Here is a 55,873-nt window from a genome sequence, read left to right as displayed (position 1 = left end):
GGGTGCCACGGGCACAGTGCTTGCGGCCCCCCACCCCCGACCCCTCCCCGCAAGGGGGAGGGGAGTGGCGAGGTCGCGATGCGTGGCTTGTCCCACCATCATCCTCATCCCCCCTGCCGCGGCGTCAGGATCTCGATTTCGTCGCCGGCGGTGACGGGCGTTTCGTCCCATTTGCCGCGGGGGACGACGTCGTAGTTCAGCGCGACGGCGAAGTGGCCGCCGGTGCAGTCGAGTTCCTGCATCAGCGCGGCGACGCTGGCGGACTGAACCTCGCGCTGTTCGCCGTTGATGGTCACAAGCATCGCATCACCTGATTGTCGATCTCGCCGCGCTCGACATAGGCCACCACCTTCTCGGCCAGCGACGGCGCCATCAGGAAGCCGTGACGATACAGGCCATTGGTGGCGACGCGGCGGTTGCCGATGGCGATCCGCGGCAGGTTGTCGGGGAAGGCGGGACGAAGCCCGGCGCCGAGTTCGACGATATGGGCTTCGCCGAACGCCGGATGCACCGCATAAGCCGCGCTCAGCAGCTCCAGCGCCGAGCGCACCATCACCAGCTCGTCCTCGCTCTCGACGGTGGTCGCGCCGAGCATGAAGTGATTGTTCTGGCGCGGGATGACGTAGAGCGGCCAGCGCGGGTGCATCAGCCGCACCGGGCGCGACAGTTTCACCTCGGCGGTCTTGATCACCACCATCTCGCCCTTGACGCCGCGCAGCTCCGGCGCCTTGTCGCGGGCAGCCAGGCCGCGGCAGTCGATCACCAGACCGTCGAGATCTTCCGGCGTCATTTCAGACTCGAAATGGATGGCGCCGCCGGCCTCGATCAGCCGCTCGTGCAGGCGCGCCAGCACCAGCCGCGGCTCGACATGGCCTTCGTCCGGGAAAAACAGGCCCTCGCGGAACCGGCCGGCGAGCGCCGGCTCCAGCTCGGCGATGCCGTCGGCGTCGACGCGGCGGTGGCCGGTGGTCATCTTGGCGAAGCGCTCGAAGTCGGCGCGGTCGCGCGGATGCGCCACCACCAGCGAGCCGTTGAACACCGCGTCCGGGAATTCCTTGCGCCACATCTCCAGCGAGCGCATGCCGATCTGGCTGACCATCGGCTCGGCGCCCTCGGCCTCGCAATACGGCGCCAGCATGCCGCCCGCCCAATGGCTGGTGGCCTGTGTCATCTCGTTGTCGCCGCGTTCGTACAGATTGACCTTGCGGCCGGCGCGCGCCAGCAGCAGCGCCTGCCAGGCCCCGGCGATGCCGGCACCGATCACCGACACCGGCGCGTCCTTGCGCAAGTCCGGTTTCTCGCTGCGCAGAGCTGCGGCGGTCAACGCCGAAGCAGCCGACGCCGAAGCGACTGAAGCCGAAGCAACGGAAGCAAACGCGGAAAGATTGGCGGATTCGGCCCCGCCACGGCCTTCAACTGTCTGATGCATCCCTGTCCCTTCGCCGGCATGACCCGGATCAGGTTCAAAGGGTCACCGCGGTCTCTGTGCCTCGCGAATCGAAGCTGTGAGCGTGCGGTATCTCAGCTCCTCGTCGGAGCCCCCCTCGGAACGGGCTCAATGTAGGCCGATGCCCTGCCGTGTCAACGTGGCTTTGGTGCAGGGGTGTGCGGAGCCGGCCGCGCTGCGGCATGGAACGATGCGGCGTGCAGCCGGCCGTCAGGTCGCGCGGCTCGGGGCCTGGCGGGGCAGGGTGATTCGTCCGATCAGGCCGTGCGGTTTGCGGTCGTGCAGGGTGAGGTCGCCGCCGTGGCCGCGCGCGATGGCGCGGGCGATCGACAGGCCGAGGCCGAACGAGGAGCTGTCGTCGAGGTTGCGGGCGTTGTCGCCGCGGACGAACGGCTGCATCACGCTGTCCTTGTCGGCGTCGGCGATGCCGGGGCCGTCGTCCTCGACCTCGATGGTGATCGCATCCTGTCTCAGTGTCAGCCGAATCGTCACCTCGGTGCCGAACCGCACCGCGTTCTCGACCAGATTGGTGACCGCGCGATGCAGGTCGGCGGGGCGCGCCATCGCCATCGCATGCTCGGGGCCCTGATAGGCGACCTTGGCGCCGGTGTCGGCGAACTGATCGGCGATCAGTTGCATCGCGCTGGCGAGATCGATCAGGGTCGGCGCGTCGCGGGTGGCGCCGTCGCGCAGAAAGGTCAGCACCGCGGTCAGCATGGTGCCCATCTGATCGAGGTCGTGCAGCGTCTGGGTGCGCTGGTGCTCGTCCTCGATGAATTCGGCGCGCAGCCGCATCCGGGTGATCGGGGTGCGCAGATCGTGGCTGATTGCCGCCAGCATCCGGGTGCGATCCTCGATCAGCGTGGTGATGCGCTCGCGCATCCGGTTCAGCGCCCGCGCCAGCGAGCGGATCTCGGCCGGGCCGCGCTCGGGCAGCGGCGCGTCGGAACTATCCAGGCTGAAGGTCTCGGCCGCGGTGGCGAATGCCGACAGTGGCGACGCCAGCGTGCGCGCCGCCCACAGCCCGAGCAGCGCGAGACTGACGACACCGATCAGCAGCGACGCCATCCATGGATTGCCCAGCACCGGCCAGCGATGATCCGGCGGCAGCTTCGCACGGATCGCTTCGCCGCCGGGCAGGGTGATCGCCACTCTGTCGTCGCCGACGAGATCGACCCGGTAGTCCGGGCCGAGATGCCAGCGCAGATAGTCGATCTGATGCGGCGGCCAGGCGGTGTCGCGCGGGGGCGCCGCCGCGGTGGTGGCGGCGAGTTCGAATTGCGGGAAGGCGGCGGCAATCGAGGCGATCAGTTGCGGCCGTTCGGCCGTGGGGGTGCGGCCGATCAGCTCGGCGAGTGCGAAGAGCTGATGTGGCTCGGGTCGCGGCGGTCGCGGCATGTCCGGCCGGTTCGCGAAGAATGCAACCGCGATGATCAGGTGGCTGGCGATGATCGAGGCCAGCACCAGGATCGCGATCTGGCCGCGAATGCCGTCAGGCTTGAGGCTGAAGCCGAGCGCCGGCAGCCGCGTGCGCAGGCTCATGCGGCTTCGACCTCCGGCGTGAACACGTAGCCGCCGGCGCGCACCGTCTTGATCAGCGTCGCCTCGCGCGGATCGGGCTCGATCTTGCGGCGGATGCGGCTGATCAGCACGTCGATCGAGCGTTCGAACGCGCCGACGTTGCGGCCGTGGGTGAGATCGAGCAGCGCCTCGCGCGACAGCACTCGGCCGGCGCGCTCGCACAGCGCCTGCAACAGATCGAATTCGGCGCTGGTCATCGCCACCAGCGCGCCGTCGGGATTGCGCAATTCGCGGCGCCGGCAGTCCATCCGCCAGCCGAGGAAGCTCAGCGTAGTGGCACCCGGCGTGGCGCTGGCGGTGACCGCGCTCGCCTGCCGGCGCAGCACCGAGCGGATCCGCGCCAGCAGCTCGCGCGGATTGAACGGCTTCGGCAAGTAATCGTCGGCCCCCATTTCGAGGCCGAGGATGCGGTCGACGTCGTCACCGCGCGCCGTCAGCATGATGATCGGCAGCGCCGAATTGGTGCGGATCTTCCGGCACAGGCTGAGCCCGTCTTCGCCCGGCAGCATCACGTCGAGCACGACGAGGTCGACGCGATGGTCGGCGATCCAGCGCTCCATCTCGCGGCCGTCCGCGGCGGTGGCGACGTTGCAGTTGTTGGCGCGCAGATACTTGGCGATCAGCGCGCGGGTCTCGCGGTCGTCTTCGACGACAAGGATCGATGGCGGTGTGCTGTTCATGACCGGGGTTTTGCGATGTTTTGCCGGAAGTGTAGCGGGGAATCTTGTTTCCGATTGTTTCTACGCGGCGTTGCGAAAGAATCCGCAACTAACTCAGGGCTTTGGCGAAGATATTGTTAATCCATTAACCATAGCGTCGGGCGCGATCCAAACCCGGAGTCCGCCATGACCTCCATTCCTTCCGCTGCCGCAGGCGGCAGCTATCTGTCTCCGCTGCAGCTCCTGCAGAAGGAGCTCGCGTCGCAAGTCTCGTCCGGCACCGTGGCATCCAGCGATGCCGACGCGCTGTCTTCGGCGTTGCAGGACATCGACTCGGCCCTGCAGAGCAGTCGCTCCAGCGCCGGCTCGGAGGCTCGCCCGACCGATCTGAAATCCAAGATCGACGACCTGATCGCCAGCGAAGTGTCGAGCGGCAAGCTGACCACCGATCAGGCCACCGAGCTGCAGAACGTGTTCAAGAATACCTTCGCCGGTGGCCCGCCCCCGGGCGGTCCGCCGCCGGACGATGCCGCGGCGGCGAGCGCGTCGGGCAGTTCTGCCGACACCTCGTCCTCGTCGGACATCAGCGACATTCTGAAGCAGTTCCTGCAACTGCTGCAGGATCAGCAATCGTCCACCGGCAGCGCCTACAGCTCCAGCGGCTCCGCCGCGGCATCGGGATCGTTCACCGCGCTGCTGATCAACTACCAGACCTGAGACATCGCCGAGTTTTCCATCCGACTGTGTGACGCCGTCGGTTCGAGCGCATCCCCTTTCGCTGCGGCGCAAGGGGATGCGCTCTTTTATTGTCTCTGCGTTTTGTCGCAGCGGTTGCCGCTTGCTGATTCGGGGAACTCGTTGGAACTCGACGGTTCAGTGCGAACTAATCGTTTGGTGCGACGCATGGCGCTAAAAATAGTTCGTTCGCGGGAACGTCGCGTCGAGTCTGCGGTTCTGTAGGCACCATTCACATGCAAGAGGGCATTTCCGATGAAGACCAAATCCATGATCGCCGGCCTCCTGGGCACCACGCTCCTCGCGACCGCCGCCTACGCGCAGAATCCGGCGCCGGCCGACAGCTCCAGCACGATGGCCAAGTCGTCGACCACTGCCGCTTCGCAGCAGCATGTGGGGCAGTGGCGTGCGTCGAAGATGATCGGTCTCAACGTCTACAACCAGGGCAACGAGAAGCTCGGTGACATCAACGAGATTCTGCTCGACAACCAGGGCCGCATTCAGGCTGTGGTGATCGGCGTCGGCGGTTTCCTCGGCGTGGGCGAGCGTGACGTCGCCGTGGCGTTCGACAAGCTGCAGTTCGTCAACACCCCGGTGTCGTCGAACACTGCGATGAACAAGAACGCGCCGGCGAGCTCGACCACCGCCCCGGCGGGCACCACCACCGGTGCCGCGACCTCGACCACCGCGAGCAACGCCGATCGCTGGTATCCGGATCACGCCGTGTTCAACGCGACCAAGGACCAGCTCAAGTCGATGCCGGAGTTCAAGTACTCCAAGTAAGCGACAAGTAAGCGACGCGGGCGCAGCCTGCATCACGCGAACGCCGCCGGTTTTTCCGGCGGCGTTCGTGCGCGTTCAAGGGGTATGGTGAAGACTGGAGATCAGCGCGGCTGTGGCAGCGGAAGCTCCGGCGGCTTCAGCCGGGTCACTGTGACTTCGAGGATGCCGTTGGCTTCGGCAGTGATCCGCAGCATGTTGGAATCGAACACCAGATCCGAGAGCCGCAGGCTGGAGATCTCCGACGAGATCCGCATGCCGTCTTCATTGCGCTGATAGGAGGCGATCATGTTGCCGACCCGGCGCTGGATGTTGGAGGCTTCCGGTTTCAGGTCGATCACCGCCTTCTCGGCGATGGCCTTTTCCAGATACGGCACGGCGGCGCGGGTGGTGTCGCCGAGCAGGCCGAACGCGGACTCGGAATCCACCGCGAGCTGAATGTCCGACAGCCGCAGCGTCTGGTTTTCCTGATCGAGCGTCGGCCGGCCCCAGACGTGCAAGGTCGCTTCGGTGCCGAAGCCGAAGAAGCTGCGGTTCTCCTTGGCATCCACCAACAGCGAGATCAGCAGCCGGTCACCGCTGGCGGACAGTTTGGCGCGCTTGACGGTGATCGCGGCGTGGCTGTCGCCCTCCGGATAGGTCTTGCCGACGAACTGGGCTTCGAGGACGCGATCGAGCTCCTGGAACGGAATGTCGATCGGCACCGCGACTTTGACGCCGGCGTTGTCGGGCGCGATCATCTGCAGCGCCGGCGGGAACGGGCATTGCGGTTTGGTCGGTCCGGCGGTGATGCGGGTGTCGGCGACGATGCCAAGCGTCAGCGTGGCGGCTGCCGCATCGACCTGTGGCTGCGCCGCCAGCGCCCGGGTCGGGCGGATTTCCAGGAAGAAGCCGTTGGGTACGCCGGCGCCCTGGAGCGGCACCGAGCGGCATAGCCGCTCCCACTCGCGACGCGCGCTGCGCTCCAGCGCGCCGTCGTCGCGGATGCGGCGCTCCAGCGTCCCGAGCTGATCAGCGATCGCCTTGTCGATCACCGGCTTGACCTGCTGCGGCACGTCGATGCGCACACCGCCGACCGAGACCCCGGAATCCGACAGCGCGACCTCGGCGTCGAGGTGCGGATCGACGTGCCAGTTCGGCAGCACCTGCGGCCGCGCGCTGATCACGATCGTGCCCTTGATCTCGCCGTTGGCGTTGAACGACTTGATGTTGACGCCGATCTGCTTGGCGACCTTGCCGCCGAGCAGGCGGCCGAGCGTTTCGTCGACCTTGGACTGGGTATTTGCGGACAGCGAACCCTTGGCATTCACCGTGCCGGTGAGCGGCGAGGTGATGGTGAGCTGATCCTTGGCGCCGCGCACCGTCACCGCGCCGCGGGTCGCGGTCCAATGGATGTCGGCGTTCTGCACGTAGTGAGCCAGCGGGTTGTCAGCCTTGCCGGAGAAGCTGCGCGGCGCGACGGCATCGACCAGATCGCGGATCGTGCCGAGCGGCACCGACACCGGCACCACCACGGTGGACTGCCGGATCGGCGGCAACGGCGGCAGCGCCTGTAGATTTGGTGGCGCGATGGCGCGCGGCGTCAGCCAGTCGAACGCCTTCAGCGTGACAGTGAATGAAATCGCGACGATCGCGAATGCTACCAGTCCAAACTTGACGAAACGCATCGATACCCCGGGCGCGAACGGCCGGGACAATACAGCCCGGGGCCGGGGTGCGCCAGCCGCGGAACACCTGGCTTCTGCGCGGCCGTGGAAAGACCCGCGAACCGCCGCGATGTTGCCGAACACGGCGCTGGAGATGGTACGGCGTGTTGCCGAAGATTACAGCCTGACCGGTCCGTCGGGCGCGCAGCCGAGCGCTCCGCCGCGCAGTGCCCATAAATTGCACACCGAATCTGCGCCGACCGGGCCTTCGACCACCAGGCACTGGTCCGGCGCCTGATAGAAACGGCAGGAGCCGCAGCGTCGCGTCGAGGTCGCGACCGCGACGAAGCGGGCGTCCTGCTGCGACGATTTGCGGGGAATCACCACCGAACATCCGGCCGGCTGAGCCTGTCCGGGCGTGGCGGCCGCGGCGCAGCCCGCAGCCAGCAAGAGCCTCGCCATCCTGAGCAGGTGCCGCCGCCGCGACAGCATGACATTGAGTGCAATCGTCTGGTCCATCAGATCACCCCCCTTTGTCGCGGCGCCAAGGCACGCCGCCGCGATCAGCCGGAGTGTTAGTTCAGAGGTGCTGACGGTTAGCTGACAGCAGACGCGACAACGCGCGACCTCGAGCAGGCCGCGCGTTGCAATCAACTTATCGCGGAAGGCGTGGTGGGCTCAGCCGCGTCGCCCGCTGCCGGCATCCGCGGCGCGGCGATTGTCGGGCAGCACGATCACCTTGGCGCCGACGCTGACCCGCGCATACAGATCCTTGACGTCCTCGTTGGTCAGCCGGATGCAGCCGGACGAGACGTGGGTGCCGATGGTCGACGGCGCGTTGGTGCCGTGGATGCGATACATCGTACCGCCGAGATACATCGCGCGGGCGCCGAGCGGATTGCCGGGTCCGCCGGCCATGTGGCGCGGCAAATAGGGCTGGCGGGCGATCATCTCCGGCGGCGGCGTCCAATCCGGCCATTCTGCCTTCTTGGCGACCGACTTGACGCCCGACCAGGTGAAGCCATCGCGCCCGACCCCGATACCGTAGCGGATCGCGCGGCCGCCGCCGAGCACGTAATAGAGATAAGTGTTCGGCGTATCGACGATGATGGTGCCCGGCGCCTCGCGGCTCTGGTAGGCGACGATCTGGCGCTTCAGCCGGGCCGGCAGCTCGGCGGTGGCACCGTCCTCATCGTCCTGCGGCGCGGCCTGCACCTGCGGCGCGGCCTGTTCGACCGGCGCGTAGCCCAGCGGCTGCATCGCCGTGGGTTGCGGCAGGAACGGCAGGAAGGGGAAGGGCAGCGGCTGCGCCGCATTGGCAGGCGCGGCAAGGGCGATGGTCCCGATCGCGACGATAGCGACCGCGGCGGCACGGCTGGTACGCGGAAAACGGATCATGGTCGGTCCCCCTGTGGGTGCTCTGTTCGTTCGCCTCGACGCCTTTGCGGCGACTTGTTGGCGTTACCAGTACGCCACCATCCGTTTCCGGACGTTTTCGCCGCAGCCTGGATTTGGTTTCGTCGCGGTAGGGAATTGTTTCGCCTGTCGGCGCCCACGGCCGTCCGGCAGCGCGCCGAACCGTTTGATCAAGCGCAATTCAGAATAGTCGCCTGCCCGATAAGCCAAGGCCCCCGCGCGGTGCGGGAGAACGGTCGGGGGAGCTTGCGACATGGCGACAGTGAAGTTTTTCGGCAACGAGGCGGTGCCGCTCGAGATGCACAAGGTGCGGATCGTGCAGAAGCTGAGCCTGCCGCCGATCGAGCGCCGGCTGGAGAAGGTCACCGAGGCCGGCAACAACACCTTCCTGCTGAAGAACGACGATGTCTTCCTCGACATGCTGACGGATTCCGGCGTCAACGCGATGAGCGACCGCCAGCAGGCTGCGATGCTGACCGCCGACGACAGCTATGCCGGCAGCGCCACCTACACCCGGCTCGAAGACAAGCTGCGCGAGATCTTCGGCATGCACTACTTCCTGCCGACCCATCAGGGCCGCGCCTGCGAGCACATCCTCGCCAAGGTGTTCGTCTCGCCCGGCAAGGTGGTGCCGATGAATTATCACTTCACCACCACCAAGGCGCACATCACCCTTCTGGGCGGCACGGTGGAGGAGCTGGTGTCCGACGCCGGCCTCGAAGTGAACAGCGCCGTCCCGTTCAAGGGCAACATGGACATCGCCAAGCTTCGCGCGGTGATCGAGAAGGTCGGCGCCGCCAATGTCGCTTTCGTGCGGATGGAGAGCGGCACCAACCTGATCGGCGGTCAGCCGGTGTCGCTGCAGAACCTCGCCGACGTCAGCAACGTCTGCAAGGAGCACGGCATTCCGCTGGTGCTCGACGCCAGCCTGCTGGCCGACAATCTGTATTTCAACAAGACCCGCGAGGATCACTGCAAGACGCTTTCGATCCGCGAGATCACCCGCCGCACCGCCGACCTGTGCGACATCGTCTACTTCTCGGCGCGCAAGCTGGGCTGCGCCCGCGGCGGCGGCATCTGCATCCGCGACCGCGCGATGTACGAGAAGATGCGCCCGCTGGTGCCGCTGTACGAAGGCTTCCTCACCTATGGCGGCATGTCGGTGCGCGAGATGGAAGCGCTCACCGTCGGCCTCGACGAGACCATGGACGAGGAGATGATCAACCAGGGGCCGCAGTTCATCGCCTATATGGTCGATCAGCTCGTCGAGCGGGGCGTTCCGGTGATCACGCCGGCCGGCGGCCTCGGCTGCCACATCGACGCCAAGCGCTTCGTCGACCACATTCCGCAATCGCAATATCCGGCCGGCGCTCTGGCGGCGGCGCTGTACATCGCGTCCGGCATCCGCGGCATGGAGCGCGGCACGCTGTCCGAACAGCGCGAGCCGGACGGCAGCGAGATCTACGCCAATATGGAGCTGGTGCGCCTCGCCATGCCGCGCCGGGTGTTCACGCTGTCGCAGGTCAAATATGCGGTCGACCGCATCGCCTGGCTGTACGCCAACCGCAAGCTGATCGAGGGCCTGACCTTCGTCGAGGAGCCTGAAGTGCTGCGGTTCTTCTACGGCCTGCTGAAGCCGGTGTCGGACTGGCAGAACCGACTGGTGGCGAAATTCCGCGAGGATTTCGGCGACAGCCTGTAAGGCTCCACGCGACGGCTTCTGATCGTCATTGCGAGCGAAGCAATTCAGAGCACCGTTCAACAAGCCTGGATTGCTTGGTTGCTTCGCTCCTCGCAATGATAGCCGATAGGCCTCGTAACACCCGCAGCAGCGCGTCGGCGCCTCCCCGTCCGCGCCGACCTGAGCTGCTCGTTGAATAGCGAAGTTATCGGTCTGCCGTTAACCGAAATCTCGACTCTAGGAGTTCTCACGGCTGCACTCCGGCACTATCCTGCGTCGCATTCGGGCAGGGGGATTTCATCATGCGATTGTTGCTTATTTGTCTCGCGGCGTTGCTGATCGGCACACCGGCGGCGGCGCAGAAGGCTGCGGACTATGAACTGAGCTGCGAAGCATCTGACACTTGGTGCAACATCTCGCTGAAGCAGTTCCGTAAGTGGTACCCACTCGCATGGCGCGGCGATTATCAAGGCCAGCGCAACGTCGCGTTTTGCCTGCGCGATGGATGCGACGGCGCCATTCGCACCAATCCGATCACTGGCTGTGCCTGGCGTATGGTGATCGTCGGGTCCGGTTCGCCGAAGGTTGATTCTTCCGATACGCTCAATCTCAAGACCGATTGCGGCAAGCTCGATGCGGTCGACCGCGAAGCTGCCAACGCGCAGGCCGCGCGGATCATGGCGAATATCCCGCGCCGGTGAGCTTGCGTGTCATGCCAGTGCTGGTTGTGGTATCCGCATCGTGACAACCGGACCTTCGCGGGGCCGAAGCGACTTCGGCCCCGCGGGCGCGACGTGCCCGGCCACGGCTAGTGAGGGCAATCGCAGGCCTAATCCGTTCCGCGGGCCGCATCGTCTCCGGAACCTGCGATTCCTGAATGCGTTGCCGCAACAGGCAACACCAGGAGGTCACCATGGCTGCGAAGAAAGCGACGACGACCACCACGACCCGCGGGCGCAATCAGGACCGTGCGCTGGTCGCCGCCGGCCAGGACTACGAAGTCCGCTACGAAGCCAAGAAGACCGGCCGCTCGGCGCCCGCCGTGAAGAAGGCGATCAAGAAGGTCGGCAACAGCCGCAAGGCGATTGAGAAGCGGCTGGCGAAGAAGGGCTGAGCCGGAGGCGTGTGCCTCCGGCATCGGTGTGTCCTCGCTTGACCGGTTATGCGCATAGGCGCATATAGTGGCGATGGACACTGAAGCGCTCTCGTATCTAACCGCTCTTGCCGATCCGACCCGGCTCGCGGCGCTGCGGCTTTTGTGGGACGGCGAGGAGCACTGCGTCTGCGAATTGATGCGCGTGCTCGGCGCGACGCAGTCGCGGATGTCGCGGCACATGGCGGTGCTGCGCAGCGCCGGCCTGGTCACCGATCGGCGCGATGCGCAATGGGTGCGCTATCGGCGCTCTCCGAATCTGTCGCCCGAAGCGGTGGCGCTGGTCGAGGCCGCGCTCGCCTTCCGGCGCAAGCGCCGCGCGAGGGCCGCATGACCGCCAGCGACTTCACCGGGAAACCTCGCCCACTGACCACCAAGCTGCTCGTCACCGTCCTGCTGGTGGTGCTGTGGGTGGTGGTCTATGCGGCGCTGTCGCCGGCTTCGGAATGGATCGTGCGTCAGCTTCCGCTCGATCCGGCGGGCGGCACTGCGCGGGCGCTGGCGTTCTTCATCTACGATACCCCGAAGGTGCTGATGCTGCTGACGCTGATCGTGTTCGCGATGGGCGTGGTGCGCAGCTTCTTCTCGCCTGAACGCACCCGCGCGCTGCTCGCCGGGCGGCGCGAGGGCGTCGGCAATGTCGCCGCGGCCGGGCTCGGCGTGCTGACGCCGTTCTGCTCGTGCTCGGCGGTGCCGCTGTTCATCGGCTTTGTCAGTGCCGGCGTGCCACTCGGGGTGACGTTCTCGTTCCTGATTTCCGCCCCCCTTGTCAACGAGGTCGCGCTCGGGCTGCTGCTGGCGCTGCTCGGCTGGAAAGTGGCGCTGCTGTATCTGCTGCTCGGCCTCGCGGTCGCGATCGTCGCCGGCATGGTGATCGGCCGGCTGCATCTCGAAGGCTGGCTGGAGGATTGGGTGCGGGCGCTGCGCACCGAGGCGGCGCCGCTCGCAGCCGAACGCCTCAGTGTATCGGACCGGATCGACGCCGGGGTCGAGGCGGTGCGCGACATCGTCGGACGGGTGTGGCCGTGGATCATCGCCGGCATTGCGATCGGAGCCGGCATTCACGGCTGGGTGCCGGAGGGGGTGCTCGCCGGGATCATGGGACGCGAGGCGTGGTGGTCGGTGCCGGCCGCGGTGGCGATCGGCATCCCGATGTACTCCAACGCCGCTGGGATTGTTCCGGTCGTCGAGGCGTTGCTCGGCAAAGGCGCCGCGCTCGGCACCACGCTGGCGTTCATGATGAGCGTTACCGCGCTGTCGGCGCCGGAACTGATCATCCTGCGCAAGGTGCTGACGGTCCGGCTGATCGCCGTATTCGTCGCCGTCGTCGGCCTCGGCATCCTGGCGGTCGGCTATCTGTTCAATTTCCTGTTCGGCTGAAGGAGAAGGCCATGAAGGACGTCAAGGTGCTGGGTTCGGGCTGCAAGCGCTGCATCGAAACCGCCGCTCTGGTGCAGGGCGAGGCTGACCGCCTCGGCGTGCCGATCCGGTTGGAGAAGGTCACCGACTACGCCGAGATCGCCAAATTCGGCATCGCCTCGACGCCGGGCGTGGTGGTGGACGGCAAGGTGGTGCATGCCGGCGGGCTGCCGAAGGCCGAGAGCATCGCGGCCTGGCTGTCGAGCTGACCGGAGGCGGAGACAGGACTTGACCTGTGCTGATATTTCCATTATTCATGAATCATGGAAGCAAATGCAGCCCTCGATGCTCTGTCGGCCCTGTCGCAGGAAACCCGCCTCGCGGTGTTCCGGCTGCTGGTCCGGCGCGAGCCGGACGGCGTCGCCGCCGGCGACCTCGCCAAAGCGGTGGGAGTGCCGGCCAACACTATGTCGGTGCATCTCGGCGTGCTGAGCCGCGCCGGCCTGGTGACCTCTGAGCGGCACAGCCGCTCGATCGTGTACCGCGCCGATCTGGCGCGGTTCCGAGATCTGATGCTGTTCATGCTGATGGATTGCTGCGACGGCCGCAGCGACATCTGCGCCCCGCTGATCGCCGACCTGACCCCCTGTTGTCCTTCGAAAGAGACCGTCGATGTCTGATCGCATCTTCAACGTGCTGTTTCTTTGCACCGGCAACACCGCCCGCTCGATCATGGCCGAGAGCATTCTGCGCAAGGACGGCGGCGGCCGTTTCCATGCGTTCTCGGCCGGCAGCCAGCCGAAAGGCGTCGTCAATCCGTTCGCGCTGAAAGTGCTGGCGGATGGCAACTACCCGACCGAGGGGCTGCGCTCCAAGAGCTGGCAGGAGTTCGCCGCTGCCGACGCCCCGGTGATGGATTTCGTGTTCACCGTCTGCGACAACGCCGCCGGCGAGGCCTGCCCGGTGTGGCCCGGCCAGCCGATGACCGCGCATTGGGGCATCGACGATCCCGCCGCGGTCGAGGGCAGTGACCTCGATAAGGAGCGCGCCTTCGTCCAGGCGTTCCGCTTCCTGAAGAACCGGATCGACGCCTTCACCGCGCTGCCGATCAAGATACTCGACGGCGTCGCGCTCGGCACCAAGCTGCAGGAGATCGGGCTGCTCGCCGGCGTCAGCTTCGGCCGGCCGAAGGTGGCGTGATGGACGTCGTCATCTATCACAACCCCGCCTGCGGCACCTCGCGCAACACGCTCGGCCTGATCCGGAATGCCGGCATCGAGCCGCACGTCATCGACTATCTGAAATGTCCGCCGAGCCGCGCGCTGCTGGCCCAACTGATCGCGCGCGCCGGGCTGACGCCGCGGCAGGCGCTGCGCGAGAAGGGCACTCCGTATGCGGAGCTGAAGCTCGACGACCCGGCGCTCAGCGACGACGAACTGCTCGACGCGATGATCGCGCACCCGATCCTGATCCAGCGGCCGCTGGTGGTGACGCCGAACGGCGTGCGGCTGTGCCGGCCGTCCGAAAAAGTGCTCGATCTGCTGCCACCGCAGCGCGGTGAGTTCTTCAAGGAAGATGGCGAGCAAGTGATCGACGCCAGTGGGCGACGGGTGGCGACGGTGTAGGGCTTCTTTGAGGTGGAGAGGAAGCACGGCGCCTCCCTCTCCACCGCCGTCATCGCCCGGCTTGTCCGGGCGACCCAGTATCCCAGAGCGCCGCTGAGTTCGCGCAGCGATGTGAGTAGTTGAAGTCGGGCGCTCTGGGATACTGGATCCCCGCCTACGCGGGGATGACGTCGGTGCGGGGGATCGCGCCGCTCCCATCAAAGAAATCATCGGTTCGCCAAAAGGGGCCCCTCATGTCCACCTTCGAACGCTATCTCACTCTTTGGGTCGCGCTGTGTATCGTCGTCGGGATCGCGCTCGGGCATCTGATGCCGGGGGCGTTTCAGGCGATCGGTGCAGCCGAGATCGCCAAGGTCAATCTGCCGGTGGCGGCGCTGATCTGGCTGATGATCATTCCGATGCTGGTGCGGATCGACTTCGCCGCACTCGGGCGCGTGCGCGAGCATTGGCGCGGCATCGGCGTGACGCTGTTCATCAACTGGGCGGTGAAGCCGTTCTCGATGGCGGCGCTGGCGTGGCTGTTCGTCGGCTATCTGTTCAGATCGTATCTGCCGGCGGACCAGATCAACTCCTATATTGCCGGCCTGATCATCCTTGCGGCGGCGCCGTGCACCGCGATGGTGTTCGTATGGTCGAACCTGACCAAGGGCGAGCCGCATTTCACGCTGAGCCAGGTGGCGCTCAACGACACCATCATGGTGTTCGCCTTCGCGCCGATCGTCGGTCTGCTGCTCGGGCTGTCGGCCATCACCGTGCCGTGGGACACGCTGGTGCTGTCGGTGGTGCTGTACATCGTGGTGCCGGTGATCATCGCGCAGGGCCTGCGGCGCTGGGCGCTGGCGTCTGGCGGTGAGGCGCAATTGCAGCGGCTGCTCGGCATCTTCCAGCCGCTGTCGCTGGTTGCGCTGCTGGCCACGCTGGTGCTGCTGTTCGGCTTTCAGGGCGAGCAGATCATCCGGCAGCCGCTGGTGATCGCGCTGCTCGCAGTGCCGATTCTGATCCAGGTATATTTCAACGCCGGGCTCGCGTATCTGCTCAACCGGCTCAGCGGCGAGCAGCACTGCGTCGCCGGGCCGTCGGCGCTGATCGGCGCCAGCAACTTCTTCGAACTCGCGGTCGCCGCGGCGATCAGCCTGTTCGGCTTCGAATCCGGCGCCGCGCTCGCTACCGTGGTCGGCGTGCTGATCGAGGTGCCGGTGATGCTGACAGTGGTGGCGATCGTCAACCGCTCCAAGCGCTGGTACGAAGCGGATCAGCGCGCGCCTGTGGCGCGGACGCCGGGCTGAGCGAGTCCTGGTTAAGCGGCTCCGGCTCCGGCCGCAGCGCGCAGCGCGCGACGCCGAACGGCTCGCCCAGCGACAGGCCGCCGTCAATCACCAGCGTCTGACCGGTGATGTAACCGGCCGCCGGCGAGCACAGGAACGCCACCACCTCGGCGATCTCGGTGCCGGTGGCGGCACGGCCGAGCGGCACCGCCGCTTCGAGCACAGTCCGATTGACCGGGTCGTCGCTGAGCTTGGCGCCGATATCGCGATCGACCACCCCGGGCGCGACCGCGTTGACCCGCACGCCGCTGCGGCCGAGATGCCAGGCGAGATAGCGGGTGAGCTGTTCGACGCCGGCCTTGGCGACGTGATAGGCGGCGGTTTCGTGCGCCACGCTGCGCGCCAGCACCGACGACAGGTTGACGATCGCGCCGCGCGCTTGCGCCAGATGCGGCAGCGCGGCCTGCGCGGTGAGCATGTAGCCGCGCAGCATCACCGCTTCGGTCGCATCCCACAGTGCGGCGCTCTGCTCGGCAAATGGCGGCCGCGCCCGCTGCGTCGGCGCGGCGTTGTTGACCAGGATATCGAGCCCGCCGATCGCGGCGGCGGTTGCCGCTACTGTCGCGGCAATCGCATCCTCGTCGCTCATGTCGCCGACGATGAAGCGCGCATCGCCGCCGGCATCGGTAATCGCGCGTGCTGCGGCTTCGCCGGACTCGTGCTTGAGGTTGACCAGCACGACCTGTGCGCCGTGCAGTGCCAGCGTGCGGGCGATCGCGAGGCCGATGCCCTGCGCCGCGCCGGTGACCATCGCGCGGCGGCCGTGCAGGGGCAGTGCGGCGCGATCGGTCATCGCGGCGCCGGCGATGGTGGCCGTGCCGGCCGCAGCTCGATCCGGCTCGCCAGCGCGCGCGGCGCGAACGACAGCACATCGATCACCGCCTGCGCGACATCGTCGGCGGACAGGTGCCAGTCCTGCGGCGGCTCGCCGGCAAAATCGGTGGCGACCCGGCCCGGCATCACGCAACTGACCCGGATGCCGAACGGATGCAGCTCCTGCAGCAGCGACTCCGACAGCCCGAGCAGGCCGAATTTCGAGGCGCAATACGCCGCGCCGCCGCCATAGGCGTTGACGCTGGAGCGGCTGCCGATGTTGACGATGGCGCCGCCGCCGCGCGCCTTCAGCGCCGGGATCGCGTAGTGGCAGCAATAGAACGCGCCGGTGAGGTTGGTATCGAGCGTGAGGCGCCAGTGCTCCGGCGGAAACGTCTCGACCGGCCCGAGCAGGCCGACCCCGGCGTTGTTGACCAGGATGTCGAGGCCGTCGAACGCGGTGACGGTGTGGTCGACCAGCTGCCGCACCTCGGCCTCGTCGCGGACGTCGCATGCGAGACCATGAACCCGGCCGCGGACGCCGTTGCGCAGCGTCGGCAGCGCCTGCGCGATCTCGCTCTCATCGCGGGCGCAGATCATCACCGACGCGCCGGCCTGCGCCAGCGCCTGCGCGATCGCAAAGCCGATGCCCTTGCTGCCGCCGGTGACCAGCGCGGCTTTGCCGGCGAAATTCATGCATGCACCCGTTGGTGCTGCGGCTGCGGCAACGGCCGGGTCAAACCGCGCGGCATCGGGCCGGTGAACCAGCCCGGCGGCTGCTTGAGATGCGCCAGCGCCAGCAGTTCGGGGAACTGCGCGACGCGGTTCTGCCAATAGGCGGACGTTGCGGTGAGCCGCAGGAAGTCGGCGCGGTGATCGGCGTGGCGTTTCACGTCGCCGAGCAGGTGATAAGCGTGCGCCAGCGCCGCGGCCATCGAGGCGTCGTAGGGATAGCCGTCGTGGATCGCCTCGATCCAGCGCGCCAGCTTCGCGGCATTGCCGCCGGGGCGGAAGTTCGGATTGTCGAGGAAGTTGGCGACCAGGTTGAAACTGAACCAGATCTCCTTCTGCTGCTCGAGATCCGGCACGCTGTCGCGGTCGATCTCGAACACTTCCCAACCGGTGCGCAGTACGCGATCGGGCGCGAAGCGATAGCCGAATTCGCCGCGCTCGGCGGATCGGCCGGGGTTGATGGTCTTGTCGTAGCGCTCTTCCTTGGTGCGCGCGTCGCCGAGCGACTGGAACGCCGAGAACATCTCGGTGCCCTTCAGCGGCTGGCAGATGTAGAAGCTGGCCCAGTCGCTGGCGAGCTCGACCGCCAGATCGTAACTGTCCATCATCTGTCCGAAGGTTTCGTCGGGAAAGCCGATGATGAAATTGGTCGAGACGAACACTTGCGGATATCTGGCGAACAGCTCGGCGCGGGCGCGCAGCTTTGGCTTGGTGGTCGGCTTCTTGATGGTCTTCAGCATCGCGTCGTTGCCGGACTCGACGCCGATCTTGAAGGCGCGCAGGCCGGACGCCACCATCGCCTGCATCACCTCGTCGTCGATCGCCACCGCGATCAGGCCGTTGCTGGCGGTCCATTCCAGCCCCGGCACCTGCTCGGCGAGGCCCCTGAACAGCGCCAGCGCGCGCTCCCGGTCCCACAGCAGATCGTCGTCGAGCCAGTCGATCGAGCGGATGCCGTGATCGGTGACGAGGTGCTTCACCTCGTCGATGACGTCCTGCACCGTGCGCTGCCGCAGGCCGAAGCCGTTGAAGTTGCGCACCGTGCAGAAGGTGCAGCGGGCGCGGCAGCCGCGCGCGGCCAGCACCGTGGCGAACGGCTTGTCGGCGCCGACATAGCGTGAGAACGCGCCCAGCCCGCCGTAGCGGTGATACTCCTCGACCCGGATCGCGTCATAGAACGGCGTGACGTCCCAGTTCACCGGATTATCCGGTGGCGGTGCGCCGAGTTCGACGATGGCGCCGGCCTCGGTGAATGCCATGCCGACCGGAACGGCGTCCGGGGTGCCGGCCAGCGCGCCGAGATAGCCGATCAGTTGCTGTTCGCCTTCGTGGCGGGCGACGATGTCGCACAGCCCGCTCGCCAGGATCTCCCGATAGTCGAACGTCGCCTGCACGCCGCCGCACAGGATCGGCACCTGCGGAAATTCGCTGCGGATCAGGTCGATCACTTCGGTGAAACACGGCTTGGTGGTGCCGAACATATACGACACGCCGACATGCGGGTTGGCGCAGGCCCTGACCGCATCGCGGACCAGATCGCGCCAAAGGCCGTAGTCGAAGGCCTCGCCATGCGCGGCCTTGAGTAGCTGATGATTGATGTCGATCAGGTGGATACCGAGCGCGGGATCGGCGGCGCGGGCGGCGGCGGCGAGATAGAGCAGGCCAACCGGCGGGAAGTTGTAGTAGCCGCCGCTGCGTGCGGTGGTGACGTCAAAATAGCTCTGCGGCACCAGCGCCGGCTGGATCAGGATCAGGTCGCTCGGCCGTTGCAGCGAGCGAGCAGCGGCGAAGCGGTCGAACTCGGCGCGGATCCGGGCGCGATCATCCGACGCGGAACTGATGGTCGCAGCGGCCTTGGTCATCACAGCGGCCTTGGTCATCACAGCGGACTCGCGGGCTTGCAGGAACAATCGAACGCAAAGCAACCACGGACGCCGCTCGCTGATGAAAGCGCGGCGGCGCGTCACGAATCAATACAATCACTCTGGCATGAGTAGAAGCGCAGCAGCAGCGCCGCGCTCCTCGGGAAACTACGCGGACGCCGGATCTCTAATGACGGTCGGCGGCTGTCAGGACGCGACGCCGCCGACTAGGGGCGAGGGAGATTGGCGATCAGGCGCTACGCAAATTCAGACCGGTCGCGTCTTCGAGTTCGGCAATCGCCTGATCGGCGCTGACAACCTTGATCGTCGTCATCCCCATCTCGCGGGCCGGCTTGAGATTGACGCCGAGGTCGTCGAGATACACGCAGCGCTTCGGATCGACCCCGAGTGCATCGATCATCATCTGGTAGATCTTGGGATCGGGCTTGCGCAGGCCGATCTTGGCGGACTCGATCACATGGTCGAACAGCGCCATCACCTCCGCGACGTACAGCGTCCGCCCCGACGCCGAGCCGATCGCATTGGCCGGCAGATTGTTGGTGATGCAGCCCGTCTTGTGGTTCTGCTTGATGATCTTCAGCGCATTCACCATTTCCGGCCGCAGCGACCCGGACAGCAGCGGCAGCACGTCCCGGCCGCGCACTTCGGCGCCGAGCGCGCGGGATTCTTGCGCGAACAGCTCATCGAAAGTGTCGAGATCGACCTCGGCGCGCTCGAACTTGGCCCAGGCGTTCTCGAAATGATTGGCCGCGTTGGTGCGGCGGATGATGTCGGCCGGCAGCCCGCGCTCGCTCTCGAACCGCGCAAATGCCTCGAACGGCGAACTCGTGAGCACTCCGCCGAAATCCCAGATCACCGCCTCGACCATCGCGTTCCATCTCCCCACTATTGTTGCGGGAGCGCTAGCACGACGGTGGCGGAGGCTCAATGCATGGTCTTGCTGCTCTTGAGGAACGGCCGGCGGGCGGATTCGTGTTTCTCGTAGAGGTCGAGCCAGCGGCTGTGTTCGGGGCGGACCCATTCGTTATCCGCGGTCTCGGGCAGCGGCATGCTCTTCCGGATAATTTCTTCCAGACGGAAATATTCCGCGGTTTCCTGCGCGGTCAGCCCGATCAGCACACGATTGCCGAAGCGGTCCAGCTCATAGTCGTCGTCTTTGATCATGTTGTTAGGTGACCGAGCCGACGGGGCCGGTCAACGCGATTACGTTCTTAACCTAACCGATCAACCTTACCCGGCGTGCTGTCGCGGGCTGATTTCGTAGTTCTACGGGCGGAGCATTAACCGCTTCTTGTAGCCTTATGATTAGTTGTGAGCATAACGGATCACAAGCAGCGCCACGAGAAGGACCCGCGGAATGCTCAAATCGATTTCGGCACGGATGATCGTCGCCATCACGCTGGTCGCGATCGGTTCGTGCGCGGTTCTTGCGGGGTTCAGCGTCTGGCGGCAGCAGGCGACGATCGATGTCGCGCTCGAGCGCGAACTACGCGCCGACTACGCCAATATCACCGCGGCGACCGAGGCCGAGACCCGGACGACGCTCGCTTTGAGCGATAGTATCGCGTCGATGCAACCGGTGCGGGAATTGACCAAGGCCAGGGATCGCGCCGGCCTGCTGACCCTGCTGAAGCAAGGCCGCGACCAGACCTCGCTGCGCGGGCTGTCGCTCTATACGATCCAGGTCCCGCCTTCGGCGACGCTGGTCCGGATTCACAATCCCGAGAAGTTCGGCGACGACGTGTCGGCACGGCGCAAGATGGTGGTGCAGGCGATGACCACCGGCAAGGCGGTCGGCGGCATCGAGCCGGGCCTCGACAATCTCACCGTGTTCGGCACCACGCCGATGGTCGAAGACGGCAAGGTGATCGGCACCGTCGATATCGGCGCGCCGTTCGGCAAGGCCTTCGTCGAGCGGATGAAGTCGCGGTTCGGGGTCGATGTCGCGATCCTTCAGCTCAACGGCGACAAGGTCAACGTGATCGCCTCGAGCCTGGCTCATCCGTCCACCGACCTGGCGACGCTGCGCCGCGCGTTCGGCGGCGAACTGGTGATCGAGAAGGGCGAGGCCGACGGCAAGGCGGTCGCCAGCACATTCGGTCAGATCAAGCGGTTCTCCGGCGATCCGGTCGCGGTGCTGCAGATCGTGCGCGACGCCAGCGCCTATTCGGCGCTGGAGCGGCAATCGATGCAGTGGCTGGCATTCGCGGCGATTGCCGCCGTGCTGGTCGCCGCCGCGATCGCGGTCTGGCTCGGCCGCGGCATGGCCAAGCCGATCCAGGCGCTGGAAAGCGCAATGCGCGACATCAGCGGCGGCCGGCACGACGTCGAGGTGCCCGGCAAGGGCCGGCACGACGAGATCGGTTCGATGGCTCAGGCCGTGGAAGTGTTCAAGGAAGGGCTGATCGAGACCGGCCGTCTGCGCGCCGCGCAGGACGAGCAGCGCATCAGCCATGAGAACGACCGGCGCAAGGCGATGCACGAGCTGGCGGCGCGGTTCGAAACCGGCGTCGGCAGCGTGGTCGAGCTGGTCGGCTCGGCGGCGACCGAATTGCGCGGCACCGCGGATTCGATGGTCGGCACCGCGCGGGAATCCGAGCGCCGGCTGGTAGCGGCGACCGCGGCGTCGTCGCAGGCGACCTCGAATGCGCAAGCGGTCGCGGCCGCGGTCGAAGAACTCGACGCCTCGATCACCGAGATCGGCAACCGCGTCGATCAGTCGGCGCGAGTCGCCAGCGAGGCTGCGGACCAGGCCGGCCGCACCAATGACGAGGTCAGGGGGCTGGCCGAAGCGGCGCAGAAGATCGGCGAGGTGGTGACGCTGATCAGCGACATCGCTTCGCAGACCAACCTGCTGGCGCTCAACGCCACCATCGAAGCGGCGCGCGCCGGCGACGCCGGCCGCGGCTTCGCGGTGGTCGCGGCCGAGGTCAAGGCACTGGCCGAGCAGACCTCCAAGGCGACCGAAGAGATCACCACCCAGATCAATTCGATCCAGCAGGCGACGCAGTCGTCGGTGCAGGCGATCGCGGGCATCACCGGCACGGTGGCGCAGATCAACGAGATCGCCGCGGCGATCGCCGGCGCGGTGCGCGAGCAGAGCGCGGCGACGCGCGAGATCGCCCACAACGTCGCCGAAGCCTCGCGCTCGACCTCCGAGGTCTCCGGCAACATCGCCGGAGTCAACGAGGCCGCCCGCGAAACCGGCGTGGCGGCGACGCAGGTGGTGGAGTCCGCGTCCGAATTGTCGCGCAGCGGCGAGGCACTCAGGACCCAGGTCGATAGCTTCCTGCGCGAAGTTCGCGCCGCCTGATCGGGCGGGGCGCACCGGCGCGGCGCGTGGCAGAGCGACGCCGCCCGCGCGCCGGGTATGGTTAAGAAATTATCCCGGAATACCGTTCAATTCTCTTTAATCAGATTGGTGGACTGTGCGCGGATGACGCGCGGAGTTCGTTTGTATCTCGTCGGCTCCTTCGTGCTCGTCTCGCTTGCGGGATGCGGTCGCGGTCTGTTTCAGATCGCCGAACGCGAACCGTGGCGGGCCGAGGCCGAGATCGCGTGCCTGAAGTCGGGCGCGGTCCGCGAAGGCCCGGATCTGGTGCGGATCGATCCGATCTCCGGCCCCGGCGTCTGCGGTGCCGAGTTTCCGCTGAAGGTGGCAGCGCTCGGCGAAAGCGGCGCGATCGGCTATGCCGACGACCTGCGCCCGCCGGGTGCGATCGGCGGCACCGCGCAGCAGCCGCGCTGGCCGGCCGGCCAGCGTCCTTACGGCGCCTCCAATTCACAGGCCCCGCGCAACTATCCGGACCAGCAGCCGCGTTACGGCTATGGCGCCAACTCCGGCGCCGCGCAGCCGAACGATGCCGGCGCGCCGGCCTATGGCCGCGGCACCGCACCGATCTCGCTCAATGCACCCGGCGTGGTGACAGCCCGTCCGGACAGCGATCTGCCGCCCGACGGCGAGTCCGCGGCCGAACGTCCGCCGGCCGAGAACGTCACCGGCTATCCGCAGGACCGCAACTACTCGCCGACCTCGCGCTATCCGAACGATGCCGAGCGGCCGCTGCCGCGGCTCGGGCCGGGCCAGCAGGGCGGCATCACCGGCTCGGTTGGGCCGGTCGCGATCAAGCCGACCGCGACGCTGGCGTGCCCGATCGTGTCGGCGCTGGATCGCTGGCTGGCGGAAGCGGTGCAGCCTTCGGCGATGCGCTGGTTCGGCGTGCGCGTGGTCGAGATCAAGCAGATTTCAGCGTATTCCTGCCGCGGCATGAACGGCAATCCGAACGCGCACATCTCCGAGCACGCCTTCGGCAACGCGCTCGACATCGCCGGCTTCGTGCTGGCCGACGGCCGCCGCATCTCGGTGAAGAATGGCTGGCGCGGCCTGCCGGAAGAGCAGGCGTTCCTGCACGACGTCCAGGACTCGGCATGCCGGGTGTTCACCACCGTTCTGGCACCGGGCTCGAACGTGTACCACTACGATCACATCCACGTCGATCTGATGCGCCGGCGCAGTCAGCGCTCCATCTGCAAGCCGGCCGCGGTGTCCGGCGAAGTGATCGCGCAGCGGCTGCAGCAGCGCAATCCCTATGCCGGCGCGCACGGCTGGAACGGCGTCACCGGCTCGATCGGCCGCAACGCCTCGCGGCACAAGGTCGACCGCGACGAGGCCGAAGACGATTAGTTCGAAGGACGCTCAGTTCCGGGCGGCCTTTGGCACCCGATAGGCGGCGAGAAACATCGCGGCAGCACTGTCGACGACGCGCGCGATCCGCTCCGGGGACGGCGGTTCGGAGGTCTGGAAGATGAACGGCAGAAACAGGGTGGCCTGGCAGGCTTGCATGAACTGCGCAGCGGCGAGTTCGCAGTCGTCGATCGCGAGCACGCCGTCGGCGACCTGCGCCTGAAGGTAGCGGCCGAACCGGCCGATGGTGTTGGCGATCACCCGCTCGTAATAGCGCCGGCCGATGTCCGGCATTCGCTCGGCGATCGCCATCACGGTGCGGATCGCCGAGGCGCCGCGCGGATGGCAGATCAGTCCGATATAGGCGTTGCCGAACGCTTGCAGCGTCGCCTCGATGTCGCGGCCCGCGACGAACTCGAACGACAGCATGCCCTGTGCCAAGCTCTCCTGCTCGACGATCTCGCAGAACAGCGAATTCTTGTCGGCGAAGTAGACGTACAGCGTGCCCTTCGACACGCCGGCGGCGCGGGCGATCTCGCCCATGCTGGCGCCGTCGAAGCCGAACTCCAGAAACACCGCGCGCGCGCCGTCGAGGATCTGGCGTCGTTTGGCGCTGTCCTCGTCGTTGTGAATCGGCGCCGCCGATGCTGTTGCAACCATTGGTTCAGCCTGTCCGGTAAAATCACTGGGGTGGAGGGTGTGCAGAAACGCACACCTGCTACGCTGCCGTCAGGAGATTAAGTTGACCGAACCGTTCGGTCAATGGTAGATCAGGATGCCAGCTCGGGCTACCGTCGGGCTGGCCATTTTTCGTCCTGCAAGCTGAGTTCAGGAGAGCCTGATGTCCGGACGCGACCAAGCTGCCCGCGTGCTGCGCTCCGAGCCGGAGAACGGGGAGGCCGTACCGGCCGCCGGCGCGACGCCGCATCCGGCCGCGCCGTCGCAGGCCGAAGCGCTGCGCTCGCTGCTGGAAGATCCTTCGACGCTGAAGCTGGCCGATCCGCCCGAGCCCGAAGCCGAGACCGAGCCGGTGGCCCCGGCCGCGCGCCCCGGCACGGCTGCGAAGCCACCCAGCAAGAAGAAGTTCGTGCTGATCGGCCTCGGTATCGCGGCGCTGGCTGCGATCGGTTATTTCGGCACCGAGTACATGCTGGTCGGCCGCTTCATGGTCGGCACCGACGACGCTTACGTCCGCGCCAACAACACCACGCTCGGCGCCCGGGTTTCGGGGCACCTCGCCGCGATCCTGCCGCGCGACAATTCCGAGGTGAAGGCCGGCGACGTCGTGTTCCGGATCGACGACGGCGACTACAAGATCGCGGTGGACACCGCCCGCGCCAAGATCGGCACCCAGGAAGCCACCATCGCCCGGATCGGCCGCCAGATCACCGCGCAGCAGAGCGCGGTGGAGCAGGCGCAGGCGCAGCTCGACTCCGCCGAGGCCGCGGCCAAGCGCGCCGCGCTGGACTTCGATCGCCAGCAGGCGCTCTCGACCAAGGGCTTCGCCTCGCGCGCCGTGTTCGAGACCTCGCAGGCGAGCCGCGATCAGACCGTCGCTTCCGTGGCCGCCGCCAAGGCCGCGTTCGATGCCGCCCGCGACAATGTCGAAGTGACCAAGGCGCAGCAGGCCGAAGCCCGCGCCCAGCTTGTCGAGCTGCAGAGCGCACTGGCCAAGGCCGAGCGCGATCTCGCCTTCACCAATGTGCGGGCGCCGGTGACCGGGGTGTTCTCCAACCGCCTGGTCAATGTCGGCGACTTCATCAACGCCGGCCAGCGGATGGCCAATATCGTGCCGCTCGACGGCGTGTATATCGACGCCAATTTCAAGGAAACCCAGCTTCGCCGGCTGAAGCCGGGCCAGAAGGTGGCGATCTCGGTCGACGCGTTCTCCAGCCGCAAGATCGAAGGAACCGTCGACAGCCTGTCGCCGGCGGCCGGGCAGGTGTTCACCCTGCTGCCGCCCGACAACGCGACCGGCAACTTCACCAAGATCGTGCAGCGCGTCCCGGTCCGCATCCGCGTCCCCGCCGACGTCGCACGCGAAAACCTGCTGCGCGCCGGCATGTCGGTCTATGTCGACGTCGACACGCGGACGGGCAAGTAAGTACGAGCTCTCATCGTCATTGCGAGGAGCGAAGCGACGAAGCAATCCAGCTCAGTGCACCGGGCCCTGGATTGCTTCGCTCCGCTCGCAATGACGAGACATCGCCGGATTGAATTGACCACATTCCCGGTCGGATGACCGTGAGGACATGAGCATGTCGGCATCGACCACCGCTGACGCAGCAGCCGCGGCGCCCGCCGAGCCCTCCGAGCACGTTCCGGCGACGCGGCTGATCGCGTTCCTGATCATGGTGTTCGGGATGTTCATGGCGATCCTGGACATTCAGATCGTCTCGGCGTCGCTGTCGGAAATTCAGGCCGGCCTATCGGCCTCGTCGAGCGAAGTCTCGTGGGTGCAGACCGCCTATCTGATTGCCGAAGTGATCGCGATCCCGCTGTCCGGCTTCCTGTCGCGCGCGCTCGGCACCCGTAATCTGTTCGCGATCTCGGCGGCCGGCTTCACCTTCGCCAGCCTGATGTGCGGCTTCACCTCATCGATCGCCGAGATGATCGTGTGGCGCGCAATCCAGGGCTTCCTCGGCGCCGGCATGATCCCGACCGTGTTCGCCTCGGCCTATACGGTGTTTCCACGCAGCAAGTTCAACATGGTCGGTCCGATCATCGGCCTCGTCGCGACGCTGGCACCGACCATCGGTCCGACGGTCGGCGGCTACATCACCGATCTGATGTCGTGGCATTGGCTGTTCTTCATCAACGTCGTGCCGGGAATCCTGATCACCATTGGCGTGCTGTCGCTGGTCGATTTCGACGAACCGCATTACGAGCTGCTCGATCATTTCGACTGGTGGGGCCTCGGCTTCATGGCAGGCTTCCTGGGCTCGCTCGAATACGTGCTGGAAGAGGGGCCGCGCAACGACTGGTTCAACGACGAGTCGATCTTCATTTTCGCGATCGTCTGCGCGGTGTCGGCGGTGGCGTTCTTCTGGCGGGTGCTGACCGCGCGCGAGCCGATCGTCGACATCCGCGCGTTCACCGACCGCAACTTCGCGATCGGCTGCATGTTCCAGTTCTGCGTCGGCATCGGGCTGTACGGCCTGACCTACATCTATCCCCGCTATCTCGCTGAAGTGCGTGGCTACAGCGCGCTGATGATCGGCGAGACGATGTTCGTCTCCGGCATCGCGATGTTCTGCACCGCGCCGATCGTCGGCCGGCTGATGGCGCTGGTCGACATGCGGATTCTGGTCGCCGTCGGCTTATTGCTGTTCGCCGGCGGCACCTGGCAGATGACCTGGATCACCCGCGACTTCGATTTCTACGAGCTGCTGTGGCCGCAGATCTTCCGCGGCGTCGGCATGATGATGGCGATGGTGCCGGTCAACAACATCGCGCTCGGCACGCTGCCGCCTCACCGGGTCAAGAACGCCTCCGGCCTGTTCAACCTGACCCGCAACCTCGGCGGCGCGCTCGGGCTGGCGCTGATCAACACCGCGCTGGACAACCGTACCGACTTCCACATCTCCCGGCTGCACGACAAGGTGAACTGGGGCAACGCCCAGGCGGTCGAGCTGCTCAACACCTTCACCCAGCGCTTCCAGGGCATGGGCGACGCCTCAATGATGGCGCTGAAGCAGCTCACCAGCATCGTCCACCGCCAGGCCGTGGTGATGAGCTACGGCGATGCCTTCTTCCTGCTCACGGTGTTCTACCTCGGCCTGACCACGCTGGTGTTCCTGCTCGCCAAACCGGCGAACCCGATGGCCGCGGCGGGCGGTGGGGGGCATTGAGGCTCCATGTGCGAGGTTGCTAACGCGCTGCGCGCCGGATAAGCTAGCGCTCTGTCGCTCGAACCGGAGGAGATTTGCATGATCAAGATGCGTTCGCAGATCGCGCCTCCGCGTACGATGTCTCGACCGGATGCCCGCGCCGCCTGCTAGAGGCGATGTCCGCCAGCATTGATCGGGCTTAGTTCCCGATCCCTCCGATTACAAGAGCATTCCTGTTTTCAAAGACGTCTGCGCGCGCCCTGCCGCCGCTCGTCAACCTTGGAGCCGCCCTGCGAGAGCGCGGGCGGGATGATGCCATGACCACGCAATCCAAGACGAGACCAACCGCGATGCGGTCGGTGCTGCCCTTTGTGTTCCGGCACTGGCTGAAACAGCCGGTCAGAGCCCTCGCGGTCGCCTTCGGCCTGCTCGGCGCCACCGTCGCCGACCTGTTCATGCCGCTGTTCTCGGGCCATCTAGTCGACGCCGTCTCGGCCGGTGCGACCGATCCGGCCGCGCGCCGCGCCGCCTTCGTGGCCTTCGGTGTGATCGTAGCGCTCGGGGTGATCTCGGTGGTGATGCGTTTCGCCGGGATGCAGGCGATCGTGCCGTTCACGTTGCGGATCATGTCCGACGTGGCGCGCGAGGCGTTCGGCCGGGTGCAGCGTTTTTCCACCGACTGGCACGCCAACAGCTTCGCCGGCTCCACGGTGCGCAAGGTCACCCGCGGCATGTGGGCGCTCGATCTGCTCAACGACACGCTGCTGATGGCGCTGCTGCCGTCGCTCGTCGTGCTGATCGGATCGATGATCCTGCTCGGCCTGCATTGGCCGTCGCTCGGCCTGGTGATCGGGATCGGCTCGGTGGTCTATATCGCGATGACGGTGCTGTTCTCGATCCGCTTCATCGCGCCCGCCGCCCGGCTCTCCAACGCCTGGGACACCAGGGTCGGCGGAACCCTGGCGGATGCGCTGACCTGCAATGCGGTGGTGAAGTCGTTCGGCGCGGAGAGCCGCGAGGACGGACGGCTGGCGCGTGTCATCACGCGTTGGCGGGCGCGGGTGCTGCGCACCTGGATGCGCTACAACTACACCTCGACCGCGCAACTGGCCGTGCTGCTCTGCGTCCGCGCCGCGGTGATCGGCGGCGCCTTGCTGTTGTGGATGGCCGGCCGCGCCACGGCGGGCGACGTCACTTTCGTCCTGACCAGCTACTACATCATCCACGCCTATCTGAGCGATGTCGGCATGCACATCAACAATCTGCAGCGCTCGGTCAACGACATGGACGAACTGGTGGCGATTCACGACGAGGCCATCGGCGTCGTCGACGCGGCCGATGCCGCGTCGATTGCGATCCAGGGCGGGGAAATCGTGTTCGACGACGTCACGTTCCATTATGGCGGCCATCCGACGCCGCTGTATGACGGTCTGTCGGTCCAGATCCGGGCCGGCGAACGGGTCGGGCTGGTCGGCCGCTCCGGCTCCGGCAAGACCACCTTCGTCAAGCTGGTGCAGCGGCTCCACGACGTCAGCGGCGGCCGCATCCTGATCGACGGGCAGGATATCGCCAAGGTGACGCAGCAATCGCTGCGCAGCCAGATCGCCATCGTGCAGCAGGATCCCATCCTTTTTCACCGCTCGCTGGCCGAGAACATCGCCTATGGACGGCCCGGCGCCGGAATGGCGGCGATCGAGCAGGCGGCGAAGCTCGCCAATGCGCATGACTTCATCATGCGGCTGCCGAAGGGCTACGGCACGCTGGTCGGCGAGCGCGGCGTCAAGCTGTCCGGCGGCGAGCGGCAGCGCGTGGCGCTGGCGCGGGCGTTTCTGGCGGACGCGCCGGTGCTGATCCTGGACGAGGCGACGTCGAGCCTGGATTCGGAATCCGAGGCGCTCATCCAGCAGGCGATGGAGCGGCTGATGAAGGGCCGCACCTCGATCGTGATCGCGCATCGGCTCTCCACCGTGCGCAGCCTCGATCGGATCCTGGTGTTCGATCACGGCCGGATCGCCGAGCAGGGCACCCACGCCACGCTTGCTGCGCGGGTCGGCGGCATCTATCGCGGTCTGTTCGAGCGCCAGGCCTTGCAGGTCGAAGGCATCGCGGCTGCGGAATGAGTCGGAAACGGGCGAGGGGTCCGGCGTGGTGGCGCCGAACCCCTCGTTGGCATCGCTTGCGCGAATAAGCATCAGCCGGCCTGTAAGCCGGGTTCTGGAGGGCACCACCTCCTTGCGGACGTGATACGCGACGGCCATTCCTCTGGGACGCTGTTTGCACAGCGCCTCGAGCAACCTACCCGGACGGCGGGTTTGACATCACCCTGCGGAGTTATCGCCCCGAAGAGCGAACTATCCGCGATGCCGTCCCTATTCGGTTTTGCTCCCGGTGGGGTTTACCATGCCGTCTCCGTTGCCGGCGACGCGGTGCGCTCTTACCGCACCTTTTCACCCTTACTTGCCACGCCCGAGGGCGGGAAGCGGTTCGTTCTCTGTGGCACTTTCCCTGGGGTCGCCCCCGCCGGACGTTATCCGGCACCGTATGTCGATGGAGCCCGGACTTTCCTCCCCGGCGGCCTTTCGGCGCTTGCCGGAGCGGCCGTCCGGCCGACTGACGCGGCAAGCCATGCGGGCTCGGGCCGCGATCGTCAAGCGCGAAACGTCTTCGGCGCCCGGTCCGAAATATTTTAACGTGGCGCTGTCGTTCCGGGCATGGCTCGTTCGACCAGATGCCGGCGGATGACGCCGGCAACCAGGAGACGACGGATATGCAGTACCTGTTGATGATCTACGAGAACGAGGCGGAGGCGGAGCAGCTCGAGACACGGATCAACGGTGAGATGATGAAGGAATACGAGGTCTTCACCCGCGCCATCGTCGAGAGCGGCGCGTTCAAGGCCGGGGATCGGCTGCGGCCGGTGTCGACCGCGACCACGGTGCGGGTGCGCGACGGCAAGACCCTGGTCACCGACGGGCCGTTCGCGGAGACCCGCGAGCAGCTCGGCGGCTATTATCTGATCGAGGCCAAGGATCTCGACGCGGCGCTCGAGATCGCCGCGCGGATCCCGTCGGCGCGCCACGGTTCGGTCGAGGTGCGGCCGATCTGGATGCTGGATCACCGTTGACGCCACGATGACCCCGGCCGAGATCGACATCCTGTTCCGCACCGAGGCGGGGCGCGCGCTGGCGACGCTGATCCGCCTCGTCGGCGATTTCGATCTCGCCGAGGACGCGCTGCAGGACGCCTTCGCAGAGGCGCTGCAGCGCTGGCGGCACGAGCCGCCACCCGGCAATCCGCGCGCGTGGCTGGTGTCGGTCGGTCGCCACAAGGCGATCGACCGCATTCGCCGCAGCGTCGCGTTTCGCGGCAAGCAGGATCTGTTGACGCAGCATCTGCTGCTCGATGCCGAACGCGACGACGATACCGCAGATGCCTCGGTGCTCGACGACGACATGCTGCGGCTGATCTTCACCTGCTGCCATCCGTCGTTCGCGCCGGAGGTGCAGGTGGCGCTGACGCTGCGCACGGTATGCGGGCTGTCGACCGCGGAGGTGGCGCGCGCCTTTCTGGTCGGCGAGGAGGCGATGGCGCAGCGGCTGGTGCGGGCCAAGCAGAAGATCCGGCTCGCCGGGATACCCTACGAGGTGCCGGCGCGCGACCAGCTCGCGCCGCGGCTGAACGGCGTGCTCGCGGTGGTATATTCGATGTTCACCGAGGGCTATCTGGCGACCTGCGGCGAGCAGTTGATGCGGCACGATCTCGCCGGCGAGGCGATCCGTCTGGTGCGGCTGCTCGACGCGCTGATGCCGGGCCGTCGCGAAATCCGCGGGCTGCTGGCGCTGATGCTGCTGCATCACGCCCGTCGCGCCGGGCGCGCCACCGCCGGCGGCGACATCGTGCTGCTGGAGGAGCAGGACCGCTCGCTGTGGGATCGCGCCGAGATCGCCGAGGGACTGCTTCTGGTCGAGGCCGTGCTGCGCGAGCCGGGCCGGCCGGAGCCCTATGCGGTGCAGGCCGCAATCGCCGCGCTGCATGCCCGCGCCGCCAGCCATCGCGACACCGACTGGAAGCAGATCGCCGGCCTGTACGAGGTGCTGATGCGGATCAGCCCGTCGCCGGTGATCGAACTCAATCACGCCGCGGCGATCGCGATGGTCGACGGCCCGGCACGGGCGCTGGATCTGATCGATGCGCTCGACGCCCGCCGCGGGTTGCGCAGCTTCGATCTGCTCCCGGCAGTGCGTGCCGATCTGCTGCGCCGGCTTGGACGCCGCGACGAGGCGCGGGTCGCATATCGCATCGCCTCCGCCGCGACCCAGCTCGAGCCGCTGCGGCGGTTCTTCGCCCGAAGGCTCGCCGAACTCGATGCGTTGGAAGGGGCGGAGGAGAGCGGTCAGCCCAGCGCGGCGACCGGGCGGGCCTCGACCGGCAGCCGTTCGAGCAGCGCGTGCAGCGTCGCCAGCGTCGATGCATCGGCGATGCCGTCGACCTTCTCCGAGCGGAAGTGACGCTGGAAGGCGGTGACGACGTCGGTGGTGCCGTGGTCGTAGCTGCCGCTCACCGGGATGCGGTAGCCGTAATCGGCCAGCCCCTGCTGCATCAGACGCACTTCCTCGCCCTCGGCGCCCTGCTTCAGCGCGGGGCCGGGTACAATCCGCGCCGGCTCGACCCACAGGCCGACGCCGGAGGCGGCGAGCGAGCGCCACGGGAATTTCTCGCCCGGATCCTTCTTGCGTGCCGGCGCAACGTCGGAGTGGCCCACGACGCGATGCGGCGGCACGTTGCGGCGCAGGATGATGCCGCGGCACAGCGCGATCACCGCCGCGATCTGGCGCAGCGGGTAGTCCGGATAACCCCAATCGTGGCCGCGATTTATGATCTCGATGCCGATCGAGCAGGAGTTGATGTCTTCCTCACCGGCCCAACAGGCGACGCCGGCGTGCCAGGCGCGCTTGGATTCCGGCACGCATTGCAGGATGCGGCCGTCTTCCAGCACGACGTAGTGCGCCGAGACTTCGGTGCCGGCCTTGCACAGCCGGGTCAGCGCGCCTTCGACGTCGGGCATGCCGGTGTAGTGCAGCACGATCATGTCGGGTCGGCGCGCCTTGTTGCGCTCGCCGAAATTCGGCGACGGCAGCACGTCGGACACCATCGACGAGTCGGGCGTGAAGGTCTGCATGGACGAGATGCCCTTGGGCAAAAGGAGGGCACGTCGACGTTTCGACTCCGGACCAACGGACGCTAACGAACCTGACAACATCGGACGACTCAATACTGGCAGGACCACGGCGGGAGGCGGAGCGGCGCCGGCTGCAACTTCCGATTTACTATCTGAGTCCCGGTGCTTCCCTGCAACGCGCAGTATTCACGATTTTGCCATTTTCTGTGGACGGGGCCGGGTTCCGCCCATCCTGCCGCGCAGCGAGATGCTGGGGCGAACGCCATCTCTCCGGGCGCGGAATGAACGGTCAGCCGTCAACGGTTTCTTAAGCGTAAGCGCCGTTACTGAGGGGTGAACAGCCGGTGTCAAATTGCCGGCAAATTCTCCTGTGACGCCCCATAAGCCGATGGAAATCCACCAGATTTCTTACGGAGAGCCAGGTTCGTCGGTCGTTTCGACCGGCTGGCACGGCGCTCTGTCGGCGGATTGGGAAGAGGCGAGGCACGATGGGCCCATTGCCCTGCAGCAAGTCGGCGATCAGCCCGGCCGGTTTCCGCGCGACGCGGACCGGACGTGGTCTCAGTGCGGCCAGGGCGATCGCATGAGCTCTTCCGGCGCACGCCATATTCCGGTGCTCGGGCCAGAAGCGGTCGGACTGCTCGCGCCGCGCGACGGCGGCGTCTATGTCGACGGCACGTTCGGGGCCGGCGGCTATACGCGGCTGATCCTGCAGTCCCCTTGCAGCCGCGTGATCGCGATCGACCGCGATCCGACCGCGATCGCTGGCGGGGCCGATCTGGTGGCCGAAGCCGACGGCCGGCTGACGCTGGTGCACGACCGGTTCTCCAATCTGGCCGAGGTCTGCGCCGCGCAAGGCGCCGATACGGTCGACGGCGTGGTGATGGACATCGGCGTGTCGTCGATGCAGCTCGACCAGGCCGAGCGCGGCTTCTCGTTCCGGTTCGACGGGCCCCTCGACATGCGGATGGGGCGGGACGGGCCGAGCGCGGCCGATGTCGTCGCCCGCGCATCCGAACCCGATCTCGCCAACATCATCTACATCTTCGGCGAAGAGCGCTATTCACGCCACATCGCCCGCGCCATCGTCGCGGCGCGCAGCGAGGCGCCGATCATCACCACCAAGGCGCTTGCTGACATCGTCGCCAAAGTGGTGCGCGCCAAGCCCGGCGAGATCCATCCGGCGACCCGCACCTTCCAGGGGCTGCGGATCTTCGTCAATGAAGAGCTCGACGAACTGCACCAGGCGCTCGACGCCGCCGAGCGCGTGCTGAAGCCGGGCGGCCGGCTGGCGGTGGTGTCATTCCATTCGCTGGAAGACCGCATCGTCAAAACCTTCCTGACTGCGCGCAGCAAGACCGGCGGCGGCTCCCGCCATCTGCCGGAGCTTGCGCAGGCGGCGCCGAGCTTCACGCTGCTCAGTAAGCGGCCGATCGTCGCTGGCGATGCCGAAGTCGCGGCCAATCCGCGCGCGCGGTCGGCCAAGCTGCGTGGCGCTGAACGCACCCAAGCGCCGGCGCACGCCGCCGGCGATCTGCCGGGATGGCCGACACTCGCCAGCGTGATGAGGGCCGGCCGATGATGCGCCTCGTGCATGTGCTGGTCATCGGCATGCTGGTGTTCGCAGCAGCCTATGTGTACCGCATCAAGCTGGAATCCACCGTGCGCACCGAGAAGGTGCTGCAGCTCCATGCCGAGCTGCGCAAGGAGCGCGAGGCGATCGCCCGGCTGCGCGCCGAATGGGCCAAGCTGGACTCGCCTGGCCGGCTGCAGGGGCTCGCCGCCCGGCACCTCAAACTGAAGCCGGTCGCCGCGCGTCAGTTCGATTCGCTGAAGAACCTTCCCGAGCGTCCGCCGGCCGTCGTCGATCCTAACGCTCCCGATCCGATCGCCTCGATGATCGAAAAGATCGATCCCGATATCGTCACCGGCTCTCTGCCGGCTCCGGAGCCCGCCCAGTGACAGATTCCACGATGCCGCTCGTCGGCCACCACATCAAATGGCGCCAGCGCTTGATCCGCAGCCTGATCTACGGCAGCGAGGTCGACCGTGACGCCAAGGCGCGCGCGCGTGTCGGGCTGGCGATGATCGCGTTCGCGGCGGTGTACGGGGTGATCGCGTTCAAGCTGGTGATGATTGCGGTGATTGGGGACGGCCACGGCGCGCGGCGCGGCGTGTCTCAGGATGCGGTCGCCACCGCGCGGCCCGACATCGTCGATCGCAACGGGCAGATCCTCGCTACCGACGTCAAGACGCCGTCGCTGTTCGGCGAGCCGCGCCGGATCATCGATCAGGACGAGGCGGTGGAGTTGCTCACCGCGACGCTGCCCGATCTCGAAACCCAGGAGGTGCGCGAGCGGCTGGCGTCGAAGAAGGGCTTCGTCTGGCTGAAGCGCGAAATCACTCCGCGCCAGCAGGCCGAGATCAAGAAGCTGGGCATTCCCGGCATCGGCTTCCTGCGTGAGAACAAGCGCGTCTATCCCAACGCCGCCGAGGTGTCGCACTTGATCGGTCTGGTCAACATCGACAACCAGGGCATCGCCGGCATCGAAAAGTGGCTCGACAGCAATGGCCTCGCCGATCTGCACCGCGCCGGCTTTGCCTCCGACCGGATGCAGCGGCCGATCGAATTGGCGCTCGACGTCCGCGTCGAGCACGCGCTGCGCGACGAACTGCTGAAAGCCAAGGAGAAGTTCAGCGCCAAGGCGGCGTCGGGCCTGGTCTCGGACGTCAACACCGGCGAGATCGTCGCCATGGTGTCGCTGCCGGACTTCGACCCGAACAATCCGAAAGAGGCCAACGACCCCGACCGCATCAACCGGCTCACCACCGGCGTCTACGAGATGGGCTCGACCTTCAAGACGCTGACGCTCGCGATGGCGCTGGACAGCGGCAAGGCGACGCTGAACTCGATGTACGACGCGCGCGGGCCGCTGCAATACGGCAAGTTCAAGATCCACGACGACCACCGGATGGGGCGCTTCATCTCGCTGTCGGAAGTCTTCACCTATTCGTCCAACGTCGGCGCGGCCCGGATCGCGCTGGCGCAGGGCATCGAGGCGCACAAGGCGTTCCTGAAGAAGATCGGCCAGCTCGACCGGCTGCGCACCGAGCTGCCGGAGAGCGCCTCGCCGCTGGTGCCGAAGCGCTGGGGCGAACTCAACACCATCACCATCTCGTTCGGTCACGGCATCGCCGTGGCGCCGCTGCAGGCGGTGATGGGCATCAACGCGATGGTCAACGGCGGCTACCTGATTCCGCCGACCTTCCTGAAGCGCACCCACGAAGAGGCGATGAAGGTCGCCAAGCGGGTGATCAAGTCGGACACCAGCGACAAGATCCGCTACCTGATGCGGCTCAACGCCGAGGTCGGCACCGCACGCCAGGCCGAGCAGATCGCCAAGGGCTACTATCTCGGCGGCAAGACCGGCACCTCCGAGAAGGTCATCAACGGCCGCTACGCCAAGAAGCAGGTGCTGAACTCGTTCACCGCCATTCTGCCGGCCGACAAGCCGAAATATCAGGTGCTGGTGATGCTCGACGAGCCGAAGGCGCTGCCGGAGACGCACGGCTTCATCACCTCCGGCTGGAACGCGGTGCCGACCGGCGGCAAGGTGATCGAGCGAATCGCGCCGTTGCTTGGAATCGAGCCGCGGTTCGATCTGCCGCCGCCGGACCGCCTCATTCTTGCGGCATCGCGGGGCGGTCAGTAACGCCCGGTCTGGCCCGGCGGGGTCGTGGCCTGCCGAGTTGCGCTGCGCCCCGCTTGCGCTAAAAGCCTCTCAGGCGTGAGAACATCTGTCTCGAATCGGACGCCCGAGGACCATGAAGCTCCGCGACCTCTTCAGCGACGAGGCCGAGATCGCCGCGTCGGCGGCCGACCTCGCCATCGGCGGGATCGCCGTCGACAGCCGTGCGGTGAAGCCGGGCGACCTGTTCTTCGCGCTCGCCGGCGCCAAGACCGACGGCGCGCGCTTCGTCGCCGCTGCGATTGCAGCCGGTGCGGTGGCGATCGCAGGTGAGCATCAGCCCGAGCGCGATCTTTCGGTGCCGTTCGTGCGGCTCGCCAATCCACGTCTGGCGCTGGCTCAAGCTGCGGCGCGGTTCTATCCGCGCCAGCCGCAGGTGATCGCTGCGGTCACCGGCACCAGCGGCAAGACCTCGGTCGCAGCCTTCACCCGGCAGATCTGGCAGGAGCTCGGCCATGCCTCCGCCAGCATCGGCACCATCGGTCTGGTGACGCCGACACGCAGCGTCTACGGCTCGCTGACCACGCCGGACCCGATCGCGCTGCATCGCTCGCTCGACGAGATTGCGGGCGAGGGCATCACCCATCTGGCGCTGGAAGCCTCGTCGCACGGGCTCGATCAATTCCGCCTCGACGGCGTCCGCGTCGCCGCCGGTGGCTTCACCAATCTGTCGCGCGACCACATGGATTATCACCCCGACGTCGCGCATTATCTGAACGCCAAACTGCGGCTGTTCCGCAATCTGGTGCAGGACGGCGGCGCGGCGGTGATCTCCGCCGATCACGACTGTTCGGCGCAAGTCATCGAAGCGGCGCGCGCGCGCGGCCTGCGGTTGATCACCATCGGCCGCCATGGCGATCCAGGCGCGGGCATCAAGCTGATCGACGCCGTGGTCGATGGCTTCGCGCAGAGGCTGACGATCGAGCACGAGAGGCGGCGCTTTGCGATCAAGCTGCCATTGGTCGGCGAATTCCAGATCGAGAACGCACTGGTGTCGGCCGGCCTCGTGATCGGCACCGGCGGCGATGCGGCGGCGAGTTTCGCCGCGCTCGAACATCTCGAAGGCGCGCCGGGCCGGCTCGACCTGGTCGGCGCCCGCAATGGCGCGCCGGTGTTCGTCGACTACGCACACAAGCCGGACGCGCTCGCCAAGACGCTGCAGGCGCTGCGGCCCTATGCGAAGCGCAAGCTCGTGGTGGTGTTCGGCGCCGGCGGTGACCGAGACACCGGCAAGCGGGCGCTGATGGGCGCGATCGCGGCCGAGAACGCCGATGCGGTGATCGTCACCGACGACAATCCGCGCAGCGAAGATCCGGCCACGATCCGCGCCGCGATCCTCGCTGCAGCGCCCGGCGCGCGCGAGATCGGCGACCGCGCCGAGGCGATCCGTACCGCGATCGGCGAATTGCAGCCGGGCGACGCGCTGGTGATCGCCGGCAAAGGGCACGAGATCGGGCAGATCGTGGGCGACACGGTGCTGCATTTCAGTGATCACGAGGCCGCGCACGCGGCGTTGTCAGCGAGCGCCGCATGAGCAAAGAACCGCTATGGACCTCGGACGCGATGGCGGAGGCGATGGCCGCGACGTCGAGCGGCACGCTGCCGCGCGACGTGTTCGGCATCTCGATCGATAGCCGCACGCTGGCGCCGGGTGACGCGTACTTCGCGATCAAAGGCGATGTCCATGACGGCCATGATTTCGTCGCTGCGGCGCTGAACGCCGGGGCCGCGCTGGCTGTGGTGGAGAAGGCGCAGCGCGACAAATTCGCCGCCGACGCGCCGCTCCTGGTCGTCGATGACGTGCTCGAAGGTTTGCGCCGGCTCGGCATCGCGGCGCGCTCGCGGCTGTCCGCCAAAGTGATCGCGGTCACCGGTTCGGTCGGCAAGACCTCGACCAAGGAGGGCTTGCGCGCGGTGCTGGGTGCGCAAGGCCCCACCCACGCCTCGGTGGCGTCGTTCAACAATCATTGGGGCGTGCCGCTGACGCTGGCGCGCTGCCCGGCGAGCGTCGACTACGCGGTGTTCGAGATCGGCATGAACCACGCCGGCGAGATCGAACCCTTGGTGAAGATGGTGCGACCGCACATCGCCATCATCACCACGGTCGAACCGGTGCATCTCGAATTCTTCTCCGGCCTCGAGGCGATCGCCGACGCCAAGTCCGAGATCTTCTCCGGGCTGGAGCCGGGCGGCATCGCCGTGCTGAACCGTGATACGCCGATGTTCGACCGGCTCAGCGCCAACGCGCTGCGTGCCAATGTCGGCCGCATCGTCACCTTCGGCGCCGATCCGGCTGCCGATGCGCGGCTGCTCGACGTCGCGCTGCACGCCGATTGCTCGGCGGTGCACGCCCGCATTCTCGGCAATGACGTCACCTACAAGATCGGCATGCCGGGCCGCCACATGGCGATGAATTCGCTGGCGGTGCTGGCTGCGGCGGAGCTTGCCGGCGCCGACCTCGCGCTTGCCGCGTTGGCGATGTCGCAGGTTCAGCCCGCCGCCGGCCGCGGCGCGCGCAAGACGCTTTGGATCGGCGCCGACGAAGCGATGCTGATCGACGAAAGTTACAACGCCAATCCGGCGTCGATGGCGGCGGCGCTGGGTGTCCTCGGCCGCGCCGAGATCGGGCTGCAGGGGCGGCGGATCGCGGTGCTCGGCGACATGCTGGAACTCGGCCCGACCGCGGCCGAGCTGCACCGTGGGCTGGGAGCGGCGGTGCGTGCGCACGGTATCGACCTGGTGTTCTGCTGCGGTCCCTTGATGCGCAATCTGTGGGACGCCCTTTCCTCCGGCAAACGAGGCGGCTATGCAGGCGATGCGACCGCGCTCGAATCCCAGGTCGTCGCCGCGATCAGAGCCGGCGACGCCGTGATGGTGAAGGGTTCGCTCGGATCGCGCATGAAAACGATTGTCACCGCGCTCGAGAAGCGCTTCCCCGGCAAGGCCGCGCGCGACGACGCTGCGGTGTAAGGCGGCTTGAATGCTCTATTGGCTGATCGACCTCTCCGGCTCGTTTCCGGCGTTCAACGTCTTCCGCTACATCACTTTCCGCACCGGCGGCGCGATGGTGACCGGGGCGCTGTTCGTGTTCATGTTCGGTCCCTGGATCATCGACAATCTGCGGCTGCGCCAGGGCAAGGGCCAGCCGATCCGCACCGACGGCCCGCAATCGCATCTGGTTTCGAAGAAGGGCACGCCGACGATGGGCGGCCTGATGATCCTGTCGGGGCTGACGGTCGGCACCGTGCTGTGGGCCAATCCGCTCAATCCCTATGTCTGGATCGTGCTAGCGGTGACGCTCGGCTTCGGCTTCGTCGGCTTCTACGACGACTACATGAAAGTCACCAAGCAGACCCATGCCGGCATCTCCGGCCGCACCCGGCTGCTGATCGAATTCACCATCGCCGCCGCGGCCTGTTTCGCGCTGGTGTGGCTCGGCCGTGCGCCGCTGTCGAGTTCGCTGGTAATTCCGTTCTTCAAGGAAGTGATGATCAATCTCGGCTGGGCGTTCGTGGCGTTCGGCGCGTTCGTGGTGGTCGGCGCCGGCAATGCGGTGAACCTGACCGACGGCCTCGACGGGCTCGCGATCGTGCCGGTGATGATCGCCGCCGCCAGTTTCGGCCTGATCTCGTATCTCGCCGGTAACGCGGTGTTTGCCGAATATCTGCAGATCAACTACGTCGCCGGAACCGGCGAACTGTCGGTGCTGTGCGGCGCGCTGCTCGGCGCCGGGCTCGGCTTCCTGTGGTTCAACGCGCCGCCGGCTTCTATCTTCATGGGCGACACCGGCTCGCTGGCGCTCGGCGGCATGCTCGGCTCGATCGCGGTCGCAGTGAAGCACGAGATCGTGCTGGCGGTGATCGGCGGCCTGTTCGTGCTCGAGGCGGTGTCGGTGATCGTGCAGGTCGCCTCGTTCAAGCTCACCGGCAAGCGCGTGTTCAAGATGGCGCCGATCCACCACCATTTCGAACAGAAGGGCTGGACCGAGCCGCAGATTGTGATCCGGTTCTGGATCATCGCCGTGATGCTGGCGCTCGCCGGCCTGTCGACGCTGAAGCTGCGGTGAGCTGGATGGGCAACGCAGTTGAGTTCGTCATTGCGAGCGAACCGAAGCAATCCAGGGCTCGGTACATGGAGGCTCTGGATTGCTTCGTCGCTTCGCTCCTCGCAATGACGGGGAGGGTTCGCTCATGATCCCTGTCACCACTTTCGCCGGCCGCTCGGTCGCGGTGTTCGGGCTCGGCGGGTCTGGGCTGGCGAGCTGCCATGCGCTCAAAGCCGGCGGCGCCGAAGTGATTGCGTGCGACGACAATCTCGACCGCATGGTCGAGGCGGCGCAGGCCGGTTTCGTCACCGCGGATCTGCGCAATCTGTCGTGGATCAATTTCGATGCGCTGGTGCTCACCCCCGGCGTGCCGCTGACGCATCCGACGCCGCATTGGACCGTGCTGAAGGCGCAGGAGGCGGGCGTCGAAGTGATCGGCGACGTCGAGCTGTTCTGCCGCGAGCGCAAGGCGCTTGCGCCGCACGCGCCGTTCGTCGCCATCACCGGCACCAACGGTAAATCGACCACGACGGCGCTGATCGCGCATCTGCTGCGCGAGGCCGGCTGGGACACCCAGCTCGGCGGCAATATCGGCACCGCGATCCTGTCGCTGGAGCCGCCGAAGGACGGCCGCGTCCACGTGATCGAGATGTCGTCGTATCAGATCGACCTGACGCCGTCGCTCGCGCCCACCGTCGGCATCCTGCTCAATGTCACCGAGGATCACATCGATCGCCACGGCACCATCGAGCACTACGCTGCGGTGAAGGAGCGGCTGGTGGCCGGCATTGAGGATGGCGGCACTGCGATCATCGGTGTCGACGATGAGTTCGGTCGTGCCGCCGCCGACCGGATCGAGCGCGCCGGCAAGCGCGTGGTGCGGATGTCGGTGCAGGGGTCGGTTCAGTCCGGCATCACCGCCGATCTCGACGCCATTCGCCGCATCGACGGCGGCGCCTCCAGCGAAGTCGCCAAGCTCGGCGGCATCGGTTCGCTGCGCGGCCTGCACAACGCCCAGAACGCTGCGGCGGCCGCCGCGACCGTGCTGGCGCTCGGCGTCTCGCCCGAGGCGCTGCAGCGCGGGCTGCGCAGCTTCCCGGGTCTGGCTCACCGGATGGAACAGGTCGGCCGGCAGGGGGCGACGCTGTTCGTCAACGACTCCAAGGCGACCAATGCGGATGCCGCCGCCAAAGCGCTGTCGTCGTTTGGCGACATCTTCTGGATCGCCGGCGGCAAGCCGAAGACCGGCGGCATCGAGAGTCTGGCCGAATACTTCCCGCGGATCTGCAAAGCCTATCTGATCGGCGAGGCGGCGGCCGAGTTCTCGGCGACGCTGGAGGGGCGGGTGCCCTACGAAATCAGCCGGACGCTAGAGAATGCGGTGCAGGCCGCAGCGCGCGACGCCGCTGCTTCCGGCCTCGCCGAGCCGGTGGTCCTGCTGTCGCCGGCCTGCGCGTCGTTCGACCAGTTCCGCAATTTCGAGATCCGTGGCACCAGGTTTCGTGATCTGGTGACGGCGCTGAATGGCGTTGCGGCGGTGTGAGGCCGGGGGCACTGCGCCGCCTCTCAGACGCCGTCATCGCCCGCGCAGGCGGGCGACCCAGTATTCCAGGGCGTTTCGATTGAAGAGATAGGCTCTGGAATACTGGATCCCCGCCTTCGCGGGGATGACGACGATGGCGGGATGACCGCTGTGCCCCGGAGACTCAGACTCTCCCGTTCACATCTCAATTCCGCCTCAAAGCATTAACCCGGTGGCAACCACGCGGGCGCACCAATGGGTGATCTGTTTGCCCAGGATCGCCGATGATCTCCCGTGACCAACGCACCCCATTCAGCGAATGGTGGTGGACCGTCGACCGCGTGCTGCTGGTGGCGCTGATCGCGCTGATGCTGGCCGGCGTGATCCTGTCGCTGGCGGCGTCGCCGCCGGTCGCGACCCGGATCGGGCTCGACCCGTTCCACTTCTTCAACCGGCACGTCCTGTTCCTGTTTCCGTCGATCATGGTGCTGATCGGCGTGTCGTTCCTGTCGCCGCGGCAGATCCGGCGCTCGGCGCTGGTCGTGTTCGCGCTGTCGGTTGCGTTGATCGTGGCGACGCTGCTGATCGGGCCGGAGGTCAAGGGCGCGCGGCGCTGGATCACGCTGGTCGGCGTCAATATTCAGGCCTCGGAGATCGCCAAGCCGTCGTTCGTCATCCTCGCCGCCTGGCTGTTCTCCGAAGCGGCGCGGCGGCCGGAAATGCCGGCGACCTCAATGGCGATGATGCTGCTGCTGACGCTGGTGTCGCTGCTGGTGATGGAGCCGGATTTCGGCCAGACCATGCTGATCACCATGGTGTGGGGCTCGCTGTTCTTCATCGCCGGGATGCGGGTGATCTGGGTGTTCGGGCTCGGCGCCACAGCGGCGGGCGGCCTGTTCGCCGCCTATCTGCTGGTGCCGCACGTCGCCGGCCGCATCAAGCGGTTCATGAACCCGGCCTCCGGCGACACTTTCCAGGTCGACATGGCGAGCGAGGCGTTCAGCAATGGCGGCTGGTTCGGCCTCGGGCCGGGCGAGGGCATCGCCAAACGTAGCCTGCCGGACAGCCACACCGATTTCGTGTTCGCCGTCGCCGGCGAAGAATTCGGCATCGTGCTGTGCTTGGCGCTGCTGGCGCTGTTCGCCTTCATCGTGCTGCGGACGCTGTCGCGGGCCTATCGCAGCGAGGATCTGTTCTCGCGCTTCGCCGCGTCGGGACTGGCGATCCTGTTCGGCATTCAGGCCGGGATCAATATGGCGGTGAACCTGCAACTGATCCCAGCCAAGGGTATGACGCTGCCGTTCATCTCCTATGGCGGTTCGTCGATGGTGTCGCTGGCTTACGGCGTCGGGATGATGCTGGCGCTGACGCGGCAGCGGCCCAAGACCGAGGTCAATGCGATCGAGGCGGCGGGAAGCTACGCTTGAGGCCATGACCGACGCACCTTTGATCCTGCTCGCCGCCGGCGGCACCGGTGGACACCTGTTCCCGGCCGAAGCGCTCGGCGTGGTGCTGATCCGCCGCGGCTATCGCGTCCGGCTGGTCACCGATCATCGCGCCACCCGCTACAGCGGGCTGTTCACCGCCGAGACGACCGACGTGGTGCCGAGCGAAACAGTGCGCGGCCGCACCCCGTGGGCGCTGGCACGCACCGGTTTGAAGCTCGTGACCGGAGCACTGCTCGCCTTCAACCTGATCGGGCGGCTGAAGCCGGCTGCGGTGGTCGGGTTCGGCGGGTATCCGACGCTGCCGCCGCTGCTCGCCGCGACCTGGCGCGGAGTGCCGACGCTGATCCACGAGCAGAACGCGGTGATGGGTCGCGCCAACCGCTTCCTGGCGCCGCGGGTCGAGGCCATCGCTACCGGCTTTCCCGGCCACGAGGCGGCCTGGCCGGCTCTGGCCGCGAAGATCAGCAATACCGGCAATCCGATCCGGCCGGCGGTCGCCGATGCCGCGACCGTCGCCTACGATCCGCCGGCCGCCGGTGGGGCGCTGCGGGTGCTGGTGTTCGGTGGCAGCCAAGGCGCCCGGGTGATGGCCGACATCGTACCGCCGGCGCTGGAGAAGCTGGACCCGGCGTTGCTGCGGCGGCTGGTGCTGACCCAGCAGGTCCGCGACGAGGACATGGACCGCGTGCGTGCCGTGTACGACCGGCTGCAATTGAGCTGCGAGCTGGCGCCGTTCTTCACCGATTTGCCGCAACGGCTGGCGTCGAGCCAGCTCGTGGTGTCGCGCTCCGGCGCGGGCACCGTCGCCGAACTCGCGGCGATCGGCCGGCCAGGCATCCTGGTGCCGCTGCCCGGCGCGCTCGATCAGGACCAGTTCGCCAATGCTGGCGTGCTGACCGCAGCCGGTGGCGCCATCCGTATCGTTCAACCGGATTTTACTCCGGATCGTCTCGCTGCCGAAATCACCGCGCTGGCCGCCGATCCGGCCAAATTGGCCCAAATGGCCGCTTCCGCCCGCCAAATCGGCCGTCTGGATGCTGCAGAACGGCTCGCGGACGTGGTCGGGCGCGTCGCGCGGACCTAGCGCCGGTCAAGGAAAACGTCGCAACGGCGCATTTGCCGGACTTGTCCCGGCCATCCCCGTCTTGCATGAAGTGACCCTGAATCGGGAATGCCCCGGAAAATTCCGGGGACGACCAGCAACGATAGAGACCCTTCCCATGAGATTGCCGCGCGAGATCGGACCCATCCACTTCGTCGGGATCGGCGGCATCGGCATGAGCGGCATCGCCGAGGTGCTGTGCAATCTCGGCTACACCGTGCAGGGCTCCGACGCCTCTGAAAGCGCCAATGTCAACCGGCTGCGCGAAAAGGGCATCCAGATCCACGTCGGTCACCAGGCCGACAACATCAAGGGTGCCGACGTGCTGGTGGTGTCGACCGCGATCAAGCGCGATAACCCGGAGCTGCTTGCGGCGCGCGCCCAGCGCATCCCGGTGGTGCGGCGCGCCGAGATGCTGGCCGAGCTGATGCGGCTGAAGAGCTGTGTCGCGATCGCCGGCACCCACGGCAAGACCACCACGACGTCGATGGTGGCTGCGCTGCTAGATGCCGGCGAGCTCGATCCTACCGTGATCAACGGCGGCATCATCAACGCTTACGGCACCAATGCGCGGCTCGGGGCCGGCGACTGGATGGTGGTCGAGGCCGACGAGAGCGACGGAACCTTCCTCAAGCTGCCGGCCGACGTCGCCATCGTCACCAATGTCGATCCCGAACATCTCGATCACTTCAAGACCTTCGAGGCGGTGCAGGACGCGTTCCGCAACTTCGTCGAGAACGTGCCGTTCTACGGCTTCGCGGTGATGTGCATCGATCATCCGGTGGTGCAGACGCTGGTCGGCAAGATCGAAGACCGCCGGATCATTACTTACGGCGAGAACCCGCAGGCCGATGCGCGGCTGCTCGAGCTGACGCCGAGCGGCGGCGGCTCGAGCTTCAAGGTCGCGTTCCGCGATCGCAAGGCCGGCACCGCGCACGAGATCGCCGATCTGATGCTGCCGATGCCGGGCCGCCACAACGCGCTCAACGCCACCGCGGCGATCGCCGTGGCGCACGAATTGGGGCTCTCCGACGACACCATCCGTAAGGCGCTGGCGGCGTTCGGCGGCGTGCGCCGCCGCTTCACCAAGACCGGCGAGTGGAACGGCGTCACCATCATCGACGACTACGGCCATCACCCGGTCGAGATCGCCGCGGTGCTGAAGGCGGCGCGGCAGTCGACCTCCGGCAAGGTGATCGCCGTGGTGCAGCCGCATCGCTACACCCGGCTGCAGTCGCTGTTCGAAGAGTTCTGCACCTGCTTCAACGACGCCGACGCGGTGGTTGTCGCCGACGTCTATCCGGCCGGAGAAGCGCCGATCGAAGGCGTCGACCGCGATCACTTCGTGCTCGGCCTGCGCGCCCACGGCCATCGCGAAGTGCATCCGCTGCAGGATTCCGCCTCGCTCGCCGGTGTCGTCGCCGGCCTCGCGCATAGCGGCGACTATGTGGTCTGCTTAGGTGCCGGCAACATCACCCAATGGGCCTACGCGCTGCCCGGCGAATTGAAGGCGTTGGGCGGCTGACGCGACACGAGGCGCCGATGGCTGTCTTGAGCGACGACACCTGGAAACGGCACGCCAATCCTTGGAGCGTGTGGACTCGCTATGCGGCGTTTCCGGTGCTGATTCTTGCGATCTGGAGCCGGGATTGGATCTGCTGGTGGGCGCTGGTGCCGGTCGGATTGTCGATCGCCTGGCTGGCATGGAATCCGCGTGCGTTTCCGCCGCCGGTCTCGACAGATAGCTGGGCCTCGAAAGCGGTGCTCGGCGAACGAATCTGGGTCGGGCTGAAGCGCGACGAGATTCCGGAGCGGCATCGTATCGTGCCCGGCGTCGCCGCCGGGATTTCGATGTGCGGTCTGCCGGTGCTGGCCTGGGGGCTGATCGTGCTCGATCTCGCCGTCACGCTGCTGGGCATGATCGTCGTCATTCTCGCTAAGACCTGGTTCGTCGATCGCATGGTGTGGCTGTTCGAGGACATGAAGGATCAGAACCCGGAGTATCGTTCTTGGCTGTACTGAACTTCCCCGATCTCACGCCCGAGCTGAAAGCCGCGATGCCGGAATTGCGCGGGCGGTTGCTCGGCAACGAGCCGCTGGCGCCGCTTACATGGTTTCGTGTCGGCGGGCCGGCGCAGGTGCTGTTCACGCCAGCCGACGAGGACGATCTCGGTTACTTCCTGTCGCGATTGCCGGCCGAGATTCCGGTGCTGTGTCTCGGGCTCGGCTCCAACCTGATCGTGCGCGACGGCGGGCTGCTAGGCGTTGCGATCCGGCTGTCGCCGCGCGGATTCGGCGAGCACCGGGTCGAGGGCGAGGTGGTGCATGCTGGTGCCGCTGCGCTCGACAAGCGGGTGGCCGAGACCGCCGCTGCGGCGCAGCTCGGCGGCCTCGAATTCTACTACGGCATTCCCGGATCGATCGGTGGCGCGCTGCGGATGAATGCCGGCGCCAATGGCCGCGAGACCAAGGACGTGCTGATCGACGCCACAGCCTATGACCGCAGTGGTACGCGCCGCGTGTTCGACAATGCCGCGATGCAGTTCTCATATCGCCACAGCGGTGCCGATCCTGCGCTGATCTTCACCTCGGCACGGCTACGCGGCACCCCGGCGACGCCGGACCACATCCGCGCGAAGATGAACGAGGTGCAGGCGCATCGCGAATTGGCGCAGCCGATCCGCGAGAAGACCGGCGGCTCGACCTTCAAGAATCCGCCCGGCCACAGCGCGTGGCGGCTGATCGACGCCGCCGGCTGCCGCGGTCTCCGCATCGGCGGAGCGCAGGTCTCGGAGATGCACTGCAACTTCCTGATCAACACCGGCGAAGCCACTGCTTCCGACATCGAGACGCTCGGCGAGACCGTCCGCGCCCGCGTCAAGGCGCAGTCCGGAATCGAGCTGCAGTGGGAAATCAAGCGGATCGGCGTCGTCCCCGCGCAGGGCTGAGCCGCTTGTTACTTCGGCGGCGGAACGATCGGCAGCTCGGGCGTGTCCGGCAATGACAAGACGTGCTCGAGCGGCAGCGGCGATACCCGGAAGACGCCGCTGAACGGATCCTCCTGCAGCGCGATCAGACCGAGCGCAACGATTGCTCCGGTCGCGAAAACCGATAGCGCTGCGGCCATCGGGCGCGGCTTGTCCAGATGCACCAGCGCGAGCGCGACCTGGGTGACGACGCCGAGGATCAACACCGAGATCCATTTCAGGTCGCTGGTGCGGTCGGTCGACAGGCTGATGCGGGTGTTCCGTGCGGTGCCGACCCGCACTGCCGAGCTCAACAGCGCGACGTGTACGGCCGCGCCGGAATCGCGGGTGATCGCCGGCGCACTGATTTCGGTGAGCATCTTGTCGTAGGCGAGGCTGGTCGGCGGCGCGGCCATGCCGTTCACCGTCGGCCATTCATTCTTCAGCACCGAGTCGGCATAGGCCTTCAGTGCGATGCGAATGTTGCGCATGTCGGACGCTGCCGCGACGCTGAGCGTGTAGACATTCTGCAGTTCGCCGGCCTCGGTCTGGACCGCGCGCGTCGCCTGCCGATTCCGTTCGGCCACATCGTAGCCGAGGAAGCCGGTCAGCAGGCTGAACAACACCGCCACCGACGAAAAGAACGGCGCGACTACGCCCTGAAGCTTCGCGATCGGCCCGCGCAGCGGCGAGGCGAATACCACCGCCATCAGCAGCACCGCCACCCCGTAATACAGCAGCGCCAGAGTTGCGAAGGTACCGAAGGGTGGGAGGTCGAGCCAATGCTGGATCATTTGTTTCTCTTTATGTCGCCGCAACGGATCGAAACAGAACCACCGCGAATTGTCGAAAGGCCAACGGAATCCGTTCGATCTCGACGGAACATGGCGGTTTTCGCCGCTATCGTCCACGGTGGCGCGCGAGGGGTTTGGCTGCTTTGCGCGTATCGAAGGTGAACCGTCACGGTTCCGCCCGAGGCGCCTGCCACGTCCTTCCTGGACAAAGTTGGAGTATTCCGCCTTGCCATCGCCATTCGCGCCCCGCTGGCGGGCTCTAAGCTGGTACGAAATCCTGCTGATCGCCGTCGTCGCGGTGTCGCTGTGCGTCTATCTGCCGATCGTGGTGCGGCGCTCGGCGGTGCACGGCTTCGGCGACGTTCAGGTGTTCTTCCGCGCCGGCTGGGCGGTGTGGACCGGCTATCCCTTGTATCAGGTCGCCGATCATCACGGCTGGACCTATCACTATCCGCCGACCTTCGCGTTGCTGATGGGGCTGTTCGCCTATCCGCTCGAAGGCTTTTCCAAACCGGGCTGGGCGCTGTCGCTCCCGGTTTCGGTCGGCGTTTGGTACGCCATCAGCGCGATGGCGATGCTCGCTGCGCTTGATCTGTGGGCCAGGGGACTGCAACGCTTCGCGCCGCAGCCGCTCGATCAGGTCGGCTGGAACGGGTGGTGGCTGTTGCGGCTCGGGCCGCTGTTGGCCCTGCTGCCGTTCTTCGGCGATGGCCTCGGGCGCGGACAACTGAGCGCGGTGGTGCTGCTGACCATGGTGGCGTTCCTGGCGCTGTATGTGCGCGGTCGCATCTACATGGCCGCCTGTGCCCTGGCGATCGGCTTCACCATCAAGCTGTTCCCGCTGGCGCTGCTGATCTTCCCGGTGCTGCGAGGCGATCTCCGCACCGTGCTCGCCACTGCGGGCTTCAGCGCGGTGTTCCTGTTCGTGGTGCCGATGCTGTGCCTGGGGCCGTCGGAGGTGGTGACGCTGTACAGCGCGATGTGGACCGAGCATCTCAGCGGCATCATGACCGGCGTGCCGAATCCGAAGATCGCCGACGAGATCACCTTCACCTCCTACGACATGCTCAGCATCGGCGCGATGCTGGCGCGGATCGCGGTCGGCGGCCTGCCGGCGACCGACACGCTGCCGCGGTTCGCCACCGCCGGGCAGCTCGGGTTCGATGCGGTCTTTCTGATCGCGCTGGTGTGGATCGGCCATGGCCGGTTCTGGCGCCTCAACGGGCCACAGCCGCAGCCGGCCGAAGCGCTGCTGATCGGCGGCGCGATCCTGGCCGCGGCGCTGCCGGTGATGCTGTCGGTGTCGCAACCGAACTATGTCGCCTTCGCGGCGCCGCTGGTCGCCGTGGTGCAGCTCGAAGCGTGGCGTCGAGCAGGGCGGGTCAGCATCGTGCCGGCGCTGGTTGCCTGGGCGGGCGTGATGTGGTTCGGCATGATCGCCACCGAAGGCGGCGTTTGGGAGCCGCTGCAGGTGATCGGTCTGGTGACGCCGGCGCTGATCGCGCTGCTGATCTGGGGCCTGGTCTGTCTGCGACGAGCAGCCGCGCCGACATAAGGCTGCTTCTCCGAATCGTCCAAATCGGCAAAATGGTGCCGCGCGCCGGCCCGCGGGACGCAGCATCTTTCTTCGACTTCAGCAGGGACCGCGCGGCGGATCGATCATGCGACACACCATTCTGTTCGGCGGCACCAGCAAAGAGCGTTTGGTGTCGGTTGCTTCGGCACAGGCGCTGCACAGTGCGCTGCCGGACGCCGATCTGTGGTTCTGGAACGACGACGGCCGCGTTCATGCTGTTTCTGCCCAAGCGGTGCTGGCGCACGCGCGGCCGTTCGAAGAAGCGTTCGTGCCCGACGGCGAACTGATCGGCCCGCTCGAAGCCGCGCTCGATCGCGCCGCGACGGAGCAGCGGTTGCTGGTGCTCGGGCTGCATGGCGGCGTCGCCGAGAACGGCGAATTGCAGGCGATGTGCGAACTGCGCCGCTTGCCGTTCACCGGCTCGGGCGCGGCAGCGTCGCATTTGGCGTTCGACAAGGTGGCCGCCAAGCGCTTCGCCGCAATCGCCGGCATCCGGACCGTGACCGGGGTGTCGCTCGCTGATGCGGAGGCGGCGCTTGAGACGCACGGCCGGCTGATCGCCAAGCCGACCCGCGACGGTTCGAGCTACGGACTGTTCTTCATCAACGCCAAGCAGGATCTGGTGGCGGTCCGCAATGCGTCCAAGACCGAAGACTATCTGATCGAGCCGTTCGTCGAGGGGATCGAAGCGACCTGCGGCGTGCTCGAGGCTGAAGACGGCTCGTTGCGCGCGCTGCCGCCGATCGAGATCGTGCCGGCCGGCGGCGGCTTCGACTACACGGCGAAATATCTCGCCAAATCGACCCAGGAGATCTGCCCCGGCCGGTTCGCCCCGGATGTGGCGGCGGCGATCATGGATTTTGCCGTGCGGGCGCATCGGGTGATGTCGTGCCGCGGCTATTCGCGCTCCGACTTCATCGTCGGCAAGGATGGTCCGATTTTCCTGGAAACCAACACGCTGCCCGGCCTGACCAAGGCCTCGCTCTATCCCAAGGCTTTGAACGCGCAAGGGATCCCCTTCGTCGACTTCCTGCACGGCCAAATCGCGCTCGCCGAACGCGCGTTGCGGAACTGAGCGGGCGTCGCGGGTTCCCTCCGGAAGCGGTGTCACAAAAGCCGCGATTTCGCCGCAAATCCTTCTCAGGACGCAACAAATTCGGTTCTGCGCAGGCCTGCTTTACGATTTGTTTACCAGGAGGGCCGAAGGTTAACGCTGGCGGCGCATCCTGGCGCTCGGCTGTCGTGGCGTAAGCCGGGCGGAGCAGTTTTTTCCGTTTCGGTCTCACATTGCAACAGACGGTCCGGCCCGCGGTCGGGTCCGGAACCACCGAGACGTCACCTGCGCGATTGCCCGGAGTAGGCGCGGGCGCAACGTGTAACGAGCTCTTGCAATGGACGGTGGAGGGCGCCTCGCCCGGTCGTCGAGACTGTCGAGGCTTCAGTCTGACCTGAAAGCGGTCGCCGTTGCGGTGGCAGCTCTGCTGCGCGAACGTCGTTCGCGCAAGAAGCAGGCGCAGCCGCAACGTTTGGTACGGCCGGAGCCGCAGCATGGTCTGATCGCCGTGCTCGAGCGCTGGCTGCCGCGACGGGTCGGCGTTGCCTTCACCGCGTTGATCCTGCTCGGCAGTGCCGGCATGGGGATCGTCAAAGGCGGCCATGTCGACGAATTCGTCCAGGCGCTCGACGATACCCGTAACGGCGCGGCCAATCTTGCCGGCTTCCGCATCAAGCAGGTCGCGATCAGTGGCCGCAAGCAGCTTACCCAGGACGAGATCCTGGCGATCGGCGGCATCACCGGCCGCTCCTCGCTGCTGTTTCTCGACGCCGCCGCGGTGCGCGACAAGCTGAAGGCGAACCCGTGGATCGCCGATGCCACGGTGCTCAAGTTCTATCCCGGTGAGCTGCAGATCGACATCACCGAGCGCACGGCGTTCGCGCGCTGGCAGCTCGACGGCCACATGTCGGTGATCGCCGACGACGGCGCGGTGCTCGAACCTTATGTGGCGCGCCGGTTTCTGTCGCTGCCGCTGGTGGTGGGGAAGGGCGCCGGCGAACGTGCCAAGGATTTCCTGGCGTTGTTGAAGCGTTATCCGCAGGTGTGGTCGCAGACTCGCGCCGTCGCCCTGGTCGGCGAGCGGCGCTGGAACGTCTGGTTCAACAGCGGCCTCGTTATCCGTATGCCCGAGCACGACGTCGGTAATGCGCTGACGCTGCTCGGCCAGCTCGATCAGAGCGACAAGCTGTTCTCGCGCGACATCACGGCGATCGATATGCGGCTGCCGGACCGTCTGACGGTGCGGCTGTCGGACGCCGCCTTCAAGGCGCGCGAAGAGCAACTCAGCAAAGACAAAAAGTCCAAGAAGAAGGCTGGTGACGCGTGACCGTCTTCGATCGCACTCAGACGCCGAAGACCCGGCCGATGCCGCCGCACCGCACTGCGATGGTGGCGTCGCTCGATATCGGGACCAGCAAGATCGCCTGCATGATCGCGCGGCTGAAACCGTGTCCGCCGCAGGAGGCGCTGCGCGGCCGGACCCACGCCATCGAACTCGTCGGTTACAGCCAGATCCAGTCGCGCGGCGTCAAGGCCGGCGCCGTGGTCGACATGGCCGAATGCGAGAAGGCGATCCGTCACGCCGTCGCGCTCGCCGAACGGATGGCGAAGGTGCGAGTGGAGTCCGTGCTGCTGTCGGTCTCCGCCGGCCGGCTGCAGGGCCAACTGATCGAGGCCGCCTCCGATATCAGGGGCGGGGCGGTCACCTCCGAAGACATCAGCCGCGTCACCTCGACCGGCATGCACCACGCCACCGGCATCGGCCGCGCCGTGCTGCACGCGCTGCCGGTCGGCTACACGCTCGACGGCGTCAAGGGCATCCGCGATCCGCGCGGCATGGTAGCGCGGCAGTTCGGCGTCGACATGAACGTGGTGACCACCGACGCCACCGTCGCCAAGAATCTGATGCTCGCGGTCGAGCGCTGCCACCTCGAAGTCGAGGCAATGGCGGCCAGCCCTTACGTCGCCGGCCTGTCGATGCTGACCGACGACGAGGTCGATCTCGGCGCCGCACTGGTCGAGATGGGGGCTGGTACCACGACGATCGCGGTCTATTCGGGCGGACGCTTCGTACACGCCAACGGATTTGCGGTCGGCGGGCATCACATCACGATGGATCTGGCGCGCGGACTCGGCGCCTGCATTGCGGATGCCGAGCGAATCAAGACGTTATATGGCACGGTGCTAACTGGCGGTTCCGATGCGCGCGAGTTGATGTCGATCCCGGCCGCCGGGGACGAGCGGGACGGCCCGCAAGTGATCTCCCGCGCCACGATCGCGAACATCATCCGGCATCGGGCCGAGGAGATTTTTGAAATGGTCAGGGACCGGCTGGCGGATTCGCCGTTCGCGGCAGAGCCCCGGGCGAGGGTGGTGCTCAGCGGCGGTGCGTCGCAGCTCACCGGCGTGCCCGAACTCGCCACGCGGATCCTCGGCCGTTCGGTGCGGGTCGGCCGGCCGTTGGGCGTCGGACGGCTGCCGAACGAAGCCAAGAGCGGATCTTTCGCCGTGCCGACCGGTCTGCTGGTGTATCCGCAATACGCCCATCTCGAGCACATCGAACCCCGCCACACCCGCCACATTCGCCCCGACGCCCATGCCGGTTACTTCGGCAAGGTCGGCCGTTGGCTGCGCGAGGGCTTCTGATGACTCTTTTCCGCCCCCTTCCGCCATCACAGATCGTCCAGGCCGCTTGCCGGGGACTTCACGAACCAACGCGCGCGTAATCGAGAGGCAATCATGACCATCAATCTCAACGTCCCGGACATTCGCGAGCTGCGGCCCCGGATCACCGTGTTCGGCGTCGGTGGCGCCGGCGGCAACGCGGTCAACAACATGATCACGGCCGGGCTCGACGGCGTTGACTTTGTGGTCGCCAACACCGACGCGCAGGCGTTGACGATGTCGAAGGCGCAGCGCCTGGTGCAGATGGGCACCCAGGTCACGCAGGGACTCGGCGCCGGTTCGCAGCCGGACGTCGGCTCGGCCGCCGCGCAGGAAGTCATCGACGAAATCCGCGATCACCTTTCGGGCGCCAACATGGTGTTCGTCACCGCCGGCATGGGCGGCGGCACCGGCACGGGCGCAGCCCCGGTGATCGCCAAGGCCGCGCGCGAGATGGGCATCCTGACCGTCGGCGTCGTCACCAAGCCGTTCCACTTCGAAGGCGCGCGCCGGATGCGCACCGCGGAGACCGGCATCACCGAGCTGCACAAGGTCGTCGACACCCTCCTGATCATCCCGAACCAGAACCTGTTCCGGGTGGCCAACGAGAAGACCACCTTCGCCGACGCCTTCGCGATGGCCGACCAGGTGCTGTATTCGGGCGTCGCCTGCATCACCGACCTGATGGTCAAGGAAGGGCTGATCAACCTCGACTTCGCCGACGTCCGCGCCGTGATGCGTGAGATGGGCAAGGCGATGATGGGCACCGGCGAAGCCTCCGGCGAGAAGCGCGCGCTGACCGCCGCCGAAGCCGCGATCGCCAATCCGCTGATCGACGATTCGTCGATGAAGGGCGCCCGGGGCCTGCTGATCTCGATCACCGGCGGCAAGGATCTGACGCTGTTCGAAGTCGACGAAGCCGCCACCCGGATTCGCGAAGAGGTCGATCAGGACGCCAACATCATCGTCGGCGCCACCTTCGACGAGAGCCTCGACGGCATCATCCGCGTGTCGGTGGTCGCCACCGGCATCGAGCAGGCGCAATTATCGCGCAATGCCGGCACTCCGGCGGCTGCGCCGGTGAGTGCGGTGGGAAACGATAGCCGCTTGGCTGAGCTGACAGCCAAGCTGCGGGCCGACAATCAGCGGATCGCCGAAGCCGCCGCGATGCGCGCCGCCCAGGCCTCCGCTGCTCCGGTCGCCGCTGCCGCCGAATCCGCTCCGCGCCAGGCCGCCAATGTCGAGCGCGCCGCGCTCGCCGCGATCGCCGCTGCGGTCGGCAACGAGCCGATGCCGCAGGAAGCCCCGGTGCAGTCGGCGTCGTATGGCGACGTCACCGTTCGCCCGATCCCGCAGAAGCCGTCGCTGTTCCCGGATCCGGAGCAGTCGCGCGCCGTGTCCGAAGAGCCGTCCGCGCCGGAAGCCTTCGTGCCGCCGGCGGCCGACCGCGCCGCGATGCGTCCGCCGCGGATGCCGCGGTTCGACGAACTGCCGGTCCCGGCCCAGAACGAAATCCGTCAGGCCCGCGGCGACGCCGAGGACGATCACCCGCAGAAAAACCGGCTGTCGCTGCTGCAGCGTCTCGCCAACGGCCTCGGCCGCCGCGAGGACGAGCCGGCCGAAGCGCCCGCGATGGCTGCCCGCAACGGCGGTCCGCAGATGCCGCCGCTGCCGGATCGCCGGCCGCAGCGCAGCGTCGCCGAGCAGATGGGTAAGGAACCGGTGTCCGAGTACGCCAAGCGTCAGGCGCCGCAGGGCCTCGATATCCACGGCCGGCCCGCACCTGTTGCTCCCGCGCCACAGGGCGACGACCATCTCGATATCCCCGCCTTCCTGCGGCGGCAGGCGACCTGAAACAATGTCTGAAATCTGACGTGGTCCAGGGCCTCGGCGATCCGCCGGGGCCCTTTTTTGTGGCAAGCCTTGGTTTTGGCCTCTGTCGCCTAAGCTACTGAATTATTGTCAAATTACGACTTTAGGCGAATCTGAAGGAAACCCCTGACGATCACGATTGATGTCGAATTCGATCGCGGGGCGGCGGTAATGCGGCGGAGTTGGGGTAACAATCCGTAAAAAAGCGTGAGTTGGCGCGATTTGGGGCAGTGCTATGGTCAATCCGGACTTGGGGACGCACAGAGCGAGTCGCCCGGCCGCTAGGACCGGAACGATTTCCGCACTGCGTCAGTGGGACACTTTACTTATGAAGTTCAGCCGGCAAACCACGCTGCGTTCGCAAGCAACGGTAACGGGCGTAGGTGTTCATTCGGGCCGTCCTGTGACTCTGACGTTGGGACCCGCAGATGTCGATGCGGGTTTTCTTTTTGTCCGGACCGGACTTGAGGGCGCCGATCGCGAGATCAAGGCGACGTCGAAATCGGTCGTTGCCACCGAGCTGGCGACGGTTTTGGGTGACAGCGACGGACCG

Annotated in this window: 52 protein-coding genes, 1 other RNA gene and 1 riboswitch (1 of these 54 only partly in view); of the genes, 37 read left to right on the top strand and 16 right to left on the bottom strand. The window is 66.8% G+C overall.

The window, feature by feature from the left end:
* Positions 1–104 precede the first annotated feature (104 nt).
* The 4 genes from thiS to M9H71_RS01340 all read right to left on the bottom strand — a co-directional run bounded on the left by thiS (position 105) and on the right by M9H71_RS01340 (position 3,708).
* Positions 105–302 (bottom strand): sulfur carrier protein ThiS, encoded by a 198-nt coding sequence (thiS, locus tag M9H71_RS01355; protein ID WP_012497001.1) that lies wholly within the window; start codon positions 300–302, stop codon positions 105–107.
* Entirely contained in the window at positions 293–1,429 is a 1,137-nt protein-coding gene (locus M9H71_RS01350) for an FAD-dependent oxidoreductase (protein WP_455403324.1), read from the bottom strand. The genes thiS and M9H71_RS01350 overlap by 10 nt, the downstream gene beginning before the upstream one ends.
* A riboswitch (TPP riboswitch) is annotated at positions 1,418–1,555 on the bottom strand. It overlaps the preceding gene by 12 nt.
* A gap of 102 nt (positions 1,556–1,657) precedes the next feature.
* A complete protein-coding gene (locus M9H71_RS01345; RefSeq protein ID WP_455403323.1) occupies positions 1,658–2,989 on the bottom strand; it encodes an ATP-binding protein in 1,332 nt (443 codons plus the stop codon).
* Positions 2,986–3,708, bottom strand: a complete 723-nt coding sequence (locus M9H71_RS01340) for a response regulator (RefSeq protein WP_455403322.1) — start codon at positions 3,706–3,708, stop codon at positions 2,986–2,988. Before M9H71_RS01340 ends, M9H71_RS01345 begins: the two co-directional genes overlap by 4 nt.
* 165 nt (positions 3,709–3,873) lie before the next feature.
* Here M9H71_RS01340 and M9H71_RS01335 point away from each other — a divergent pair, with 165 nt between their 5' ends.
* Together M9H71_RS01335 and M9H71_RS01330 are read left to right on the top strand one after the other, a co-directional pair.
* Entirely contained in the window at positions 3,874–4,404 is a 531-nt protein-coding gene (locus tag M9H71_RS01335; protein ID WP_455403321.1) for a hypothetical protein, read from the top strand.
* A 273-nt stretch (positions 4,405–4,677) separates the two neighbouring features.
* Complete coding sequence (locus M9H71_RS01330; RefSeq protein ID WP_455403320.1) at positions 4,678–5,205, top strand: PRC-barrel domain-containing protein; 528 nt, start codon at positions 4,678–4,680, stop codon at positions 5,203–5,205.
* 101 nt (positions 5,206–5,306) lie between these two features.
* On the opposite strand, the gene M9H71_RS01325 is transcribed toward M9H71_RS01330, so the two are convergent.
* The 3 genes from M9H71_RS01325 to M9H71_RS01315 form a co-directional block, all read right to left on the bottom strand.
* The gene (locus tag M9H71_RS01325; RefSeq protein WP_455403319.1) at positions 5,307–6,869 is read right to left on the bottom strand and encodes a DUF4403 family protein; all 1,563 of its coding nucleotides are present in this window, start codon (positions 6,867–6,869) and stop codon (positions 5,307–5,309) included.
* A 156-nt stretch (positions 6,870–7,025) separates the two neighbouring features.
* Positions 7,026–7,367 (bottom strand): hypothetical protein, encoded by a 342-nt coding sequence (locus M9H71_RS01320; protein WP_455403318.1) that lies wholly within the window; start codon positions 7,365–7,367, stop codon positions 7,026–7,028.
* Between the two features lie 159 nt (positions 7,368–7,526).
* The gene (locus M9H71_RS01315) at positions 7,527–8,246 is read right to left on the bottom strand and encodes a L,D-transpeptidase (protein WP_455403317.1); all 720 of its coding nucleotides are present in this window, start codon (positions 8,244–8,246) and stop codon (positions 7,527–7,529) included.
* Positions 8,247–8,517: 271 nt separating this feature from the next.
* On the opposite strand from M9H71_RS01315, the gene M9H71_RS01310 reads away from it, so the two are divergent.
* From M9H71_RS01310 to arsB, 10 genes are all read left to right on the top strand, one after another.
* Positions 8,518–9,966: a tryptophanase gene (locus M9H71_RS01310; protein ID WP_455403316.1), complete on the top strand. Its 1,449-nt coding sequence runs from the start codon at positions 8,518–8,520 to the stop codon at positions 9,964–9,966.
* 311 nt (positions 9,967–10,277) lie between these two features.
* The gene (locus M9H71_RS01305) at positions 10,278–10,646 is read left to right on the top strand and encodes a hypothetical protein (RefSeq protein ID WP_455403315.1); all 369 of its coding nucleotides are present in this window, start codon (positions 10,278–10,280) and stop codon (positions 10,644–10,646) included.
* Between the two features lie 212 nt (positions 10,647–10,858).
* A complete protein-coding gene (locus M9H71_RS01300) occupies positions 10,859–11,059 on the top strand; it encodes a DUF3606 domain-containing protein (protein WP_455403314.1) in 201 nt (66 codons plus the stop codon).
* Positions 11,060–11,132: 73 nt separating this feature from the next.
* Positions 11,133–11,432, top strand: coding sequence for an ArsR/SmtB family transcription factor (locus M9H71_RS01295; RefSeq protein ID WP_455403449.1), 300 nt, complete (start codon positions 11,133–11,135; stop codon positions 11,430–11,432).
* Complete coding sequence (locus M9H71_RS01290; protein ID WP_455403313.1) at positions 11,429–12,478, top strand: permease; 1,050 nt, start codon at positions 11,429–11,431, stop codon at positions 12,476–12,478. Before M9H71_RS01295 ends, M9H71_RS01290 begins: the two co-directional genes overlap by 4 nt.
* A gap of 11 nt (positions 12,479–12,489) precedes the next feature.
* Positions 12,490–12,726 carry a thioredoxin family protein gene (locus M9H71_RS01285; RefSeq protein WP_011159097.1) on the top strand — a complete coding sequence of 79 codons (237 nt, stop codon included), beginning with the start codon at positions 12,490–12,492 and terminating at the stop codon, positions 12,724–12,726.
* A 54-nt stretch (positions 12,727–12,780) separates the two neighbouring features.
* The gene (locus M9H71_RS01280; RefSeq protein ID WP_455403312.1) at positions 12,781–13,137 is read left to right on the top strand and encodes an ArsR/SmtB family transcription factor; all 357 of its coding nucleotides are present in this window, start codon (positions 12,781–12,783) and stop codon (positions 13,135–13,137) included.
* Positions 13,130–13,657 (top strand): arsenate reductase ArsC, encoded by a 528-nt coding sequence (locus M9H71_RS01275; RefSeq protein ID WP_455403311.1) that lies wholly within the window; start codon positions 13,130–13,132, stop codon positions 13,655–13,657. The genes M9H71_RS01280 and M9H71_RS01275 overlap by 8 nt, the downstream gene beginning before the upstream one ends.
* Positions 13,657–14,082: an arsenate reductase (glutaredoxin) gene (arsC, locus tag M9H71_RS01270; protein WP_455403310.1), complete on the top strand. Its 426-nt coding sequence runs from the start codon at positions 13,657–13,659 to the stop codon at positions 14,080–14,082. Before M9H71_RS01275 ends, arsC begins: the two co-directional genes overlap by 1 nt.
* 233 nt (positions 14,083–14,315) lie before the next feature.
* On the top strand, positions 14,316–15,368 hold the full coding sequence (gene arsB / locus M9H71_RS01265; RefSeq protein WP_455403309.1) for an ACR3 family arsenite efflux transporter: 1,053 nt from the start codon (positions 14,316–14,318) through the stop codon (positions 15,366–15,368).
* On the opposite strand, the gene M9H71_RS01260 is transcribed toward arsB, so the two are convergent.
* The 5 genes from M9H71_RS01260 to M9H71_RS01240 all read right to left on the bottom strand — a co-directional run bounded on the left by M9H71_RS01260 (position 15,304) and on the right by M9H71_RS01240 (position 19,999).
* Positions 15,304–16,200, bottom strand: a complete 897-nt coding sequence (locus M9H71_RS01260; protein ID WP_455403308.1) for an SDR family NAD(P)-dependent oxidoreductase — start codon at positions 16,198–16,200, stop codon at positions 15,304–15,306. The two genes, arsB and M9H71_RS01260, sit on opposite strands and share 65 nt — an antisense overlap.
* On the bottom strand, positions 16,197–16,916 hold the full coding sequence (locus M9H71_RS01255; protein ID WP_455403307.1) for an SDR family oxidoreductase: 720 nt from the start codon (positions 16,914–16,916) through the stop codon (positions 16,197–16,199). Before M9H71_RS01255 ends, M9H71_RS01260 begins: the two co-directional genes overlap by 4 nt.
* Complete coding sequence (locus M9H71_RS01250; RefSeq protein WP_455403306.1) at positions 16,913–18,832, bottom strand: B12-binding domain-containing radical SAM protein; 1,920 nt, start codon at positions 18,830–18,832, stop codon at positions 16,913–16,915. Before M9H71_RS01250 ends, M9H71_RS01255 begins: the two co-directional genes overlap by 4 nt.
* 232 nt (positions 18,833–19,064) lie before the next feature.
* A complete protein-coding gene (locus tag M9H71_RS01245; RefSeq protein ID WP_455403305.1) occupies positions 19,065–19,703 on the bottom strand; it encodes an HAD-IA family hydrolase in 639 nt (212 codons plus the stop codon).
* Between the two features lie 56 nt (positions 19,704–19,759).
* Positions 19,760–19,999 carry a hypothetical protein gene (locus tag M9H71_RS01240; protein WP_455403304.1) on the bottom strand — a complete coding sequence of 80 codons (240 nt, stop codon included), beginning with the start codon at positions 19,997–19,999 and terminating at the stop codon, positions 19,760–19,762.
* A 193-nt stretch (positions 20,000–20,192) separates the two neighbouring features.
* Between M9H71_RS01240 and M9H71_RS01235 the strand changes: the two genes are divergently transcribed.
* Both M9H71_RS01235 and M9H71_RS01230 read left to right on the top strand, forming a co-directional pair.
* Complete coding sequence (locus M9H71_RS01235; RefSeq protein WP_455403303.1) at positions 20,193–22,148, top strand: methyl-accepting chemotaxis protein; 1,956 nt, start codon at positions 20,193–20,195, stop codon at positions 22,146–22,148.
* 123 nt (positions 22,149–22,271) lie between these two features.
* Positions 22,272–23,519 (top strand): extensin family protein, encoded by a 1,248-nt coding sequence (locus M9H71_RS01230; RefSeq protein WP_455403302.1) that lies wholly within the window; start codon positions 22,272–22,274, stop codon positions 23,517–23,519.
* Between the two features lie 12 nt (positions 23,520–23,531).
* On the opposite strand, the gene M9H71_RS01225 is transcribed toward M9H71_RS01230, so the two are convergent.
* The gene (locus M9H71_RS01225) at positions 23,532–24,179 is read right to left on the bottom strand and encodes a TetR/AcrR family transcriptional regulator (protein ID WP_455403301.1); all 648 of its coding nucleotides are present in this window, start codon (positions 24,177–24,179) and stop codon (positions 23,532–23,534) included.
* Positions 24,180–24,360: 181 nt separating this feature from the next.
* On the opposite strand from M9H71_RS01225, the gene M9H71_RS01220 reads away from it, so the two are divergent.
* The 3 genes from M9H71_RS01220 to M9H71_RS01210 all read left to right on the top strand — a co-directional run bounded on the left by M9H71_RS01220 (position 24,361) and on the right by M9H71_RS01210 (position 29,469).
* Positions 24,361–25,623 (top strand): HlyD family secretion protein, encoded by a 1,263-nt coding sequence (locus tag M9H71_RS01220; protein WP_455403300.1) that lies wholly within the window; start codon positions 24,361–24,363, stop codon positions 25,621–25,623.
* Positions 25,624–25,777: 154 nt separating this feature from the next.
* Entirely contained in the window at positions 25,778–27,370 is a 1,593-nt protein-coding gene (locus M9H71_RS01215) for a DHA2 family efflux MFS transporter permease subunit (protein ID WP_455403299.1), read from the top strand.
* A gap of 296 nt (positions 27,371–27,666) precedes the next feature.
* Positions 27,667–29,469 carry an ABC transporter ATP-binding protein gene (locus M9H71_RS01210; RefSeq protein WP_455403298.1) on the top strand — a complete coding sequence of 601 codons (1,803 nt, stop codon included), beginning with the start codon at positions 27,667–27,669 and terminating at the stop codon, positions 29,467–29,469.
* 67 nt (positions 29,470–29,536) lie between these two features.
* On the opposite strand, the gene rnpB is transcribed toward M9H71_RS01210, so the two are convergent.
* Positions 29,537–29,963, bottom strand: an RNA gene (gene rnpB, locus M9H71_RS01205) — RNase P RNA component class A.
* Between the two features lie 153 nt (positions 29,964–30,116).
* Here rnpB and M9H71_RS01200 point away from each other — a divergent pair.
* Together M9H71_RS01200 and M9H71_RS01195 are read left to right on the top strand one after the other, a co-directional pair.
* A complete protein-coding gene (locus M9H71_RS01200; protein WP_455403297.1) occupies positions 30,117–30,473 on the top strand; it encodes a YciI family protein in 357 nt (118 codons plus the stop codon).
* Positions 30,474–30,480: 7 nt separating this feature from the next.
* A complete protein-coding gene (locus tag M9H71_RS01195; protein ID WP_455403296.1) occupies positions 30,481–31,857 on the top strand; it encodes an RNA polymerase sigma factor in 1,377 nt (458 codons plus the stop codon).
* Here the strand turns inward: M9H71_RS01195 and M9H71_RS01190 are convergent.
* The gene (locus M9H71_RS01190; protein ID WP_455403295.1) at positions 31,743–32,609 is read right to left on the bottom strand and encodes an N-acetylmuramoyl-L-alanine amidase; all 867 of its coding nucleotides are present in this window, start codon (positions 32,607–32,609) and stop codon (positions 31,743–31,745) included. The two genes, M9H71_RS01195 and M9H71_RS01190, sit on opposite strands and share 115 nt — an antisense overlap.
* 502 nt (positions 32,610–33,111) lie before the next feature.
* Between M9H71_RS01190 and rsmH the strand changes: the two genes are divergently transcribed.
* From rsmH to murB, 12 genes are all read left to right on the top strand, one after another.
* A complete protein-coding gene (gene rsmH, locus M9H71_RS01185) occupies positions 33,112–34,110 on the top strand; it encodes a 16S rRNA (cytosine(1402)-N(4))-methyltransferase RsmH (protein ID WP_455403294.1) in 999 nt (332 codons plus the stop codon).
* The gene (gene ftsL / locus M9H71_RS01180) at positions 34,110–34,490 is read left to right on the top strand and encodes a cell division protein FtsL (RefSeq protein ID WP_455403448.1); all 381 of its coding nucleotides are present in this window, start codon (positions 34,110–34,112) and stop codon (positions 34,488–34,490) included. The genes rsmH and ftsL overlap by 1 nt, the downstream gene beginning before the upstream one ends.
* 11 nt (positions 34,491–34,501) lie before the next feature.
* Positions 34,502–36,241 carry a peptidoglycan D,D-transpeptidase FtsI family protein gene (locus M9H71_RS01175; RefSeq protein ID WP_455403447.1) on the top strand — a complete coding sequence of 580 codons (1,740 nt, stop codon included), beginning with the start codon at positions 34,502–34,504 and terminating at the stop codon, positions 36,239–36,241.
* A 112-nt stretch (positions 36,242–36,353) separates the two neighbouring features.
* Positions 36,354–37,811: a UDP-N-acetylmuramoyl-L-alanyl-D-glutamate--2,6-diaminopimelate ligase gene (locus M9H71_RS01170; protein ID WP_455403293.1), complete on the top strand. Its 1,458-nt coding sequence runs from the start codon at positions 36,354–36,356 to the stop codon at positions 37,809–37,811.
* Positions 37,808–39,247, top strand: coding sequence for a UDP-N-acetylmuramoylalanyl-D-glutamyl-2,6-diaminopimelate--D-alanyl-D-alanine ligase (locus tag M9H71_RS01165; RefSeq protein ID WP_455403292.1), 1,440 nt, complete (start codon positions 37,808–37,810; stop codon positions 39,245–39,247). Before M9H71_RS01170 ends, M9H71_RS01165 begins: the two co-directional genes overlap by 4 nt.
* A 10-nt stretch (positions 39,248–39,257) precedes the next feature.
* The gene (gene mraY / locus M9H71_RS01160; protein ID WP_164603770.1) at positions 39,258–40,343 is read left to right on the top strand and encodes a phospho-N-acetylmuramoyl-pentapeptide-transferase; all 1,086 of its coding nucleotides are present in this window, start codon (positions 39,258–39,260) and stop codon (positions 40,341–40,343) included.
* A 124-nt stretch (positions 40,344–40,467) separates the two neighbouring features.
* Positions 40,468–41,865 carry a UDP-N-acetylmuramoyl-L-alanine--D-glutamate ligase gene (gene murD, locus M9H71_RS01155; RefSeq protein ID WP_455403291.1) on the top strand — a complete coding sequence of 466 codons (1,398 nt, stop codon included), beginning with the start codon at positions 40,468–40,470 and terminating at the stop codon, positions 41,863–41,865.
* 263 nt (positions 41,866–42,128) lie between these two features.
* The gene (gene ftsW, locus M9H71_RS01150; protein ID WP_455403290.1) at positions 42,129–43,271 is read left to right on the top strand and encodes a putative lipid II flippase FtsW; all 1,143 of its coding nucleotides are present in this window, start codon (positions 42,129–42,131) and stop codon (positions 43,269–43,271) included.
* Positions 43,272–43,275: 4 nt separating this feature from the next.
* On the top strand, positions 43,276–44,376 hold the full coding sequence (murG, locus tag M9H71_RS01145) for an undecaprenyldiphospho-muramoylpentapeptide beta-N-acetylglucosaminyltransferase (RefSeq protein WP_455403289.1): 1,101 nt from the start codon (positions 43,276–43,278) through the stop codon (positions 44,374–44,376).
* 136 nt (positions 44,377–44,512) lie between these two features.
* Positions 44,513–45,919 (top strand): UDP-N-acetylmuramate--L-alanine ligase, encoded by a 1,407-nt coding sequence (gene murC / locus M9H71_RS01140; protein ID WP_455403288.1) that lies wholly within the window; start codon positions 44,513–44,515, stop codon positions 45,917–45,919.
* 17 nt (positions 45,920–45,936) lie between these two features.
* On the top strand, positions 45,937–46,416 hold the full coding sequence (locus tag M9H71_RS01135) for a DUF6653 family protein (RefSeq protein ID WP_455403287.1): 480 nt from the start codon (positions 45,937–45,939) through the stop codon (positions 46,414–46,416).
* Positions 46,413–47,342 (top strand): UDP-N-acetylmuramate dehydrogenase, encoded by a 930-nt coding sequence (gene murB, locus M9H71_RS01130; RefSeq protein ID WP_455403446.1) that lies wholly within the window; start codon positions 46,413–46,415, stop codon positions 47,340–47,342. Before M9H71_RS01135 ends, murB begins: the two co-directional genes overlap by 4 nt.
* Positions 47,343–47,350: 8 nt before the next feature.
* Here the strand turns inward: murB and M9H71_RS01125 are convergent, their stop codons facing one another.
* Positions 47,351–48,154: a bestrophin-like domain gene (locus M9H71_RS01125; protein WP_455403286.1), complete on the bottom strand. Its 804-nt coding sequence runs from the start codon at positions 48,152–48,154 to the stop codon at positions 47,351–47,353.
* A gap of 226 nt (positions 48,155–48,380) precedes the next feature.
* Between M9H71_RS01125 and M9H71_RS01120 the strand changes: the two genes are divergently transcribed.
* From M9H71_RS01120 to lpxC, 6 genes are all read left to right on the top strand, one after another.
* Positions 48,381–49,709, top strand: a complete 1,329-nt coding sequence (locus M9H71_RS01120) for a glycosyltransferase family 87 protein (protein ID WP_455403285.1) — start codon at positions 48,381–48,383, stop codon at positions 49,707–49,709.
* A gap of 106 nt (positions 49,710–49,815) precedes the next feature.
* The gene (locus M9H71_RS01115; protein WP_455403284.1) at positions 49,816–50,805 is read left to right on the top strand and encodes a D-alanine--D-alanine ligase family protein; all 990 of its coding nucleotides are present in this window, start codon (positions 49,816–49,818) and stop codon (positions 50,803–50,805) included.
* Positions 50,806–51,121: 316 nt separating this feature from the next.
* Positions 51,122–52,111 (top strand): cell division protein FtsQ/DivIB, encoded by a 990-nt coding sequence (locus M9H71_RS01110; RefSeq protein WP_455403283.1) that lies wholly within the window; start codon positions 51,122–51,124, stop codon positions 52,109–52,111.
* On the top strand, positions 52,108–53,430 hold the full coding sequence (ftsA, locus tag M9H71_RS01105) for a cell division protein FtsA (RefSeq protein ID WP_455403282.1): 1,323 nt from the start codon (positions 52,108–52,110) through the stop codon (positions 53,428–53,430). The genes M9H71_RS01110 and ftsA overlap by 4 nt, the downstream gene beginning before the upstream one ends.
* A 93-nt stretch (positions 53,431–53,523) precedes the next feature.
* Positions 53,524–55,302, top strand: a complete 1,779-nt coding sequence (gene ftsZ, locus M9H71_RS01100; protein ID WP_455403281.1) for a cell division protein FtsZ — start codon at positions 53,524–53,526, stop codon at positions 55,300–55,302.
* Positions 55,303–55,648: 346 nt separating this feature from the next.
* Positions 55,649–55,873 carry the 5' portion of a UDP-3-O-acyl-N-acetylglucosamine deacetylase gene (gene lpxC / locus M9H71_RS01095; RefSeq protein ID WP_455403280.1) on the top strand. It continues 738 nt past the right edge of the window, so the window shows 225 of its 963 coding nt (coding positions 1–225); its start codon is at positions 55,649–55,651; its stop codon lies beyond the right edge, outside the window.

The organism is Rhodopseudomonas parapalustris (genome assembly GCF_053772255.1).
The sequence above is the reverse complement of the archived record's forward strand: the minus strand, read 5'-3'. Positions and strand labels throughout refer to the sequence as shown.

What these genes read in the sequence shown, in the direction of transcription:
- thiS (WP_012497001.1), bottom strand. Translation starts at nt 302, where the DNA reads ATGCTTGTGACCATCAACGGCGAACAGCGCGAGGTTCAGTCCGCCAGC.
- M9H71_RS01350 (WP_455403324.1), bottom strand. Translation starts at nt 1,429, where the DNA reads ATGCATCAGACAGTTGAAGGCCGTGGCGGGGCCGAATCCGCCAATCTT.
- M9H71_RS01345 (WP_455403323.1), bottom strand. Translation starts at nt 2,989, where the DNA reads ATGAGCCTGCGCACGCGGCTGCCGGCGCTCGGCTTCAGCCTCAAGCCT.
- M9H71_RS01340 (WP_455403322.1), bottom strand. Translation starts at nt 3,708, where the DNA reads ATGAACAGCACACCGCCATCGATCCTTGTCGTCGAAGACGACCGCGAG.
- M9H71_RS01335 (WP_455403321.1), top strand. Translation starts at nt 3,874, where the DNA reads ATGACCTCCATTCCTTCCGCTGCCGCAGGCGGCAGCTATCTGTCTCCG.
- M9H71_RS01330 (WP_455403320.1), top strand. Translation starts at nt 4,678, where the DNA reads ATGAAGACCAAATCCATGATCGCCGGCCTCCTGGGCACCACGCTCCTC.
- M9H71_RS01325 (WP_455403319.1), bottom strand. Translation starts at nt 6,869, where the DNA reads ATGCGTTTCGTCAAGTTTGGACTGGTAGCATTCGCGATCGTCGCGATT.
- M9H71_RS01320 (WP_455403318.1), bottom strand. Translation starts at nt 7,367, where the DNA reads ATGGACCAGACGATTGCACTCAATGTCATGCTGTCGCGGCGGCGGCAC.
- M9H71_RS01315 (WP_455403317.1), bottom strand. Translation starts at nt 8,246, where the DNA reads ATGATCCGTTTTCCGCGTACCAGCCGTGCCGCCGCGGTCGCTATCGTC.
- M9H71_RS01310 (WP_455403316.1), top strand. Translation starts at nt 8,518, where the DNA reads ATGGCGACAGTGAAGTTTTTCGGCAACGAGGCGGTGCCGCTCGAGATG.
- M9H71_RS01300 (WP_455403314.1), top strand. Translation starts at nt 10,859, where the DNA reads ATGGCTGCGAAGAAAGCGACGACGACCACCACGACCCGCGGGCGCAAT.
- M9H71_RS01295 (WP_455403449.1), top strand. Translation starts at nt 11,133, where the DNA reads ATGGACACTGAAGCGCTCTCGTATCTAACCGCTCTTGCCGATCCGACC.
- M9H71_RS01290 (WP_455403313.1), top strand. Translation starts at nt 11,429, where the DNA reads ATGACCGCCAGCGACTTCACCGGGAAACCTCGCCCACTGACCACCAAG.
- M9H71_RS01285 (WP_011159097.1), top strand. Translation starts at nt 12,490, where the DNA reads ATGAAGGACGTCAAGGTGCTGGGTTCGGGCTGCAAGCGCTGCATCGAA.
- M9H71_RS01280 (WP_455403312.1), top strand. Translation starts at nt 12,781, where the DNA reads ATGGAAGCAAATGCAGCCCTCGATGCTCTGTCGGCCCTGTCGCAGGAA.
- M9H71_RS01275 (WP_455403311.1), top strand. Translation starts at nt 13,130, where the DNA reads ATGTCTGATCGCATCTTCAACGTGCTGTTTCTTTGCACCGGCAACACC.
- arsC (WP_455403310.1), top strand. Translation starts at nt 13,657, where the DNA reads ATGGACGTCGTCATCTATCACAACCCCGCCTGCGGCACCTCGCGCAAC.
- arsB (WP_455403309.1), top strand. Translation starts at nt 14,316, where the DNA reads ATGTCCACCTTCGAACGCTATCTCACTCTTTGGGTCGCGCTGTGTATC.
- M9H71_RS01260 (WP_455403308.1), bottom strand. Translation starts at nt 16,200, where the DNA reads ATGACCGATCGCGCCGCACTGCCCCTGCACGGCCGCCGCGCGATGGTC.
- M9H71_RS01255 (WP_455403307.1), bottom strand. Translation starts at nt 16,916, where the DNA reads ATGAATTTCGCCGGCAAAGCCGCGCTGGTCACCGGCGGCAGCAAGGGC.
- M9H71_RS01250 (WP_455403306.1), bottom strand. Translation starts at nt 18,832, where the DNA reads ATGACCAAGGCCGCTGTGATGACCAAGGCCGCTGCGACCATCAGTTCC.
- M9H71_RS01245 (WP_455403305.1), bottom strand. Translation starts at nt 19,703, where the DNA reads ATGGTCGAGGCGGTGATCTGGGATTTCGGCGGAGTGCTCACGAGTTCG.
- M9H71_RS01240 (WP_455403304.1), bottom strand. Translation starts at nt 19,999, where the DNA reads ATGATCAAAGACGACGACTATGAGCTGGACCGCTTCGGCAATCGTGTG.
- M9H71_RS01235 (WP_455403303.1), top strand. Translation starts at nt 20,193, where the DNA reads ATGCTCAAATCGATTTCGGCACGGATGATCGTCGCCATCACGCTGGTC.
- M9H71_RS01230 (WP_455403302.1), top strand. Translation starts at nt 22,272, where the DNA reads ATGACGCGCGGAGTTCGTTTGTATCTCGTCGGCTCCTTCGTGCTCGTC.
- M9H71_RS01225 (WP_455403301.1), bottom strand. Translation starts at nt 24,179, where the DNA reads ATGGTTGCAACAGCATCGGCGGCGCCGATTCACAACGACGAGGACAGC.
- M9H71_RS01220 (WP_455403300.1), top strand. Translation starts at nt 24,361, where the DNA reads ATGTCCGGACGCGACCAAGCTGCCCGCGTGCTGCGCTCCGAGCCGGAG.
- M9H71_RS01215 (WP_455403299.1), top strand. Translation starts at nt 25,778, where the DNA reads ATGTCGGCATCGACCACCGCTGACGCAGCAGCCGCGGCGCCCGCCGAG.
- M9H71_RS01210 (WP_455403298.1), top strand. Translation starts at nt 27,667, where the DNA reads ATGACCACGCAATCCAAGACGAGACCAACCGCGATGCGGTCGGTGCTG.
- M9H71_RS01200 (WP_455403297.1), top strand. Translation starts at nt 30,117, where the DNA reads ATGCAGTACCTGTTGATGATCTACGAGAACGAGGCGGAGGCGGAGCAG.
- M9H71_RS01195 (WP_455403296.1), top strand. Translation starts at nt 30,481, where the DNA reads ATGACCCCGGCCGAGATCGACATCCTGTTCCGCACCGAGGCGGGGCGC.
- M9H71_RS01190 (WP_455403295.1), bottom strand. Translation starts at nt 32,609, where the DNA reads ATGTTGTCAGGTTCGTTAGCGTCCGTTGGTCCGGAGTCGAAACGTCGA.
- rsmH (WP_455403294.1), top strand. Translation starts at nt 33,112, where the DNA reads ATGAGCTCTTCCGGCGCACGCCATATTCCGGTGCTCGGGCCAGAAGCG.
- ftsL (WP_455403448.1), top strand. Translation starts at nt 34,110, where the DNA reads ATGCGCCTCGTGCATGTGCTGGTCATCGGCATGCTGGTGTTCGCAGCA.
- M9H71_RS01175 (WP_455403447.1), top strand. Translation starts at nt 34,502, where the DNA reads ATGCCGCTCGTCGGCCACCACATCAAATGGCGCCAGCGCTTGATCCGC.
- M9H71_RS01170 (WP_455403293.1), top strand. Translation starts at nt 36,354, where the DNA reads ATGAAGCTCCGCGACCTCTTCAGCGACGAGGCCGAGATCGCCGCGTCG.
- M9H71_RS01165 (WP_455403292.1), top strand. Translation starts at nt 37,808, where the DNA reads ATGAGCAAAGAACCGCTATGGACCTCGGACGCGATGGCGGAGGCGATG.
- mraY (WP_164603770.1), top strand. Translation starts at nt 39,258, where the DNA reads ATGCTCTATTGGCTGATCGACCTCTCCGGCTCGTTTCCGGCGTTCAAC.
- murD (WP_455403291.1), top strand. Translation starts at nt 40,468, where the DNA reads ATGATCCCTGTCACCACTTTCGCCGGCCGCTCGGTCGCGGTGTTCGGG.
- ftsW (WP_455403290.1), top strand. Translation starts at nt 42,129, where the DNA reads ATGATCTCCCGTGACCAACGCACCCCATTCAGCGAATGGTGGTGGACC.
- murG (WP_455403289.1), top strand. Translation starts at nt 43,276, where the DNA reads ATGACCGACGCACCTTTGATCCTGCTCGCCGCCGGCGGCACCGGTGGA.
- murC (WP_455403288.1), top strand. Translation starts at nt 44,513, where the DNA reads ATGAGATTGCCGCGCGAGATCGGACCCATCCACTTCGTCGGGATCGGC.
- M9H71_RS01135 (WP_455403287.1), top strand. Translation starts at nt 45,937, where the DNA reads ATGGCTGTCTTGAGCGACGACACCTGGAAACGGCACGCCAATCCTTGG.
- M9H71_RS01125 (WP_455403286.1), bottom strand. Translation starts at nt 48,154, where the DNA reads ATGATCCAGCATTGGCTCGACCTCCCACCCTTCGGTACCTTCGCAACT.
- M9H71_RS01115 (WP_455403284.1), top strand. Translation starts at nt 49,816, where the DNA reads ATGCGACACACCATTCTGTTCGGCGGCACCAGCAAAGAGCGTTTGGTG.
- M9H71_RS01110 (WP_455403283.1), top strand. Translation starts at nt 51,122, where the DNA reads ATGGACGGTGGAGGGCGCCTCGCCCGGTCGTCGAGACTGTCGAGGCTT.
- ftsZ (WP_455403281.1), top strand. Translation starts at nt 53,524, where the DNA reads ATGACCATCAATCTCAACGTCCCGGACATTCGCGAGCTGCGGCCCCGG.